Source organism: Quadrisphaera sp. RL12-1S, assembly GCF_014270065.1.
GTDB lineage: Bacteria > Actinomycetota > Actinomycetes > Actinomycetales > Quadrisphaeraceae > Quadrisphaera.
Genome location: NZ_JACNME010000002.1, coordinates 229,559 through 284,910 on the forward strand (window position 1 = coordinate 229,559; position 55,352 = coordinate 284,910).

Annotated in this window: 56 protein-coding genes, 2 pseudogenes and 1 riboswitch (2 of these 59 running past the window's edge); of the genes and pseudogenes, 32 read left to right on the forward strand and 26 right to left on the reverse strand. The window is 76.0% G+C overall.

Annotated elements, in window-relative coordinates; all coding sequences use genetic code 11:
* From H7K62_RS04545 to H7K62_RS04555, 3 genes are all read right to left on the reverse strand, one after another.
* A protein-coding gene (locus H7K62_RS04545) for a hypothetical protein (protein ID WP_186716757.1) crosses the window boundary here: on the reverse strand, positions 1-1,991 show its 5' portion. The gene continues 247 nt to the left of window position 1, outside the view; only the first 1,991 of its 2,238 coding nucleotides appear in the window; the start codon lies at positions 1,989-1,991; its stop codon lies off the left edge, out of view.
* Positions 1,992-2,169: 178 nt separating this feature from the next.
* Entirely contained in the window at positions 2,170-4,617 is a 2,448-nt protein-coding gene (locus tag H7K62_RS04550; protein ID WP_186716758.1) for a SpoIIE family protein phosphatase, read from the reverse strand.
* Between the two features lie 113 nt (positions 4,618-4,730).
* A complete protein-coding gene (locus H7K62_RS04555; protein WP_186716759.1) occupies positions 4,731-5,213 on the reverse strand; it encodes an STAS domain-containing protein in 483 nt (160 codons plus the stop codon).
* A 95-nt stretch (positions 5,214-5,308) separates the two neighbouring features.
* On the opposite strand from H7K62_RS04555, the gene H7K62_RS04560 reads away from it, so the two are divergent.
* The 4 genes from H7K62_RS04560 (at position 5,309) to H7K62_RS04575 (ending at position 8,498) form a co-directional block, all read left to right on the forward strand.
* Positions 5,309-5,644: a hypothetical protein gene (locus H7K62_RS04560; RefSeq protein ID WP_186716760.1), complete on the forward strand. Its 336-nt coding sequence runs from the start codon at positions 5,309-5,311 to the stop codon at positions 5,642-5,644.
* A gap of 132 nt (positions 5,645-5,776) precedes the next feature.
* Positions 5,777-6,343 (forward strand): SigE family RNA polymerase sigma factor, encoded by a 567-nt coding sequence (locus H7K62_RS04565; protein ID WP_186716761.1) that lies wholly within the window; start codon positions 5,777-5,779, stop codon positions 6,341-6,343.
* Entirely contained in the window at positions 6,340-7,773 is a 1,434-nt protein-coding gene (locus H7K62_RS04570; RefSeq protein WP_186716762.1) for a PASTA domain-containing protein, read from the forward strand. The genes H7K62_RS04565 and H7K62_RS04570 overlap by 4 nt, the downstream gene beginning before the upstream one ends.
* Before the next feature lie 77 nt (positions 7,774-7,850).
* A complete protein-coding gene (locus tag H7K62_RS04575) occupies positions 7,851-8,498 on the forward strand; it encodes a hypothetical protein (RefSeq protein ID WP_186716763.1) in 648 nt (215 codons plus the stop codon).
* An 88-nt stretch (positions 8,499-8,586) separates the two neighbouring features.
* Here H7K62_RS04575 and H7K62_RS04580 read toward each other — a convergent pair whose 3' ends face one another.
* From H7K62_RS04580 to H7K62_RS04590, 3 genes are all read right to left on the reverse strand, one after another.
* Positions 8,587-8,910, reverse strand: coding sequence for a putative quinol monooxygenase (locus H7K62_RS04580; protein ID WP_186716764.1), 324 nt, complete (start codon positions 8,908-8,910; stop codon positions 8,587-8,589).
* Positions 8,911-9,019: 109 nt separating this feature from the next.
* On the reverse strand, positions 9,020-9,541 hold the full coding sequence (locus H7K62_RS04585) for a hypothetical protein (protein WP_186716765.1): 522 nt from the start codon (positions 9,539-9,541) through the stop codon (positions 9,020-9,022).
* The gene (locus tag H7K62_RS04590) at positions 9,532-9,951 is read right to left on the reverse strand and encodes a hypothetical protein (protein ID WP_186717109.1); all 420 of its coding nucleotides are present in this window, start codon (positions 9,949-9,951) and stop codon (positions 9,532-9,534) included. The genes H7K62_RS04585 and H7K62_RS04590 overlap by 10 nt, the downstream gene beginning before the upstream one ends.
* Before the next feature lie 97 nt (positions 9,952-10,048).
* Here H7K62_RS04590 and H7K62_RS04595 point away from each other — a divergent pair, with 97 nt between their 5' ends.
* On the forward strand, positions 10,049-10,543 hold the full coding sequence (locus tag H7K62_RS04595) for a GNAT family N-acetyltransferase (RefSeq protein WP_222437081.1): 495 nt from the start codon (positions 10,049-10,051) through the stop codon (positions 10,541-10,543).
* A gap of 53 nt (positions 10,544-10,596) precedes the next feature.
* On the opposite strand, the gene H7K62_RS04600 is transcribed toward H7K62_RS04595, so the two are convergent.
* Positions 10,597-13,194 carry a hypothetical protein gene (locus H7K62_RS04600; RefSeq protein ID WP_186716767.1) on the reverse strand — a complete coding sequence of 866 codons (2,598 nt, stop codon included), beginning with the start codon at positions 13,192-13,194 and terminating at the stop codon, positions 10,597-10,599.
* A gap of 238 nt (positions 13,195-13,432) precedes the next feature.
* Between H7K62_RS04600 and H7K62_RS04605 the strand changes: the two genes are divergently transcribed.
* From H7K62_RS04605 to H7K62_RS04615, 3 genes are all read left to right on the forward strand, one after another.
* On the forward strand, positions 13,433-14,296 hold the full coding sequence (locus H7K62_RS04605) for a hypothetical protein (protein WP_186716768.1): 864 nt from the start codon (positions 13,433-13,435) through the stop codon (positions 14,294-14,296).
* Between the two features lie 67 nt (positions 14,297-14,363).
* Positions 14,364-14,921 carry an RNA polymerase sigma factor gene (locus H7K62_RS04610; protein WP_186716769.1) on the forward strand — a complete coding sequence of 186 codons (558 nt, stop codon included), beginning with the start codon at positions 14,364-14,366 and terminating at the stop codon, positions 14,919-14,921.
* Positions 14,918-16,249 (forward strand): hypothetical protein, encoded by a 1,332-nt coding sequence (locus tag H7K62_RS04615; protein ID WP_186716770.1) that lies wholly within the window; start codon positions 14,918-14,920, stop codon positions 16,247-16,249. Before H7K62_RS04610 ends, H7K62_RS04615 begins: the two co-directional genes overlap by 4 nt.
* 122 nt (positions 16,250-16,371) lie before the next feature.
* On the opposite strand, the gene H7K62_RS04620 is transcribed toward H7K62_RS04615, so the two are convergent.
* A complete protein-coding gene (locus H7K62_RS04620; protein WP_186716771.1) occupies positions 16,372-16,782 on the reverse strand; it encodes a hypothetical protein in 411 nt (136 codons plus the stop codon).
* A 181-nt stretch (positions 16,783-16,963) separates the two neighbouring features.
* Entirely contained in the window at positions 16,964-18,553 is a 1,590-nt protein-coding gene (locus H7K62_RS04625) for an amidohydrolase (RefSeq protein WP_222437082.1), read from the reverse strand.
* A gap of 31 nt (positions 18,554-18,584) precedes the next feature.
* Between H7K62_RS04625 and H7K62_RS04630 the strand changes: the two genes are divergently transcribed.
* Together H7K62_RS04630 and H7K62_RS04635 are read left to right on the forward strand one after the other, a co-directional pair.
* A complete protein-coding gene (locus H7K62_RS04630) occupies positions 18,585-19,532 on the forward strand; it encodes a pirin family protein (RefSeq protein ID WP_222437083.1) in 948 nt (315 codons plus the stop codon).
* A 118-nt stretch (positions 19,533-19,650) separates the two neighbouring features.
* Positions 19,651-21,030 (forward strand): hypothetical protein, encoded by a 1,380-nt coding sequence (locus H7K62_RS04635; RefSeq protein WP_222437084.1) that lies wholly within the window; start codon positions 19,651-19,653, stop codon positions 21,028-21,030.
* 64 nt (positions 21,031-21,094) lie between these two features.
* On the opposite strand, the gene H7K62_RS04640 is transcribed toward H7K62_RS04635, so the two are convergent.
* Positions 21,095-22,183: a YihY/virulence factor BrkB family protein gene (locus H7K62_RS04640; protein WP_186716773.1), complete on the reverse strand. Its 1,089-nt coding sequence runs from the start codon at positions 22,181-22,183 to the stop codon at positions 21,095-21,097.
* A gap of 219 nt (positions 22,184-22,402) precedes the next feature.
* Positions 22,403-22,568: riboswitch (cyclic di-AMP (ydaO/yuaA leader) on the forward strand.
* A gap of 6 nt (positions 22,569-22,574) precedes the next feature.
* Here H7K62_RS04640 and H7K62_RS04645 point away from each other — a divergent pair.
* A complete protein-coding gene (locus H7K62_RS04645; protein WP_186716774.1) occupies positions 22,575-23,051 on the forward strand; it encodes a C40 family peptidase in 477 nt (158 codons plus the stop codon).
* Between the two features lie 137 nt (positions 23,052-23,188).
* Positions 23,189-23,410: a hypothetical protein gene (locus H7K62_RS04650; RefSeq protein WP_186716775.1), complete on the forward strand. Its 222-nt coding sequence runs from the start codon at positions 23,189-23,191 to the stop codon at positions 23,408-23,410.
* Here H7K62_RS04650 and H7K62_RS04655 read toward each other — a convergent pair.
* Together H7K62_RS04655 and H7K62_RS04660 are read right to left on the reverse strand one after the other, a co-directional pair.
* On the reverse strand, positions 23,380-24,198 hold the full coding sequence (locus tag H7K62_RS04655; protein WP_186716776.1) for a nitrilase-related carbon-nitrogen hydrolase: 819 nt from the start codon (positions 24,196-24,198) through the stop codon (positions 23,380-23,382). The two genes, H7K62_RS04650 and H7K62_RS04655, sit on opposite strands and share 31 nt — an antisense overlap.
* A gap of 47 nt (positions 24,199-24,245) precedes the next feature.
* Positions 24,246-24,446, reverse strand: coding sequence for a hypothetical protein (locus H7K62_RS04660; RefSeq protein ID WP_186716777.1), 201 nt, complete (start codon positions 24,444-24,446; stop codon positions 24,246-24,248).
* Between the two features lie 231 nt (positions 24,447-24,677).
* Between H7K62_RS04660 and H7K62_RS04665 the strand changes: the two genes are divergently transcribed.
* Complete coding sequence (locus H7K62_RS04665; RefSeq protein WP_186716778.1) at positions 24,678-26,285, forward strand: Lsr2 family DNA-binding protein; 1,608 nt, start codon at positions 24,678-24,680, stop codon at positions 26,283-26,285.
* 47 nt (positions 26,286-26,332) lie between these two features.
* On the forward strand, positions 26,333-27,061 hold the full coding sequence (locus H7K62_RS04670; protein ID WP_186716779.1) for a DUF429 domain-containing protein: 729 nt from the start codon (positions 26,333-26,335) through the stop codon (positions 27,059-27,061).
* Between the two features lie 3 nt (positions 27,062-27,064).
* Here H7K62_RS04670 and H7K62_RS04675 read toward each other — a convergent pair whose 3' ends face one another.
* The 3 genes from H7K62_RS04675 to H7K62_RS04685 form a co-directional block, all read right to left on the reverse strand.
* Complete coding sequence (locus tag H7K62_RS04675; protein ID WP_222437085.1) at positions 27,065-27,583, reverse strand: type II secretion system protein; 519 nt, start codon at positions 27,581-27,583, stop codon at positions 27,065-27,067.
* Between the two features lie 72 nt (positions 27,584-27,655).
* The gene (locus H7K62_RS04680; RefSeq protein ID WP_186716780.1) at positions 27,656-28,096 is read right to left on the reverse strand and encodes a MarR family winged helix-turn-helix transcriptional regulator; all 441 of its coding nucleotides are present in this window, start codon (positions 28,094-28,096) and stop codon (positions 27,656-27,658) included.
* Positions 28,093-29,178, reverse strand: coding sequence for a CE1758 family FMN-dependent luciferase-like monooxygenase (locus tag H7K62_RS04685; RefSeq protein WP_186716781.1), 1,086 nt, complete (start codon positions 29,176-29,178; stop codon positions 28,093-28,095). The genes H7K62_RS04680 and H7K62_RS04685 overlap by 4 nt, the downstream gene beginning before the upstream one ends.
* Before the next feature lie 305 nt (positions 29,179-29,483).
* On the opposite strand from H7K62_RS04685, the gene H7K62_RS04690 reads away from it, so the two are divergent.
* Positions 29,484-30,017: a hypothetical protein gene (locus H7K62_RS04690; RefSeq protein ID WP_186716782.1), complete on the forward strand. Its 534-nt coding sequence runs from the start codon at positions 29,484-29,486 to the stop codon at positions 30,015-30,017.
* Between the two features lie 101 nt (positions 30,018-30,118).
* Complete coding sequence (locus H7K62_RS04695; RefSeq protein ID WP_186716783.1) at positions 30,119-31,144, forward strand: acetamidase/formamidase family protein; 1,026 nt, start codon at positions 30,119-30,121, stop codon at positions 31,142-31,144.
* Positions 31,145-31,177: 33 nt separating this feature from the next.
* Here H7K62_RS04695 and H7K62_RS04700 read toward each other — a convergent pair whose 3' ends face one another.
* The 4 genes from H7K62_RS04700 to H7K62_RS04715 form a co-directional block, all read right to left on the reverse strand.
* Positions 31,178-31,678 carry a low molecular weight protein-tyrosine-phosphatase gene (locus H7K62_RS04700; protein WP_186717040.1) on the reverse strand — a complete coding sequence of 167 codons (501 nt, stop codon included), beginning with the start codon at positions 31,676-31,678 and terminating at the stop codon, positions 31,178-31,180.
* Between the two features lie 44 nt (positions 31,679-31,722).
* Positions 31,723-33,492: a dihydroxyacetone kinase subunit DhaK gene (locus H7K62_RS04705; RefSeq protein WP_222437086.1), complete on the reverse strand. Its 1,770-nt coding sequence runs from the start codon at positions 33,490-33,492 to the stop codon at positions 31,723-31,725.
* A gap of 49 nt (positions 33,493-33,541) precedes the next feature.
* Positions 33,542-34,108 (reverse strand): hypothetical protein, encoded by a 567-nt coding sequence (locus H7K62_RS04710; protein WP_186716784.1) that lies wholly within the window; start codon positions 34,106-34,108, stop codon positions 33,542-33,544.
* A gap of 154 nt (positions 34,109-34,262) precedes the next feature.
* Complete coding sequence (locus H7K62_RS04715; RefSeq protein ID WP_222437087.1) at positions 34,263-35,312, reverse strand: LacI family DNA-binding transcriptional regulator; 1,050 nt, start codon at positions 35,310-35,312, stop codon at positions 34,263-34,265.
* Between the two features lie 213 nt (positions 35,313-35,525).
* Here H7K62_RS04715 and arfA point away from each other — a divergent pair, with 213 nt between their 5' ends.
* From arfA to H7K62_RS04730, 3 genes are all read left to right on the forward strand, one after another.
* The gene (gene arfA / locus H7K62_RS04720) at positions 35,526-37,106 is read left to right on the forward strand and encodes an arabinosylfuranosidase ArfA (RefSeq protein ID WP_186716785.1); all 1,581 of its coding nucleotides are present in this window, start codon (positions 35,526-35,528) and stop codon (positions 37,104-37,106) included.
* A gap of 95 nt (positions 37,107-37,201) precedes the next feature.
* Positions 37,202-37,789, forward strand: coding sequence for a type II toxin-antitoxin system PemK/MazF family toxin (locus H7K62_RS04725; RefSeq protein WP_370591606.1), 588 nt, complete (start codon positions 37,202-37,204; stop codon positions 37,787-37,789).
* Between the two features lie 263 nt (positions 37,790-38,052).
* Entirely contained in the window at positions 38,053-39,048 is a 996-nt protein-coding gene (locus H7K62_RS04730) for a hypothetical protein (RefSeq protein WP_186716786.1), read from the forward strand.
* Between the two features lie 6 nt (positions 39,049-39,054).
* Here the strand turns inward: H7K62_RS04730 and H7K62_RS04735 are convergent, their stop codons facing one another.
* Positions 39,055-40,101: an aldo/keto reductase gene (locus H7K62_RS04735; protein ID WP_186716787.1), complete on the reverse strand. Its 1,047-nt coding sequence runs from the start codon at positions 40,099-40,101 to the stop codon at positions 39,055-39,057.
* Positions 40,102-40,596: 495 nt separating this feature from the next.
* Here H7K62_RS04735 and H7K62_RS04740 point away from each other — a divergent pair, with 495 nt between their 5' ends.
* Complete coding sequence (locus tag H7K62_RS04740) at positions 40,597-41,307, forward strand: HD domain-containing protein (RefSeq protein WP_222437088.1); 711 nt, start codon at positions 40,597-40,599, stop codon at positions 41,305-41,307.
* Between the two features lie 32 nt (positions 41,308-41,339).
* Here H7K62_RS04740 and H7K62_RS04745 read toward each other — a convergent pair whose 3' ends face one another.
* Positions 41,340-42,242, reverse strand: a complete 903-nt coding sequence (locus tag H7K62_RS04745; protein ID WP_186716788.1) for a LysR family transcriptional regulator — start codon at positions 42,240-42,242, stop codon at positions 41,340-41,342.
* An 88-nt stretch (positions 42,243-42,330) separates the two neighbouring features.
* On the opposite strand from H7K62_RS04745, the gene H7K62_RS04750 reads away from it, so the two are divergent.
* From H7K62_RS04750 to H7K62_RS04760, 3 genes are read left to right on the forward strand one after another with little or no spacing between them, the layout of a single operon-like run.
* Positions 42,331-43,110 (forward strand): aspartate/glutamate racemase family protein, encoded by a 780-nt coding sequence (locus H7K62_RS04750; RefSeq protein WP_186716789.1) that lies wholly within the window; start codon positions 42,331-42,333, stop codon positions 43,108-43,110.
* Between the two features lie 21 nt (positions 43,111-43,131).
* The gene (locus H7K62_RS04755; protein ID WP_186716790.1) at positions 43,132-44,226 is read left to right on the forward strand and encodes a zinc-binding dehydrogenase; all 1,095 of its coding nucleotides are present in this window, start codon (positions 43,132-43,134) and stop codon (positions 44,224-44,226) included.
* On the forward strand, positions 44,223-44,612 hold the full coding sequence (locus H7K62_RS04760; protein WP_370591607.1) for a TraR/DksA family transcriptional regulator: 390 nt from the start codon (positions 44,223-44,225) through the stop codon (positions 44,610-44,612). Before H7K62_RS04755 ends, H7K62_RS04760 begins: the two co-directional genes overlap by 4 nt.
* A gap of 43 nt (positions 44,613-44,655) precedes the next feature.
* Here H7K62_RS04760 and H7K62_RS04765 read toward each other — a convergent pair.
* Positions 44,656-45,385, reverse strand: a pseudogene (locus H7K62_RS04765) (SDR family oxidoreductase).
* Between the two features lie 109 nt (positions 45,386-45,494).
* On the opposite strand from H7K62_RS04765, the gene H7K62_RS04770 reads away from it, so the two are divergent.
* A complete protein-coding gene (locus tag H7K62_RS04770; RefSeq protein ID WP_186716791.1) occupies positions 45,495-45,941 on the forward strand; it encodes an HIT family protein in 447 nt (148 codons plus the stop codon).
* Positions 45,942-45,949: 8 nt separating this feature from the next.
* Here the strand turns inward: H7K62_RS04770 and H7K62_RS04775 are convergent, their stop codons facing one another.
* Positions 45,950-46,312 (reverse strand): STAS domain-containing protein, encoded by a 363-nt coding sequence (locus tag H7K62_RS04775; protein ID WP_186716792.1) that lies wholly within the window; start codon positions 46,310-46,312, stop codon positions 45,950-45,952.
* Between the two features lie 158 nt (positions 46,313-46,470).
* Here H7K62_RS04775 and H7K62_RS04780 point away from each other — a divergent pair, with 158 nt between their 5' ends.
* The gene (locus tag H7K62_RS04780) at positions 46,471-46,860 is read left to right on the forward strand and encodes a DUF1905 domain-containing protein (RefSeq protein ID WP_222437089.1); all 390 of its coding nucleotides are present in this window, start codon (positions 46,471-46,473) and stop codon (positions 46,858-46,860) included.
* Positions 46,861-46,904: 44 nt separating this feature from the next.
* Here H7K62_RS04780 and H7K62_RS04785 read toward each other — a convergent pair whose 3' ends face one another.
* Together H7K62_RS04785 and H7K62_RS21485 are read right to left on the reverse strand one after the other, a co-directional pair.
* The gene (locus H7K62_RS04785; RefSeq protein WP_222437090.1) at positions 46,905-49,106 is read right to left on the reverse strand and encodes a DEAD/DEAH box helicase; all 2,202 of its coding nucleotides are present in this window, start codon (positions 49,104-49,106) and stop codon (positions 46,905-46,907) included.
* Positions 49,103-49,711 carry a hypothetical protein gene (locus H7K62_RS21485; protein WP_222437091.1) on the reverse strand — a complete coding sequence of 203 codons (609 nt, stop codon included), beginning with the start codon at positions 49,709-49,711 and terminating at the stop codon, positions 49,103-49,105. Before H7K62_RS21485 ends, H7K62_RS04785 begins: the two co-directional genes overlap by 4 nt.
* Before the next feature lie 140 nt (positions 49,712-49,851).
* Between H7K62_RS21485 and H7K62_RS04790 the strand changes: the two genes are divergently transcribed.
* From H7K62_RS04790 to H7K62_RS04800, 3 genes are read left to right on the forward strand one after another with little or no spacing between them, the layout of a single operon-like run.
* The gene (locus H7K62_RS04790; protein ID WP_186716794.1) at positions 49,852-50,394 is read left to right on the forward strand and encodes a hypothetical protein; all 543 of its coding nucleotides are present in this window, start codon (positions 49,852-49,854) and stop codon (positions 50,392-50,394) included.
* Between the two features lie 35 nt (positions 50,395-50,429).
* Complete coding sequence (locus H7K62_RS04795; protein ID WP_186716795.1) at positions 50,430-50,684, forward strand: ribbon-helix-helix domain-containing protein; 255 nt, start codon at positions 50,430-50,432, stop codon at positions 50,682-50,684.
* Entirely contained in the window at positions 50,677-51,048 is a 372-nt protein-coding gene (locus tag H7K62_RS04800) for a PIN domain-containing protein (RefSeq protein ID WP_186716796.1), read from the forward strand. The genes H7K62_RS04795 and H7K62_RS04800 overlap by 8 nt, the downstream gene beginning before the upstream one ends.
* 3 nt (positions 51,049-51,051) lie before the next feature.
* Here the strand turns inward: H7K62_RS04800 and H7K62_RS04805 are convergent, their stop codons facing one another.
* Entirely contained in the window at positions 51,052-51,723 is a 672-nt protein-coding gene (locus H7K62_RS04805; RefSeq protein WP_186716797.1) for a class I SAM-dependent methyltransferase, read from the reverse strand.
* A 71-nt stretch (positions 51,724-51,794) separates the two neighbouring features.
* Here H7K62_RS04805 and H7K62_RS04810 point away from each other — a divergent pair, with 71 nt between their 5' ends.
* The 4 genes and pseudogenes from H7K62_RS04810 to H7K62_RS04825 all read left to right on the forward strand — a co-directional run.
* Positions 51,795-52,745: an NAD-dependent epimerase/dehydratase family protein gene (locus H7K62_RS04810; RefSeq protein ID WP_186716798.1), complete on the forward strand. Its 951-nt coding sequence runs from the start codon at positions 51,795-51,797 to the stop codon at positions 52,743-52,745.
* 239 nt (positions 52,746-52,984) lie between these two features.
* Positions 52,985-53,995, forward strand: a pseudogene (locus H7K62_RS04815) (LssY C-terminal domain-containing protein).
* A 44-nt stretch (positions 53,996-54,039) separates the two neighbouring features.
* Entirely contained in the window at positions 54,040-55,002 is a 963-nt protein-coding gene (locus tag H7K62_RS04820; protein WP_186716799.1) for a phosphotransferase, read from the forward strand.
* Positions 54,999-55,352, forward strand: the 5' portion of a protein-coding gene (locus H7K62_RS04825; RefSeq protein ID WP_186716800.1) for a maleylpyruvate isomerase N-terminal domain-containing protein. 240 nt of this gene lie beyond the right edge of the window; only the first 354 of its 594 coding nucleotides appear in the window; it begins with the start codon at positions 54,999-55,001; the stop codon falls past the right edge of the window. Before H7K62_RS04820 ends, H7K62_RS04825 begins: the two co-directional genes overlap by 4 nt.

Consider the following 55,352-nt stretch of genomic DNA (forward strand, 5'->3'; position numbering starts at 1 on the left):
TGCTTGCGCCGGTGCCAGCGGCGGGACTTGGGGTCCAGGTTGCACGCGCACGTCGGACCGCCCTGGCCGGGCAGCTGCCCCCAGGCGGTGACGTGGTCCAGGTCCGCCTGGTGGGCGGGCAGGAGGTCCCCGGGACCGGTGGAGGTGCCCCACAGCGCGCTGACATGGCGGCGCAGCGCCTCGGGCGGGTCGTGAGGCCCACCGCCAATGGCTCCCAGGGGGCAGGTGGTGGGGTCGACCGGCTCGCAGGTCCCCGCCTGGCAGGGATCGGCAGGCTCGACAGCACCACCGACGTCACCGACGTCGCCGGCGGCGAGGTCGGAGTCAGTGTCAGAGATGAGTTCTGCTGGTGGCGGCGGGAGCTGCTGGATCGGTCGGCCCCGGAAGAACCCCGCCCGCCTGCCACCGGACGGAGGCTGCTGCGGTGGTCGCGGCGGTGGTGGTGGTCCGCCGTCGCCACCCGGGGCTTGCGGGCCTCCGGGATCGGGGCCGGGGTCGGGGGTGTCGGGGCCGGGGTCGGTGAGCCAGGAGGCGGGGTAGGTGTGCCCGTCCACGGCGATGAGGTCACCGGTGAACGGGTCGGTCAGCACCCGCCGCAACCGGCACCGTCCCCAGCCCAGTGCGGTGCGCACCAGCCAGGCCGGCACCCACCCGTACCCCTCGACGTAGCCGGGGTCGTCATCGACGCCGACCAGCGCGGGCAGGCTGATGCGGATCTCCATGCCCGTGCCCACGGCCCACCCCGCGCTGGAAGCGTCCAACGCCTCCGGGCGCACCGCCCCCAACGCGGTCACCGCGGCGTCGAAGGCGTGCGCGGCCACCGACCGCTCATCAGGCTGGTCGGCGTCATCGGCGTAGGGGTCCCCACCGCCGGGGGCGGGCACCCCCTCGCGGGCGGCGTCGCGGGCGGCGGCCAGGTTCGCCCTGGCCGCCGCTCGCACCTTCAGTGCTACCGCGGCCACCGCGGTGACCGGCCCGATCAGGCTCAGCTTGGCCTGCCCGTCGCCCAGCGCGGTGTAGCACACCCGCCGCGCGGAGGTCTTGGCCCGCACCCGCCGCGTCGCCGCTTCCGGGTCGTGCAGCTGCACCTGGTGGTCGACCTCCTCCCGCAGGCTGGCCAGGGTCAGCCCCATCCCGACCGCGTCCGCACCGAACAGGTGCTCATCGATGGTGCCCGCGACCACGTCATCGACCTCGGACAGCCGGTTCACCGTCGCGGTCAGCCCCGCCATGGACAGCTGCCCCGCAGCCAGGCGCTCCAAGGCGTGCGGCATCACCGCCACCACCGTCTGGGCCAGCAGCACCTGGCTGGCGGCGGTGTACTCCGTCCACCCCAGCGCCGGAGCCAGCTCAGCGACCAGGTCGTCCAACCCCGCCGCAGCCACCGCCTGCGCCTGGGCGGCGAAGGCGGCCCCCACCCCCTCACCCACCCCCTCACCATCCTGCTCAGACGGGACCGGACCGCGGCGGGCGCGCCGGTACAGCGGCGCCAACGCGGCGAGGTCGTCGATCCGCTCGGCCTGGATCGAGCCGATGAGGGCTTCCTTGGTGCGCATCCGGGTCAGCACCCGCGCGGCGGTGGCGACGTCCTCCCGCTCGGCGCGCACCGCCGCGACCACCGCCCGACCGGCCTCGTCCTGAGCCGCCAGCCAGGAGCAGAAGGCGAAGACGATGGCGTCGGTGGCATCGTCGGGACCAGGCACGGGGCGCAGGTCGGCATCGAGGTGGTCGTAGGCGCAGCGCAGCTGCACCTCGCTGAGCGCGTCAGGGCCGGGCAGGCGCCCGGCGGCCTCCACGGCGTCGCGAGCGGGACGGTGGCGTTCAGGGCGCGGTCCGCGCAGCGGTGGCCGGGTCATCACCCCGGCGACGCGGCGCCGGCGGCGGCGCCTGGGCAGCGGCAGTGGAACCCCAGTGGCGTCGGTGGCATCGGCAGCACCGGCGACGTGGGCAGGTGGGGGCGTCTCCTCGGGGCGCCCGTCCACCTGGCTCATGGCGGTGATCTTACCGTACAGGTGTTCGGGTGAGCAAGTCAGAAACAGCCCCTGACCTGGTCCTGAGCGACCCCAGGCGCCTCTCTGCGTCCCGACCGGGGCACCCAGGGGCTCCCCTGCCGGAGCGCACGGTCCGTATCTCCTGGGGCTCGGTGGAGCCGCCCCGCGTGCGAGGCGGTCAGCTGAGGCAGACCGCGAGCACCGCGACGTCGTCGGAGGAGGCAGCAGGCAGCATCTGCGCGAGCACGGCGTCCACCAGCTCCTCCAGGTCACCGCAGGTCGCGACCGCCTCGCCGACCACCACCAGCAGCCGGGCGATGCCCTCGGACAGCGCCTGCCCGCGCCGCTCCACCAGCCCGTCGGTGTACAGCAGGATCATCGCGCCGGGCGCGAGCCGCGTGCGGTGCAGCCGCCGGTTGGTGCGCGGGTCCACGCCCATGAGCAGGTCGGTGGTCCTCGCCTCCAGCAGCGAGACCCGCCCGTCGGCGTCCACCACCACCGGCGGCGGGTGCCCGGCGTTGGACCACTGCAGCTCCACCGACCCCGGCAGCACCTCCGAGCCGACCCCGTCCAGCGCCGGGTCGTCGCTGCCGGGCACGGCCAGCCGGACCACGGCCGCTGTCGCGGTGGTCTCCACGCCGGAGGCGCGCATCACCTCGTCGGCGCGGGTCAGCACCTGGCGCGGGTCGTCGGTGCCCACCATGCCCAGCGTCCGCACGATGGAGCGCAGCTGCGACATCGACGCCGCCGCCTGCGTGTCGTGTCCCATGACGTCACCGATGACAGCGACGGCCGCCCCGTCGGGCTGGGTGAAGACGTCGTAGAAGTCCCCGCCCACGGCGGCGGCCTCCGCGGCGGCGACGTAGCGCACCGCCACCTTCACGTGCTCCGGCGCGGCGGTGGGGGAGAGGTCCAGCAGTGCGCGCTGGAGCCCTTCGGCGAGGTCGCGCTGCTGGCGGAACAGGCGGGCGCGGTCCAGCGCGAGGCCGGCGCGGGCGGCGATGTCGGCGCCCAGGGCCAGCTCGGTGGCCTGCAGCGGCGCGGTGGCGCCGTCCGTGGCCAGCGTCATGAGGCCGAGGGTGCGGCCGCGGCTGCGCAGGGGCAGCGTCACCATCGACGTCGGGTCGAGCTGCTCCAGCGAGGTGCGGGCCGGTCCCGGCACCAGCAGGGCGCTGATCATGGCGACGACGTCGGGGGCCTGCGCCCCCTCGTCGTCGTCCTCTGAGCCTGCGCGGGGCGCTGCGCCGAGGGCGGGAGCGGGCAGCGCCAGCACGGCCTGAGCGTCCGGCCCCACCATCGACGCCAGCGCCTGGCGGCCCTCCGGCGTCAGGGAGGTCAACCGGGTGCGCGCGTGCTCGGCGAGCACGTCGAGCCGGGTCTCGTCGCGGTGCCACCAGGCGACGTCGTGCAGGCCCAGGCGCCCCCCGCGGGAGCCCGCGGCCACGGCCCGCTGGCTGTCCCGGGTGGGCAGCGGCAGCTGCACGCCGTCGGAGACGACGGCGAGGACGGCGAAGTCGGCGAGGGCGGGCACCACGAGGTGGGCCAGGCGCTCCAGCGCCTGCTGCGGGTCCACCACCTCCGACAGCTGCCGCGTCACCTCCGCCAGCAGCTGCAGGCGGGCGTGCGCGCCCTCGACGTCGGCCCGCGCCGCCTCGGCCTCCCCGCGGGCGGTCTCCGCCTCGGCGCGGGCCTCCTTGGCGGCGGCGAGCGCGCGGTCGCGCTCGGCGTCCGCGGCCACCCGCGCGGACACGTCGGTCTGGATGCCCACGTAGTGCGTGAGCAGCCCGTCGGCGTCGTGCACCGGGCTGAGCGCCACCTGGTTCCAGAACGCGGTGCCGTCAGCGCGGAAGTTCAGCAGCGTCTCGGTGATGGGCTCCCCGGCGCGCAGCGCCGCGCGGATCCGGCCGGTGGCCGCGCGGTCGGTGGCGGGCCCCTGCAGGAAGCGGCAGTTGGTGCCCACCGTCTGCTCGAAGGTGTACCCGGTCACCGCGGTGAAGGCCGGGTTCACCCAGACCAGCGGCATGTCGGGGGTGCGGGCGTCAGCCACCGTGAACGACAGCCCCGTGGCCAGCACTGCCGCCTCGCGCACCGCTACGCCGTCGCCCGGGGCACCTGCCGCCTGGGCCGCCTGGACCGAGCCGGGCAGGTCCGGGCCCGTCTCACCGCCGGTGGCGTGGGCCACCTCGGCGCGCTGCTGCAGCAGCGCGCGCTCGGCCACCGGGAGGAACACCACCAGGGCGTGGCCCGCCAGGTTGGGCGCGTCGTCCAGCGGCAGCGCCACCACCCACAGCGGCTCGCGGCGCTCGCCGAGGTCGGTGCGGCGGGCGGCGGACACGCCCTGCCCGGCCACCGGCTCGAAGCGCGCGATGCGCGACAGCGGGTGCGCCGTCTCGTCGAGGGGGTCTCCGTCGATGTCGCGCAGGTCGGCGGCGCTGGCCCACTCGTCCACGGTGACCGGCAGCGCCAGGCCCGGGGCCATCTGCCCGGCCACCTCGTTGGCGTACAGCACCGTGCGCGAGGGAAGGTCCACCATGAGCACGGCCGCCGACGCGTCGGGCCGGACCTGGACGACGGTGGTCCGGCGCTCGGAGGACGAGCCCGCAGTCACGGGGTCGGAGCCGTTCACGATCTCGCCTTCGGTGGTCGTCCGCCTCGAGGTCGAAGCGCTCGCCCACCCGGGTGGTGGGCCGGTCGGCCAGGGGAGAGCGATGAGGCACCCCCGTGCCGGTGTCGATGATGTCACCCCCCCGGGTGGTCGCCGCCGGAGCGGTGCCCTCCGTCCGGGAGACGCCCGGTCGCCGCGGACACGGCCTCCGCGGCGGAGGGGTGCAGCGCGACCACCCTGTCGAGCCCGGTCTGCGCGAGCCGCGCCCGCAGCTGCGGACCGGACCCGGCGATGCTGAACCCCGCCCGGTGCGCCAGCGCCCGCTTGAGCAGGCTGACCAGCGCCCCGAGGCCGGCGGAGTCGACGAAGGCGACCCGCGACGCGTCCAGCACCACCACCGCCGGCTCCACCGGCCCCGCCAGCGCCTCGTCCACCAGCTCCCGCCCCTGCACCAGCAGCTCGTGGGCGGAGATGAGGTCCAGGTCGCCCGCCACCTCGAGCACGGGCACTCCCTGGTCGTGGTGGAGCTGGATGAGCAGGCCGTGAGCCATGAGCTCGCCTTCGCCGGGGACCACCGCTCGGCCCGTGGTGGTGCGGATCCCCCCAGCGTCGATCACGTCGAGCTGCAGCGCCCGTCGATCAGCCCCGGACGCCGACAGGGCGCGGCGTCACTGACGGCGTCACTGACCGCGCAGGCCTCTACGGTGCCCCGGTGACCGCGCCCGGCCCCGAGCCGTCCACCCAGCCGTTCCCCGAGGTGGTGACCCTGTGCGGGTCCACCCGCTTCCGCGAGGCCTTCGAGTCCGAGCAGCGGCGCCTCACGCTGGAGGGTCGCATCGTCCTCAGCGTCGGGATGTTCGGCCACGAGGAGGGCCTCGACCAGACCTCGCCCGCCAAGGCCGACCTCGACGCCCTCCACCTGCGCAAGATCGACCTCAGCCAGCGCATCCACGTCATCAACGTGGGCGGCTACGTCGGCACCAGCACGCGCCGGGAGGTCGCCTACGCGCGGGCCCGCGGCGTCGCGGTCACCTACCTCGAGCCCTGACCGCCCACCGCGACCGGTCCCGCGCCGAGGGGGCCGGCGCAGAAGAAGTCCGGCGCGGGAGGCAACCCCGGCGCTCCTGGGACGTCTTGGTGGTGAGGCCATCACCGCGGTGGCGCCCGAGGAGACCCGGTGATGTCAGCAGTGGCCACCACGCACGACGACGACCACCCGCCGCCCGGCCCGGCGGAGGCGGCAGCGCCCGCGTTCGACGACCTGTTCGTCCAGCGCTGGGCCGCCACCGTCCGCCTCGCGCTGCTCCTCGTCGACGACGAGGCCAGCGCCGAGGACGTCGCCCAGGAGGCCTTCACCGGCCTGCTGCGGCAGTGGCACCAGCTGGCCGACCCGAGCCGCGCGCAGTCCTACCTCCACCGGGCCGTGGTCAACGGCGCCCGGTCGGTGCTGCGACGCCGCCGCACCGCCCGCGCCTGGACCCCGCCCCACGCCGCCCCGGGCCCCTCCGCCGAGGAGCTCGCGCTCCTGGACGACGAGCGCCGCCAGGTCATCGCCGCCGTCGCCGCGCTGCCGCAGCGCCAGCGCGAGGTGGTGGTGCTGCGGTACTGGTCCCAGCTCGACGAGGCTGCCACCGCGGAGGCCATGGGCATCACCCGCGGCACCGTGAAGTCCACCGCCCACAAGGCCCTCGCCGCGCTGCACCGCCAGCTCGGCGAGACCCCGCCGCCCACCGGGAGCACGCGATGAGCCAGGACGAGAAGGCGCTGGAGCACCTCGAGCAGCGGCTCGCCCAGGCGCTCGGCGCCCGTGCCGCCCTCAAGACCGTGGAGCCCGCGGCGCTGGGGGAGCGCCTCGCCCGCGTCCACGCCGCCGCCGCAGGCACCCCGGCCGGTGCGGCAGCCGCCACGGCCCCGGTCGTCGAGCTCCCGGTAGCCGGTGAGGACGACGGCGGCTCCCCGGGCGAGCGCCGCCGCTCGCGCCTGCTCCTCGCGGTGGTCGCGTCCGCGGCGGCAGCCGCCGTCATCGTGGCGGTCGCCCTGGGCGCGGGGCACCGCGACGGGAGGGCGCCCGCGCCGGCGGCGACCGCGCAGCCGTCGCCGTCGTCGTCCTCCTCTTACCCGGGGGAGGAGTGGTCTGCCTACCCCGCGCTGGCGCACGCGCAGTGGCCCTCCGACCTCGAGGGCGTCGCACCGCTCGGGCCGGACGTGGTGGCGGGGTCGGTGCGGATGCTCGTCCAGCTCGGTCAGGTGAAGTACTGGGCCGGGCGGACGGCCAGCGGTGTGCTCTGCTGGCGGGTGGTGGGGCCGGGCGTCGACCAGGGTGGCTGCCTCATCGACCCGGCCACGGGCAGGGCCCCGACGGCGAGACTCGTGGAGGTCTCGGACGGGTCGGTCGCACCGCGGGTCTGGCTGGTGCCAGCCGGCGCGACCGACGCCGAGACCGAGCCCCTGACCGCCGAGGGCGTCGTCCCGTACGTGCACGGGGTGTGGGTGGAGGCGAGCGCGTCGCCGTCCTCGGTGGACCGGTACGCGCAGCTGCGCGCGGCGCCGACCGCCGCGGACGAGAAGGCGGCGGGGTTCGAGTACGCGGGGATCAACGCGATCGTGCCGGGTTCGCTGCGGCTCGTCCACGACGGCCCCGAGGGGACGTTCGTGGTGGGGGCGCTGCCGCTGGGGAAGCTGTGCTTCTTCGAGTTCCAGCCCGGCATGGCGGGGAGCATGTGCCGGACACCGCAGGAGCTCGCCGGTGAAGGGGTGATGGTGCGCACCCAGGACGACAGCACCACCGCGACCGCCTGGTTCGTGCCGGACGACGAGGACACCTCCGGCTGGCCGGCGCTGGGGCGAGAGCAGCTGGCGCGGAACCTCTGGTACCGCACGGAGCCGCCCCCGACGCCGGAGCCGGTGAGGTCGTTGACGCCCGAGGAGGAGAAGGCGATGACCGAGCAGCAGCCGGTGGTGGGTCAGGTGGTCGACCGCGGGACCCCCGCCCCGGACGTCGTCGGGCTCACCCAGGCGGAGGCCACCTGGGTCCTGGACCGCTACCACGTCCCGATCAGCGAGGTCACCGTCCGGGACGCCGGGTCGGCACCCTCGGGGATGGTCGTCAGGGCGACGCCCGGCGCGGACGAGTGGGTGCCGGAGGGCACCGGGGTCCACCTGGTCGTCGCGCGGTAGCTGCAACGGTCCCGACGGTGCCGGCGTCGTGGTGGGTGACGAGACGATGGCGAGTCGACGACGAGACGAGGGCGCTCATGGGCCGGCCGGACCAGCTCGGCACCCGGACCCGGGTGGCGGGGACGGCGGCGCTCGTCGTCGTCCTGAGCGGCTGCGGGCAGGCGGGGGTGGGGGAGGCCGGTGCGGTGCAGGCGCCCGGCCCGATCCCCGTGGTCGAGCCGACCTGCATGGCGGACTACCCCTGGTACGGGTCGGCGGCGGACGTCGTCTCCCGCGCGGACGTCGTGGTGCGCGTCGCGGCGACGGGACCCTCGCGCGACTACCAGGACCACCCGCTGCCGCAGGCGGGGATGTCACCGCAGGAGTTCGCGCGGTTCCGGGAGGAGACGGTCCTCGACGCCACCGCCATCACCGTGGAGGCGCTGGAGGTGCTCAAGGGCGACGTCACCGTGGGGGAGAGGTTCGAGGTGGCGCAGAACACGTGCACCGCCCGGCCGCTCCCGGTCGGTGACGGTCGGGAGTACCTGCTGGCGCTGGAGCGGTTCGACCCGGGCCACCCGATGAACCAGCTCAACGACAGCCAGGCCGCGTGGCAGGTGCTCGCCGACCGGACACTGGTGCCGGTGAACCCGGAGAACGACCTCGGCGTGACCAGCGTCGACCAGCTCGCAGCGCTGGTCGGTCACGCCGGTGCTGGTGCTCTCGTTGGGAAGGGAACGGCGTGAGGCCGGCGCCGTGGAGCCGGCGGATGACGCTGGTCGTCGCGGTCATCATGATCGCGATGGTGGTCGTCATCGTCGGGATCATCGTGGTCTACGGGGGTGGAGGGGAGGCTTCTGCGGGCTGAGCGCCCCCGCCGGGGAGCCCTTCCACCGCGTAGCGGCGCTGCAGGTGAGCGGTCGCGCGGCCCCAGTCGCTCGCCGCAGTGCGGGCCTGGTGGGCGCGGAACGCCTCCGGGCCCTCGAACTCCTCGTCGACCTGCCACGTGCGCCCGTCACCGGTCAGGACGACGTCGAACCGCCGGCACCCGGCCTCCGCCCTCGTGAGGCGGACGTGCTCCGGCAGGTGCCCGGCCACCAGCCGCACGTCGTCGGCGGTGGAGCAGAGCAGCTGCCCCGTCAGTCGGACGCCGTCCACGACCGGACGCTAGCCCCCCTCTCCGCGTTCCTAGGCTGCACCCGTGGGGCCGGCCCTCGCCCCGGTCGCCCCACGCCTCAGCGGTGCAGCCCTGCGGTGAGCCCGCCTGTCATCGCAGGGGGCGCAGCCGCCGGTCTCCGAGCACGGCCACGACGGCCTGCCGCTGTTCCGCGGTCAGCCTCAGCGCCAGTGACGTCCCCTGGTCGGCGATCCCGACGACGACGCAGCCCGCGTCCGTCATCACGTCTGCGTCCAGCACGTGCGGGGCGAGGAGCACGAAGGCCGCCCACGTCGCGTCGTCGTGGGCCGGGAGCCAGCCCGTGGTGGCGTACCCGTCCGTGTCGCCGCGGTGGCGCGGGGAGACCGCGTGCAGGTGATCGGCTGCCGCGACGAAACCGGCCGGCCACTCCCCGCGCATCGCGAGTGGCAGGTCCGTCTGCAGCTGGTCGGCCCACGGCCTCAGCGCGTGGAGCACCGCCCGCAGCACCGCCCGGTCGCCGTCACCGTCGTCGTCCTGGTCCCAGGGGTCCACGGTGCACCAGAGCCCGGCGCGAGCGGCCCGGGCCTCGCGCCACCGCGTCCACCAGCGGACGCGGTGCAGCGCGAGGTGGCGGGCGGGGGTCACGTGCACGGTGCGCTCCTCCGGCCTGACCGCTTCGGCCACAGGGACGCGAGGGCGTCGCCGCCCGACCACCGCTCGCCATCGGCGAAGGTGACCTCGGCGAAGGCGTCGGCGCGCGGACCGCGTTCCACGAAGCGGCCTGCCAGCACCGCCTCGACCAGCTGCTCCACCACGGTGGGCGTCTGTTCGTCGACGCCCAGGTAGACGTGGGTGCCGCCGAAGGTGACGGTCACCTCGTCCGGCAGCACCACAAGAGCGATGTGAGCAGCTCCCGGCGCGCGCGGTGTCACGTGGACGAGGGGGATGCCGGAGCCCGTGCCGGGGTCAGCCACACCCTGGCCCACGGCAGCAGAACCGGCCGGGCGCGTGCTGACGGCCCGGTGGACAGCCGCGAGGAGCTGCTCTGCCAGGTCGTCCACACCTCCACGATCAGTGGCGGGCACGGCGTCTGTCGACGTGTTTGCGCAGCGGACGGTCTCCTGCGGTCCGGTCGCGGGCTTGCGGCAGCCTGGGCCCGTGGACGAGCCCGTCGAGCTGGTGACTCGCAGAGGGACGGTGCTCCTGCGCCGGGCGGTGGCGCAGGACGTGGCCGATGTGGTGGCGCTGCTCGCCGACGACCAGCTGGGTGCGAGGCGTGACGCCGTCACCGGTCCCGCAGGGCTGGAGCCCTACCTGCGGGCCTTCGAAGCCATCGACGCCGACCCCGCGCACCTGCTGCTGGTGGCTGTCGGCGCTGAGCGCGAGGTGGTGGCCACGATGCAGCTGAGCTTCCTCCCGGGGCTCGCCCGCCGAGGGGCGCTGCGCGCTCAGCTGGAGGCGGTGCGCGTCGCTGCTGCCCACCGCTCCAGCGGGCTGGGGACGGCGATGGTCGGGTGGGCGGTGGAGGAGGCACGACGACGGAGCTGCGCGCTGATCCAGCTCACCACCGACGCGCGGCGCACCGACGCTCACCGCTTCTACGAGCGGCTCGGGTTCACGCCGTCACACGTGGGCATGAAGCTCCACCTCTGACGGTGGTGCACAGGGTGATAACGGGACCAGGCGTAGCTGGATCGCGGCGGCAGTCAGCCCAGGACGTCGGCGAGGTCGGGCAGCAGTGGGGTGGCGGTGCGGTGGTAGACCCGTCCGGTCGGTGAGGTCCAGGTGAAGGTGCCCGGGGACGGCTGGGTGAGGTCCCAGCCGCCGTGGGTCTTGGCGGTGTGCCAGCGCTGGCAGATGCAGCCGAGGTTGCCGGCTTGGGTGAGTCCTCCGCGCAGACGGGTGGGGGTCGAGGGACCCCAGGCGGTGGTGTGGTCCAGCTGGGTGGCCCCGGCGCGGGCGCTGTGGTGGCAGACCGGGGAGATGCAGACCGCGTCGCGGGAGCGGACGTGGGCGGCCAGCAGCACTGAGGGTCGGTAGGTGACTTCGATGCGGGTGGCGGGGTCATTCGGGTCGGGGGCGGCGGTCTGGGCCAGCAGCACCGCCAGGTGCTGGGTGGTGCTGCGGGTGGGGAGGGTGTTGGGGGCGGGCAGGGTCCAGCGGGAGCGGTGGGTCAGCACCCCGGTGGTGGGGTCGGCGACCAGGCGGCGCCAGCGGGCAGCGCGCACAGCGGTGCGGGTGATGTGGGGGGCGAGGCGTCCGATGCCGGGGACGTGGCCGAAGGGTCCGTACCCGGCCAGGGCGCGGCGGGCGGAGCGGGCAGCGCGAGCAGCCCGCAGCCGCTGCTGCCCGCTGCCGGTGGGAGTGCCGGTGGGAGTGCCGGTGGGGCTGCTGTCGGTGCTGGCGGAGGCGGAGGCGGAGGCAGGCGCAGGCCCCCCGGTGGCCCGGGCGCTCTGGGCGCTGCGGGGGCGCGGCGGGGTGGGCACCGGCGCCGTCGTGGGCTGGCCGGTGGGCCTGGGGGAGGGGGCTGCAGTTGTGGGGCGGGGTCGTTCTCGTGGCGGACAGGGTGGAGCGCTGCTCGGTGGGGTCCCGGAGGTGTCAGAGGTCTTGGAGGTGTCAGAGGTCTCGGCGGTGTCGGCCAGCGGCCGGCTCGGGCTGCTCGGACCCGGCGGCGGGTCCTCACCACCTGGGCCGTCACCTGGGCCGTCGCTCGGCCCGTCGCTCGGCCCGTCGCTCGGCCCGTCGCGGTCATCGGGGCCGTCGGGCCCGTCGGGGTCTTCGGGGTCGTCCAGGTCGGCGAGGTCATCGGCCAGGACCACGATGTGGATCTCGGAGAGCCGGGCCCGCTGCTCAGGGGTGGGGATGGCCACCGGCTTGCGGGTGTCCGGGACCAGACGGCTCACCGGCGCCGGCGGCTGGGCTCCACCGCCGAGGCCGTCGGAACCGTCGAGGCCGTCGGAGCCGTCGGAGCCGTCGGCGTCCTCGTCGACGTCGTCCTCGTCCTCGGCGGCGTCATCCTCGCCGTCGTCGAGGTCGTCGTCGACGTCCTCGTCGGCGTCGTTGCTGGGCTGGGAGGTGAACAGGTCATCCGCGCTGGTGGGTCCCCCGGTCCTCGCGCTGGAGGGGGTGGGCTCACCCAGGACCTCGGCGAGGGCCTGCGGGGTGAGGCTGAAGTCACCGACCACCAAGCTGACCAGCACGTCCGCGCGCAGCTGCCCCAGCGACCGCTGCTCCTTCTCCTGGGCCTGCTGGCCCTGGTCGCCGGCAGCACCAGGGTCAGGGTCAACTCCAGGGTTGGTGTAGGTGTCTCCGTCCTTGGCGTTGGCGGCCACCTGCTGCAGCACCTGCCACACCCGCGCCGCATCAGAGGCTTCCAGCGTGGCCACCACCTGCCGGCACCCCGGCACCGCAGAACGACGCAGCACCACATCGCGCTCTTGGATCCCGGCGGCCATCGCCCGGGCCGCGTACCCGGGGTCAGCAGCCAACGCTGCTTCCTCCAGCACCCCTGCTAACCGGGCCCGGCTCAAGGTGGCCGCTGCGGCCACCGCCGCGGCCTCCACCTGCGCCCGGGCTGCCTGCCCGGCTGGGCCCTCCGGCAGGCGGCGGCAGACCTCAGCGAGCACGTCCAGCTGGGCGGGGGTCATCACTCCCCGGGTCAGTGCTTCCTCAGCTGCTGGGAGCTGGGTGAGCTGGCGGGCCAGGCCCACCAGGGCGGTGGCGGTGCGCCCGGCGATGCGCAGCACCGGGGCCAGCTCATCAGAGGCTGGGCGGCGGGTGTCCTTGGCTGCAGCGCGGGTGGGGTTCTCGGCGAGCTTGGCTGCGTCCAGGCCGTTGATGCAGGTGAGCTTGAGGGCGTGCAGGTAGGAGGTGCAGCGCTCAGCGGCGGCGGTGACCTCGGTCCACTCCCGACTGGACAGTCCCAGCCCGCCTGGCCCCTGGACGCCGGCGACGTCGGCGACGTCGGCGACGTCGGTGGGGTCGGCGACGTCGGTGGCGCCGAGGGCTGCGTGCAGGGCGTCCAGGGTGGCGATCTGGGTCGGGCCGGGCTCATCGGCCAGTGCGGCGGCGATGGCGGGGCGGATGCGGCGCCGCTCGGCGATGGACCCGGTCAAGGGATCGCTCAGCAGCTGCTGGGTCCACCAGGGACGGCTGAAGCGGACCGGCCCCCCGCCGTCGTCCTTCGGCACGTCAACGCCGTCGTCGTCTAGGTCGGCGTCCAGGTCGAAGGTGTGCGCGTCCCAGGTGCCGGGCTGGTCGGCGTCGTCGCCGACCGCCCAGTCCGGGGGTGCGCTGGTGGTCATGGCGGAGACGTTAGGGGTCACCACCGACAGTCCGGTGGTCCTCGTCCCCGCAGGTCAGGACCGTGATCACAGTCTCACGGAACGTGACAGCAGGCCCCCAGCTGGATGCCCGTGGCGCGCCCACCGCGTGGGTGGGATGCACCTGCAGGCCGTGAAGATCGTGCGGCGCGCGACACGTGCCTGACCGCACTACCTTCGGTGGATCTTCTGGATCCCGGGGCGTGGTGAGGGAACGGACATGACCACCCAGCGTGCGACCCCGGTGGGCGTCGACCCCGTCCTGCACCTGGCGACCCCCGCGGAGCTGGGAGCGCTGCACCTGCGTCACGCCCAGCGGCGGCACCTCGCAGCGGCCGTGCTGGACCTGGCCGCCCGGGGGCGCCTCCGCGTCGCCGACGCCGGGAACGACGCGACGGTCGGCTACGCCCTGGACTGGTACCTCCTGCTGCCGGGGGAGGCGCCACCGGTCGGCGTGGACGCCACCGTGCTCGCGGAGGTCCGCACCGCCCATCCGCGGCACGCACCGTGGACCGAGCCTGGATCCGAGCCTGCTGTCCCTGAGCGGCAGGACGCCCTGCGCGAGCACGAGCAGCGGCTGCTGACCCTCGTCGCGGACACCCCCAGCAGGCTCCTGTCGCGGGTGCGCGCTCACACGGACCTCCCGCGGGTGCTGGCGGCCCTGGACCACGACGTCGTCGAGCGCGGGTGGTTCGCCCGGAGCTCCCGGGTGCTGCCCGCCGGGCTGCTCGACCACCTGCACGGCGTGCACGCGGGACGACGACGGACCCGCGACGGCGACGAGGTCGCCGCGAGGCTGAGGGCTGCGCGAGCCGGTCTGTCGAAGCACCGCCCCGAAGCCCCTGCTGTCGCTGACCTGCTCCCGACGGCCGTGGCGCTCGGACTGCTCGACCTGTGGACGGCGCACCTGGGCCAGCTGCGGCCACCGCCGCCGTCGTGGTTCACCCCGGGGCGGTCGACCACGGCACGGGGGTGGCTGGGGGTGTGCGGGGTGGCGACGGCGATGTCCGTCGAGCCTCCGCCCGGCGGCGGTGCCGGGTCGGGCTTCGTGGGTGGGGCCGGCTCCGGGGGAGGCTTCGCCTAGCTCTCCCCGCGGGTCCCTCCCAACCGCAGGGCCTCCCGGAGCGTATGCAGGGGCGAGGAGGTGGGGGATGCGCCCAGCACCACGGCCGGCACCGTCGGCGACCGAGGAGTCGTTCGACGAGTTCGCCGCCTTCGCCATGCCGCGGCTGCGTCGCGTCGCCTACGCCTACTGCCGCGACTGGCACCACGCCGACGACGCCGTCCAGGGAGCGCTGGAGCGGGTCTACGGCGCCTGGTCGCGGGTGCGTCCGGGCGACGCCTACGGGTACACCCGCACCACGCTGGTCCGTCTGCTCGTCTCGGAGGGACGTCGACCGTGGCGCCGCCACAAGATCTCCACCGACGACCCCACCGCCCACGAGCACCCCCGCAGCGGCTCACCGCTGGTCGCGAGCCACACCGGCTCGTCCGAGCACGACCTGCTCTCGCTGCTCGCCGACCTCACGCCCGGGCAGCGGGCCGTGGTGGTCCTGCGCTACGTCGAGCACCTCTCGGTGGCGGAGACCGCACGCACCCTCGGGTGCAGCGAGGGCACGGTCAAGAGCCAGACCCACGCCGCCCGGCAGAGCCTGCGCGTGCTCCTCACCGACCAGTCCGACCCGTCACAGCAGGGAGCGTCACGATGACCCGACCCCAGAGCGCGCCGGGCGGTGACCACGCAGCGGTCGACCTCGACGTCGTCGACGACCCGGACGCCACGTCGGAGGAGCGGGCCCTGGACGCCCGCCTCGCGCACCTGCTCACCGACCGGGTGCTGGCGCTGCAGCCACCGCCGTCGAGGATCGACCTCGCGGCCGCCAAGGCCCGCGTCGACGCGGCCCGACGACGTGCGCGCCGGCGCCGCGCCTGGGCGGTCGCAGGTGCGGGAGCAGCCGCTGTGACCGCTGCTGTCATCGTCGTGGCGACCGGGATCGTCGCCCCTCCTGAGCTCGGGGTCTACCGGCCCGCCAGCTCCGGCCGTGGCGAGGGCGACCCGGCCCAGCTGCGCGCGGGCGTCCCCGACCTCCCGTCCGACGAGTCGGCGCGCCTCGAAGCCCTCCAGCCGCCCCAGCCGCCCCCGGCGCTGCGCGGCGGGAGGGTCCCGCTGCCGTTCCGGGAGTTCACGACGGCGGTGGACTGCGACACCACCGCGTTCGGGCTCGGTGTGCAGCCCGCGGAGCTCGACGGTCTGGACACCAGCCGCATGACGCAGGCGTGCGCCGTGTCGGACCAGGCGGGATCCGCGCTCGGGACGGACGGGGAGCTCTCGCACGACCGGTACCTGTACCGCTTCTACCTGCCGCCCGGCATCGACCTCGGCGACGCCGCCCCGGAGGACGCCACCGCCAGGGGCATCTCCTGGACGGAGGTGGCCGTCGACCAGCCCGCGCAGCCCGTCGTCGCCCGCGACGCACCGCGCGACCCCGACGGCGGGGTGACGACCATTCGCTGGGGTGCCTGGGACCCCGCGCTGGCGTCGGTGCGTCGCACCGACGGCTCCAGCAGCGAGATCACCTGGGCCGAGCCCAAGAAGATCTCGCAGGAGGGTGACGCTCCCACCCTCGCCGTACGCGCGTCGGTCGCGGCGGCGCCGGTGACCGCGGTGCGGGCCGCGCTCGGGTTCGTCAACCAGGCCGGGATGCGGGTGGTGCGCTCGAGCGACGGGTCCCTGCTGCTCGTGCCGTCGTCGCCGCCGGTGGTCTCGATGCAGGCGCTCGGGGGCGGGCGGCTGACCCGGACCCCGGAGGGCTGCTTGGGGCTCGACGACGCGGGCGGGTTCCGGCTGGTGCGGTGGCCCTACGGCACCACGTGGGACCCGGTGGCGCAGTCGCTGACCGTCCCCGGAGCCGGAGTGGTCCGGCTGGGGCAGGACGTGCAGCTCGGTGGAGGGGAGGGTGGCAGCCTCGCGCCCCTGGGGCTGCTCCCCGCCGGGTGCGTCAGCGAGAAGACCTGGTTCGCCGCGTCCCCCCTGTGACGGCGAGGGTGCTCCGTGTGACGCCCTGGCGCGCTGCAACACCGCGGTCGCCTGCGGCGTCCTGCTCTGAGGACGACGACGGGAGGCGCGTGCGGTGCGGACGCTGTCAGCAGCCGCAGGGGTCAGCGGGGCAGCAGCCCGAGGGAGGCGACGAGCAGCCCGGTGAGGACCACAGCGAGCACGCCGAGGACGACGCCGACTGCCACCCCCAGCAGCAGTGCCCGTGACCGCCGCGCGAGCTGACCACCGGTGGTGCCCGTCGCCGGGCTGTCGGCGGCCACCACCGCCGGGGCAGCAGGCGGGACAGCAGGAGGGGTGGGGGCGGAGGGAGGCGCGGAGCGCTGAGCGGGCACGGGGGCGCTCGTCGTCGTCCGGAGCGCGGTGGTGCTCGTGCTGGTCCGGGTGCTGGCGTGGGCCGCCGGCTGCACCGGGAGCGGCTCCGTGGCGGGGAGCACCACCTCGAGCGCTCCGGTCTCCACGAAGGCCACCCGGTACGCGTGGCCCAGGTGGGCCGGCGGCTGGCGCAGGCGCACGGGCGCGTCGTCAGAGGGTTCGTCTCGGGACGGCGGCTCGGCGGCGACGGGGGCAGGCACTGCGGCGGGGCTCCTCGGGGGTCGGGGTGCCCGTCACCTCCCGGACACCGCTCGAACACGCTGGTGTCACCCCAGGTTAAGGCGCCGAGGTCTGCTCCGGGGGGATCTCCAGGGGGACGCGTCAGCGCGTCGCGTCGTGGACCACCCGTCCGTCCACCACGGTCAGCGCCACCCGCACCGCGCCGCGCACCACGTCGGCGGCGACCCCGTCCGCCAGCGGGTCCGCCTCCAGGGCCACCACGTCGGCGACGTCCCCGACCGCCACCGCGGACCGCCCCCGGGCGCTCGCCGCGAGCGCCTCCGCCGTCGTGATCGACTGCTCGGGGTGCCACGGCGGCCGCGGCCCTCCGCGTCCGCCGTCGGCGAGGGCGCGGGGGTCGGTGCGGTCGACGGCGGCGGCCACGGCCAGCCACGGGTCGAGCGCTGCGACGGGGGCGTCCGAGCCCATCGCCAGCCGTGCGCCGGAGTCGAGCAGCGCGCGCAGCGGGAAGGCGCGGCCGGTGCGGCCGCGCCAGTGGACCTCGGCGACGTCGCGGTCGTCGAGGAGGTGGGCGGGCTGCACGCTGGCGACGACGCCGAGCGCGGCGAAGCGGGCGACGTCGTCGTCGGCGACCAGCTGGGCGTGCTCGACCCTGCCGCCACCGCCGACGACCTCCAGCGCGTCCAGCGCCGACCGCACGGCGGCGTCGCCGATGGCGTGCACCGCGGGCGTGAGGCCGCCGGTGCGGCCACGGCGCAGGAGGTCGAGCAGCGCGTCGGGCTCCCAGGTGAGCTCCCCGTAGCTGCCGGGGCCGCTGCGCCCGGGGTAGGGCTCGAGGCAGCAGGCGGTGCGGGTGTTGAGCGACCCGTCGGTGATGACCTTCAGGGGGCCCGCCACCACCAGGGGCGCCGAGCCCGGAGCGCTGTCGGACAGGGCTCCGGCTCCGCGCACCCCGCGCGCCAGCACCTCCTCGAGGTGCTGCGGGTAGGTGCCGGCCTCCACCCGCAGCCCCGCCGACGCCGCCCGTCCGGTCCCGCTCGAGCCGGCGCGGCGCGCCCACACGGCCACCGTGCCGCCGGGGGAGTCGGTCATCTCCAGGTCCACCACGCCCACCACGCCGCGGGTGGCGGTTTCCGCGAGCGCGTCGGCGACGGCGGCGTCCAGCTCCGCCTCGCCGACCCGGCCGAGCGCGCGCTGCACCGCGAACGCCGCTTCCTCGCGCACCAGCCCGCGCTCGTCCGGGACCACGCCGAGCGGTGCCGCGACCTGCTGCGCGGCGGCGGTGGACAGCCACGCGCAGTGCAGGTCTCCCGAGACGAGCACCACGGGCCGCGCAGCGGCGCGGTCGAGCAGGGACGGCGACGGCGCGTCCGGCCAGAGCCCGTCGCGGAAGCCGAAGCCGACCAGCACGCCGGCCGCGGCGGCCGTGCCGCGCTCGGCCGCCGCCCGCTGCGCCACCGCCGCCGCGGCCTCGGCGGCGCTGGTGGCGCCGGAGACGTCGAGCCGGCGCCGCACCTGCGCCCACTGGCCCAGGTGGACGTGCTCGTCCCACAGCCCCGGCAGCAGCCAGCGCCCGTCCAGGTCGACCACCCGGTCGGGGACGGCGCCCGTCGTTGTCGTCGGCGTGACGGAGGCGACCCGTCCGCGGTCGAGGAGGACGTCGACGAGCCCGTGCCTGCCGGCGGGAACCCCGGCGAGGCGGCAGCGGCGCAGCAGCAGAGCGGCGGTCACGCCCTCATCCTGCGGGGAGGAGACTCCTGGGGTGGACGAGGGGACGGGCGGGCGTCTGCTGAGCGGGCGCGAGGTGCCGCTGGGCGGCGTGCGCGGCATGAGCGTGCAGCGGTGGCTGCCGCACCGCGAGGTGCCGACCGTGGGGGCGTGGTGCTTCCTGGACCGGATCGGGCCGCAGCGGGTGGACATGCGCGTGCAGCCGCACCCGCACACCGCGCTGCAGACGGTGACGTGGCCGCTGACCGGACAGATCCGCCACCGCGACAGCACCGGGTCGGACGTGGTGGTGCGCCCCGGGGAGCTGAACCTCATGACCGCGGGGCGGGGGGTCTCCCACAGCGAGTTCTCCCTCGGCGACCAGCCGCTGCAGCACGCGGTGCAGCTGTGGGTGGTGCTGCCGCGCGAGCAGGACGGGTGCCCGCCGCGGTTCGAGCAGCAGCGCGAGCTGCCGGTGCTGGAGGTCGGCGGTGCGCGCGGCGGCGTGCGGGCCACCGTGCTGGTGGGGTCGCTGGGCGGGGCGACGTCCCCGGCGGGCGTGGCGCCTGGGCTGGTCGGCGCCGACGTGGTGCTCGACGAGGGTGCGGACGTCGAGGTGGAGGTGGACCCGGCGCACGAGCACGCGCTGCTCGCGCTCGACCCCGAGGGCGGGGCCCCGGCGCTGCGGCACTGGGCCCCGGGCCGGGCCAGCCTGCGGCTGCGCCACGCCGACGGCGCCCGGCAGCTGCTGCTCGGCGGGGTGCCCACCACCGACGACCTGGTGATGTTCTGGAACTTCATCGGCCGCACCCACGAGGACGTCGCCGCCGCCCGCGCCGACTGGGAGGACCCGGACGCCGCCGCCGAGCGCTTCGGCCGGGTGCCCGGGCACGCCGCGGGCGAACGGATCCCGTCGCCGCCGCTGCCTCCGGTGCGCCTCACCCCGCGGCGCCCGCGCCCCCGCCGGGTGGTCGAGCCCGGGGAGGCCCCCGCCTTCAGCTGACCTCAGCCCAGTCGCACGGCTGCGGTCCCCGGCAGGGGGACAGAGCCGTCGAAGTCACCACCTCGCCCGTCCCCCCTGCCTAGGTTCGCCCCCACACCGAGCGTCTGAGGGGGGACCGGTGGCAGAGGAGTCCTGGAACGAGGCGCGGCTCATCCCGACGTCCGGCATCAACGGTGCGGAGGAGGCTGAGCGGCGCGCGACGTCTGCGCTGCTCGCGGTCATGTCCGCGGTCAAGGAGTTCGGGAGGGCCCTGGTGCAGCCGCTCGGCGCGCCCGCGGGCGCGCTGCAGACGTTCATCGAGGTGCCCTTCTCCCTCGGGGAGCGCCGCCTGTACCCGGACGGCCTCATCCGCTGCGCTCGCGGCCAGAGGTCGTGGACCGCCCTGGTCGAGGTCAAGACCGGCACCAACGAGCTGCAGCGAGACCAGCTCGAGGCCTACCTCGAGATCGCCCGCTCCCAGGGCTACGACTGCGTCATCACCATCTCGAACGAGATCTCCCCCGCCGCGGGTGTCCACCCGACCACCGTCGACAAGCGCCTCCTGAAGAAGGTCGCCCTCCACCACTGGTCCTGGTCCCAGGTCCTGCACGAGGCCGTGATGCAGAAGGAGCACCGCGGCGTCGCGGACCCGGACCAGGCGTGGATCCTCGGTGAGCTCATCCGCTACCTGGAGCACCCGCGCTCCGGAGCCCTGGAGCTGGACGACATGGGGCCGGGCTGGGTGCCGCTGCGAGAGGCCGTCACCGCTGGCACCCTCCGCGCGTCTGACAAGGCGCTGCCGCAGGTCACGGCTCGCTTCGACGCACTCCTGCGCTTCGCGAGCCTCCGGCTGGGGCGCAACCTCGGGACCGACGTCACTCCCGCGCTGAGCCGGCGCGAGCTCAGCGACCCTGGCCTGCGCGCCCAGGCCCTCTCGTCGTCGTTGGTCTCGTCAGGAGTGCTCGACGGCGCCATCCGCATCCCCGGCACCGTCGCGCCCCTGACGATCGAGGTGGACCTGCGCTCAGGGCGCATCACGTGCGCGGTGGAGGTGGAGGCGCCCAAGGAGGGACGCCAGACGACCCGCGTCAACTGGCTGGTCCGCCAGCTCAAGAGCGCCCCTGAGGACGTCCGCGTGGAGGCGAGCTCGGTGCGGAGCCGGGGTCCGGGCGCGGTGGCGCTGCTGCGAGCCGTCAGGGAGGACCCTTCGGTCCTCGTGGAGGACCCCCAGCGGGACCTCAAGGCCTTCCGGATCGCTCGCACGTCTCCGATGGGGTCCAAGCGGGGCCGGGGGCGCGGCAGCTTCATCGACTCCGTCCTGGCCGCCGTCGAGGACTTCTACGGCGACGTCGTCCAGCACCTCAAGGCGTGGTCGGCGGCACCGCCGCGCCTGCGCGAGCCCGTCGAGGAGCTGCCGACCCACTCCGCGCTGGACTCGAACGCGCTGTCCTCCCAGGACGGCGCAGAGGTGGCGGTGGACGGGGCTGGAGACCTGGCAGCCCCCGGGCAGACCGTCTGACCCCGGCCCTCGTCGCAGCCGAGCCCCTGGCTGCAGAGCTGGGTGGGCCAGGAGCCGAGCAGCGTCAGCGCGCGGCGCCGGACTCCGCGCCGGCGCGCTCGCCGTCGTCGTCCTGAGCCGCCGGGTGGGCGGCGCCGGGCTCGGGCGAGTCCTTCTCGAAGGTCGCGATGACCGTCTCGAAGCCCTTGTACGTCTCGCTGCGGGCGTAGCCGGTGTACGCGCGGACGTCCTGCGGGGTGAGGTCGACGTCGTCGGTGAACGGCGTCAGCAGCGCCCTGGGGTAGAGCCGGCGCTGGCGCACCACGTTGATCTCCGCGGCGAGCACCAGCGCCATCGACTGCAGGTACAGCCACGCCAGCAGCCCCAGGACGACGCCGAAGACGCCGTACACGTCCCCGGCGTGCTGCAGGTACGCGCCGGCCATCCGCGCGAACACGGTCTGCAGCGCCTCCCACAGCGCGGCGGCGACGAACGCGCCGATCGCCACGTTGCGCCAGCCCAGCCGGACGGCCGTCAGCACCCGGAAGACGACCACGAAGATGCACGTGTTGATCGCGAACGGCACCAGCGTGCCGGCGGCCAGCAGCAGCCCGCCGCCCACCGGCACGGCGTCGGCCAGCTGGGGGAGCACCACGGAGATGGCCGTGGCCACGACCGCCAGCAGGCCCAGGGCCAGCATGAGCACGATGCTGCGCAGCCGGGACAGGACCGGGTTGGGCTGCTTGTAGCGCGGCACGGCGTAGATGCGGTTCAGCGCCGCCTGCGTGGCCTGCATGACGCCCATGCCGCCGTACAGGGTGCCGAGCGCGCCGATGGTCAGCGCGACGCCGCTGCCCCGCAGGCCCGTGATGCTCCCCTGCAGGGCGCTCCCGAGGACCGGCACGCCGGCGAGCGCGTCGATGGTGCCCGTCACGGCCCGGCTGGACAGCTCGGGGTCGGCCCCGGAGAAGGGCTGCAGCACGAAGCCGAGCACCGAGACCAGGAGCAGCAGCAGCGGGAAGACGGAGACGAAGCCGTAGTAGGCCATGAGCGCGGCGAGGTGCGGGCCGCGGTCGTCCGCGAACTTGTAGACGACGGCGAGGGGGAAGGCGCTCGCGGGGTGGCGGCGCTGGAACGCGTCGATGCGGTCCGTGAGCTTCTGGCCACCGGGCACGCGCGTCATCCTGCCCGAGCGCCGATCACGCGGCGCGCCGGCGTCACCGGGACGGAGGCCGTCGAAACCCTCGCGAGAGGGCTGCTGCGCACCGGCGTGTCACGATCAGATCACGGTTCCGACCTGGGATGTTTGGGGGTTTCCGTCACTTCCCGGTACTTTCTGTTCGCTCCCGGATCCGATCCGGGAGCCCTCGTCGCGCACGCCGAGCCCCTGCCAGCGCGTTCGAGGCCCACGACCCGAATGGCAGGGGACGGGGGAACCACTTCCGGGCGCGCTGCTCTTCGGAGCGTCGTCGCGTCCTCGGGGTGAAGCTCGCCTAGCGAGCCGGGGGACCTCACCTCCCGAACCCGACAGCTCACCTCGCAGGCGTCGGAGAGGCTCACCCCCCATGTCGCTGACCCCTGCCGTCACGCCTGCCCGCAAGCACAAGCGGGCCCTGACCCGGCTCGTCGCCGGCCTCGCGCTCTCCGGTGGCCTGGTCGCCGGTGCCGCGATCCCCGCCAGCGCCGCGCCCGTCCTGAACAGCGGGGCCGTCCTGGCCACCGCCAGCCAGTACATCGGCACCCCCTACCGCTACGGCGGCACCACCCCGTCCGGCTTCGACTGCTCGGGCTACACCCAGCACGTCTACGCCATGAACGGCATCTCCATCCCGCGCACCGCCGACGCCCAGATGGACGCCAGCACCCGCATCAGCGCCTCCCAGGCGCGTCCGGGCGACCTGGTCTTCTTCGTCAGCGGCGGCAGCGCCTACCACGTGGGCATCTACACCGGCAACGGGAAGATGATGGACGCCCCGCGCGCCGGGAAGTCCGTCACCGAGCGCTCCATCTGGAGCAGCAACGTGGTGTACGGCCGCTTCTGAGCGAACCGATCGGCACGCACCCCCCTCACCTCCTCGGCGGTCTCCGCCGGGTGGGCGAGGGGGGTGCATGCTTGTCAGGTGGTGCACCAGGTGGAGCCGGACTCGCAGACGGCCGACGACGACGGGCGGGCGGGGCGGTGAAGGCCCCGGCCTGGGTGCCCGTCGCGTCCTTCCTGGTCTCCCTGGGCGCGTTCGTGCTGGTGCGGACGCTGACCCGCGGCCTGCCGTGGTGGCTGTCCGTGGCGCTGGCCGTGGTCGCGATGCTCGTGGCCGGGCGCGTGGCCGCGGTGGCCGCTGCCGACGTGCTGGTGCGGCTGCGCCGGCGCGCTCAGGCGCGCGGGGCCGTCAACCGGTCGTAGAGCTCGGGGCGGCGGTCCAGCCACAGGTCCGAGGACCCGCTGACCAGCTTGTCGCGGGAGGACTCCAGGTCCACGTCCGCCCAGGCGGCGCCGCGGCCCGGTCCGGCCGCCGCCAGCAGGTGCCCGCTGGCCGAGACGATGCAGCTGCCCGCCGTCCACCCCGGCCCGCTGCGGTCGGCGCACACCACGGCCACCCGCTCCAGCCTCGCCGTGGCCGCTGCCACCAGCTGTCCGTCCGGGCCGCCGCCCTCCCCGGGCTGCGCCGCCGGCCACGCCACCGGCACCGCCAGCAGCTCCGCCCCGGCCAGGCTCGCCGTGCGGGACCACTCGGGGAAGCGCAGGTCGTAGTCGACCAGCACCCCGATCCGCCCGTGGGCCGTCTCCACCACCGGCGGCGGGGCCGACCCGGCGGCGAACACCACGCGCTCGCGGTCCCACAGGTGCGCGCACCGGTAGACCGCGCGCAGGCCGGTGGCGTCCACCACGGCGGCGCTGTTGTACAGCTGCCCGTCGTCGCCGGCCTCGCAGAACCCGCCGACCACCACCGACCCCTGCCGGGCGGTGCACGCCGCGGCCCACGCGGCGAACACGCCGTGGCCGGGGGCCACCGCCACCGCGCGGGCCTGCTCGGCGTCCTCCAGCACCCCGCCGGTGGTGACCAGCTGGGGGAGGACGACGACGTCGGCCCCCTGCCCCACGGCGTCGCGCACGACGTCGGCCGTGAGCTCGGCGTTGGCCGCCAGGCCGTCGGGGACGGGGGCCAGCTGGCACGCGGCGATCCTCGTCACGCCATCCATCCTGCCCGCCGGACGCGCCCGCGTCCCCGTGAGGGAGATCAGAGACCGGCGAGCGACCCGCCGTCGCGGCCGTGCAGCGACAGGTAGCGGGAGGGCCGCTGCGGTCCGCCCGCGGGCGGGCGCAGGTCAGCGACGACCCGCTCCACGCGCCCGCAGCGCGCGCAGCGCATCGCCACCACGCCGGCGGGCTCCACGCCCACCAGCTCGAAGCCCCGGCCTCCGCACGCCTCGCACGTCACCGCAGGTCACCTCCCCGTCCGACCGCCCATCCTCTCCTTCGAGGATCGGCACGCGCCCACCCTGCCCCCAGCGGGCTCGCCCGGACGGGTGAACGCGCCGGCCCGCAACCCCCGCGGCGGCGTGGCGCGCACGGGTGTCGTCGTTCCCGCCCGCCGCGCAGCCGGTCGCGCCAGACTCGTCGGTGGGGCCGCTGTGGCGGATGGGCTCCACCGTGACGGGAGGGCGCAGACATGGGTGTGCTGGACAAGCTGATGAGGCGCTCCGACGGCGCCCGCCGCTTCTCGCTGTCCGCAGGTGTCCCGGCACCGGCCGTGACGGGGCAGCCGCCCGCGGGCGTGGCGGTCATGCCGCTGGCCCTGCGAGGAGCCGAGCTGGGCGCCCTGCGCGCCGCCGACGCCGCAGGCCGCGCCGTGACCCTGCCGCTGTCCGTGGTGGCCGAGGTGGCCGCGCGCGCCGAGGGCGTCGTCCCCGACGCGCCGGGCTCCGTGCCGGGTTCGGTGCCGGTGCCCGCGACCCGTCCCGCGCACGAGCACGGCTACGCCGTCCTCGACGTGGTGACCAGCGGACCGTCCCCCCTGCACGACCGGCTGCTCGAGGTGGCCGTGGTCCAGCTCGACGCCGACGGCGCCGTGGTGGGGGAGTGGACCTCCCTGGTCCGCCCGTCCGTCACCTGCCCCGGCACCGCCTCCGCTCGGGACGACGACGCCTCGCTCGACCTCGCCCGCCTGGCCGCCACCGCCGGCGCGTCCCCGGAGGAGCTGGCCAGCGCCCCCACCCTCGCCGACGTCGCCGCCGAGCTGGTCGCCGCGCTGTCAGGCCGGGTGCTCGTGGCGCACAGCGCCGCCTCCGACCTCGCCCACCTGCGCGCCGAGCTGGCCGCCGTGGGCCTCGTGCTGCCCGTGGCCCCGGTGCTGTGCACGCTGGAGGCCAGCTGGCGCCACCTGCCCGGCCTGCACCGCCGCCGCCTGGTGGACTGCTGCCGCGCCGCCGGCGTGGCGCTGGACGGCGTCCCGACCGCCCTCACCGACGCCCGCGCCGCCGCCGGACTCCTGCAGCGCTACCTCGCCCGCTCCGGCGAGCGCGGCGAGGCCCAGGCCGCCGTGGTGGCCCGCGCCGCGGCCACCCCCTGGCCCGCGGTGGAGGTGCCGCCGATGAGCTCTGCCGCGCCCCGCACCGACGCCCCGCCCTCGCTGCCGTCGCTGTACGGCCGCTCCGCCGAGCCCGGGCGGCTCGCCGTGGTGCTGGAGTCGCTGGCGCTCGACGGACCCGACCTCCCGCTGCCCGCGGTCGCCGCGCACGTGGAGCTGCTCGCCGAGGCCCTGGCGGCAGGACCCCTGGACGACGACGCCGCCCGCACCCTCGCGCTCCTGGCCGACGCCGCCAACCTCACCCGCGCCCAGGTGCGGGCCGCCTCCCGCGGCGTGGTGATGGCGCTGGCGGCGGCGGTCGGCCGCGAGCCCACCGCCGGGGAGGTGGAGCGCGAGGAGCTGCTCACCGCCGCGCGCGTCCTGGCGGTGGACGTCGACGACGTGCTCGCCGCCCTCACGGCCGCCGCCGTGGCCACCGGCTCGGTGCCGCTGGTCGGCGCCGCGGCGCCCACCGCCGGTCCCGGCCCGCTGACCCAGGCCCTGGCGGCGGTGCGCGTGCCCGCCCCGCGCGCCGAGCGCGCCGAGCGCGCGCCGCGGCCCGCCGTCGACCTCACCGAGGCGTCGGCCCGTGCAGCCGTGCGCACGTGGGCCCGCCAGCGCGGCCTCGAGGTCAGCCCCCGCGGCAAGCTGCCCCGCGCCGTGGTCGAGGCCTACGAGGCCGAGCGCTCCGGCCTGGTGCCCACCGCCTGACGGGGCAGGGTGCATGAGGGTGCTGGGCGCATGAGGGTGCTGGGCGCATGAGGGTGCTGGGCGCGGACGTCTGGGACGGGCGCTGGGTCGGGGTGGTCCTCGACGACGCCGTCGACGGCGCGTGGGTGCGTGCCCACACCGCCGACAGCGTCACCGCTCTCGTCGCGGCGGCGCAGCGGGACGGGCCCCTCGCCGTCGTCGGCCTCGACATCCCCATCGGCCTGGCCGAGCACGGCCACCGGGCCGCTGACCTCGCCGCCCGCGAGGTGCTCGGCGCGCGGCGGTCGTCGGTGTTCGTGACACCCGTGCGCGCCGCGCTGCGGGCGGCCACGCACGCCGAGGCGGTGGCGCTCTCCCGCGCGGCCACGGGTGCCGGCGTGAGCGTCCAGGCGTACGGGCTGCGGGCCAAGGTGCTCGAGGTGGACTCCTGGGTCCGTGACCTCCCGGCGCCGGCGCACCGCGTGGTGGAGGTGCACCCGGAGGTGGCCTTCGGCCGGCTCGCGGCGCTCACCGCGGGTGACGGCGACGGCTGCCTGCCGCTGCCGGACCGCAAGAAGAGCTGGGCCGGCGCCACCCGGCGCAGGGCGCTGCTGGCCGGCGCCGGCGTCGTCGTCCCCGACGAGATCGGTGAGGCCGGGCGCGCGGCCGTGGACGACGTGCTGGACGCGGCCGTGGTGGCGTGGGTCGCCCTGCGCGTCGGCCGCGGGGTGGCGCGCCCGCTGCCCGACCCGCCGCAGGTCACCCCCGACGGCTGGCCGGCGGCCGTCTGGGCGTGAGGGTCAGGAGATCGGCTGGTTCTGGTAGCCGTCCTGGGTCCAGTAGCCGTTGGTGCTGCTGGGTGTGACCCCCGGGGTGCCGAGGCAGCCTCGGTCCGAGGCGGTGACCGTGGCCGGAGGGCGGTTCGCCGAGAGCGCGACGATGCGGGTGGAGACGCCGACGATCCGACCCAGCCCCGAGGTGTCCGGGCCGGCGGTCGAGCTGGTCCCGACGAGGCAGAAGTCGGTCGCGGTGGCCCACACCACCGACACCTTCACGTCCTTCGAGGTGCGCAGGGACGTGCCGGCGAGGTTGAGGGCGCGTGCCGTCGGGAAGGTGCCGTCGGCCAGGCCCTTGGTGCGCACCTCGGTGGCGATGTTCCGCAGGTCCGAGGTCAGGGCCGTCTCCGCGGCCTTCTGCCGCTGGGTGAGGAAGACCGGGACGGCGATGGCCGCCAGGACCCCGATGACGATCATGACGACGAGCAGCTCGATGAGCGTGAAGCCCGAGTCGCGGTGGACGGTGCTGTGGTGCTTCCTCACGTCGATGCTTCGGCACCGACGACGGCCGAGCACAGCGACCACGTCCCACGCCACCCCACAGGGCCAACGGGCTCAGGCGCGCAGGGCCTTTCGGCACAGGTCCCGCAGGACGGTGAGCTCGTCGTCGTCGAGGTGCTCGCCGAGGGCCTCGGCGATGGCGGTCGCGTGGCGGCGTCCCACCTCGCGCTGCACCGCGCGCCCGGCGTCGGTGAGGACCAGGACGACGCCGCGCCGGTCGGCCGGGTCCGGCTCGCGCTCCAGCAGCCCCTGCGCCACCAGCCGGTCCACGAGCCGGCTCAGCGACGGCTGCGGCAGCAGCACCGCCTCGGCGAGCGCGCCGAGGCGGGCGCGCCCCTGCTCGCACGAGGTGAGGGTGTAGAGCACGTCGTACTCGCGCACCCCCACGCCGTGCTCCGGCGACCAGACGTCCTGGTCGCCGAAGCGGCGGATGAGCGCGGCCTGGGTGCGGAACAGCGCCTCCCACGCCTCGACGGCGAGCCGGGTGCTCGTCATGCCCGCTGGCGGGCGGCGACGCGAGCGGCGTGGCTGGGCGGGTCGCTGGGGACGCCGGCCGGGCGCCGCGCCTCCATCTCCTGGCGCAGCGCAGGGACCACGTGCTCGCCGAGCATGTCGATCTGCTCCAGCACGGTCTTCAGCGGCAGGCCGGCGTGGTCGACGAGGAACAGCTGGCGCTGGTAGTCGCCGAAGAACTCCTGGAACGTCAGCGTCTTCTCGACCACCTGCTCCGGGGTGCCGACGGTCAGCGGCGTCTGCCGGGCGAACTCCTCCAGGGACGGACCGCCCCCGTACACCGGCGCGACGTCGAAGTACGGGCGGAACTCCCGCACGGCGTCCTGGCTGTTCTTGCGCATGAACACGTGACCGCCCAGCCCGACCACGGCGGTGCTGCCCGGCCCGTGGCCGTGGTGCTCCCACCGCTCGCGGTAGAGGTTGATGAGGCGGATGTAGTGCTCCTTCGGCCAGAAGATGTTGTTGGCGAAGTAGCCGTCGCCGAAGTAGGCCGCGATCTCGGCGACCTCGGGGGTGCGGATGGAGCCGTGCCAGACGAAGGGGGCCACGCCGTCGACGGGGCGCGGGGTGGCGGTGAACTGGTGCAGCGGGTTGCGGAACTGGCCCTGCCAGTCCACCGGGGAGTCCTCGTCCCACAGGCGGCGCAGCAGCTGGTAGTTCTCCACCGTCAGCTGCACGGAGGCACGGGGGTCCTTGCCGAAGGCGGAGTACCCGGCCATGGAGTTGCCGCGGCCGAACATGACGTCCACGCGGTCGTCGGAGAGCAGCTGCAGGGTGGCGTAGTCCTCGGCGAGCTTCACCGGGTCGTTGGTGGTGATGTGCGCGATGGACGTCGACAGGCGCAGCCGCGAGGTCCGCCCCGCGATGTAGCCGAGCACCGTGGTGGGGCTGGACGTGACGAACCCGGTCTCGTGGTGCTCGCCGATGGCGAAGACGTCCAGGCCGGCGGCCTCGACGTGCTGGGCGATGGTGACGAGGGAGCGCATGCGCTCGACGTCGTCCGGGGTCTTCCCGGTGTGGACGTCGGGGGTCTGGTCCGCGACGGTGAACACGCCGAACTGCACGGTGCGCCTCCTGGTGGGTGCTGCGATCTGCCGGCAATTCTATGCATCTGCATGGACCTGCCTCACAACCACCCGGCGCGCCGGGGTGTTCCCGAGGCCGCCCGTGACGACGGACGGGCAGAAGCGCCCGAGGACGTCTCCACGCCGGCGTGTCGCGGACTCCTGCCTGTCCGGCGTCACGCCGCGGCGGGGTGAGGTGTCCCGCCGAGCATGCAGAAGTGCCGCGATCGGGCGCGGGCGCGGTGCGGCACTCGAGTTCTGCATGCCCGGCGGGACGCGAGCGCCCGTCGTGCCAGGCTGCGCCGGTGGGCGAGAGCGGCGACGGCTACTGGTCGCACCTGGAGATCACGCCCGGAACGGGGGCCGGACCCGCTGCCGAGCTCGGGCCTGCCGCGGAGCCGGACGGCCCGCCGCTGTCAGGCCCCTCCCTCGATGCTGTGAAGGCGCTCGTCACCCTGGCCGCGGCTGACGGCGTCGCCGCGGAGCTGCAGATGCCGGCCACGCGCGACCGCGGCTGGCCGGCCAGCTGGTCGCTGCCCTCTGCGTGGCTGTACGTCGCCGGTGGCGGCGGGGTCGGCCTCCACAGGTACGACGACGACGCCGAGTCGGAGGCGCAGGAGGCGTTCCGCATCGCGGACACCGCCCAAGAGGCCCTGCTCGAGTCCATGCCCGCGGTCGGGCGCCCGACCAACTGGCCGCCCTGCCCGGCGCACCCGACCACGCACCCGCTGGCCCTGGCCGCCGGCGACGACGACGACCCGCGCCCGCGCTGGACCTGCCCGCTCACCGGCGACGTGGTCGGCGTGCTCACCGGTGGGGGGATCCGGTCCACTCCCTGATGGGCTCGGGGTGGCCCCGATCCACTCCGATGAGACCAGGGCCACCCCGCGCCCACGGGCCGAGCAGCCGAGCCCGCCACCGCTGTGATGAGGTGGCGCCCATGGAGGTCGTCGAGGTCCACCCCAGCGTCGAGCAGTACGCCTACACGTTCGGCGGGGTCGCCCCGCTCATGACCGTCCGTCCCGGGCAGGCGCTGCGCCTGTGGAGCGAGGACGCGTTCGGCGGCGGCCTGCGCAGCACGGGCGACCTGCTCTCGAACACCCCGGCCCCGCCCGGCCTGAACCCGCAGACCGGACCGTTCCTCGTGGAGGGCGCCCAGCCCGGCGACGTGCTGGCCCTGCACCTGGTGGACCTCGAGCCCGCCCGCGACACCGCCGTCTCCAGCCTGGTCCCGTTCTTCGGCGGCCTCACCGGCACGGACACCACGGCGCTGCTCACGCCGCCCCTGCCGGAGCGCACGTGGGTCTACCACCTCGACTCCGCCCGCCGGACCCTCGCCGTCGAGCTGACCTCGGGCGGCTTCTCCGCGGAGCTGCCGCTGGAGCCGATGCTCGGCACGGTGGGCGTCGCGCCCGCTGCCGGGGAGGTGCGCACGTCGCTGGTGCCCGGGGTGTTCGGCGGCAACCTCGACACCCCGCAGATGCGCGCCGGCACCACCTGCTACCTGCGGGTCAACGTGGACGGGGCGCTGTTCAGCCTCGGTGACGGCCACTACCGCCAGGGCGAGGGGGAGACCTGCGGCACCGCCGTCGAGGGCGCCATGACCACCACGCTGGTGGTCGACCTGGTGAAGGCCGGTGAGCTCGGCAGCACCAGCGCGCCGGCGACCCCGCGCCTGGAGGACGACGACCACTGGATGACCGTCGGCACCGGCCGCCCGCTGGAGGACGCGTGGCGCGCCAGCCAGGTGGAGATGGTCCGCTGGCTGCGCGAGCTCTTCGGCCTGGACGACCTCGACGCCTACCAGCTGCTCAGCCAGGTGGGCCTGGCGCCGCTGGCCAACGTGGTCGACCCGGCGTACGCGGCGCTGGCCAAGGTGCCGAAGGCGCTGCTGCCCCGCCCCGCCGGCAGCGCCTTCGGCGGGGTGCACGCCCGCCTGCGCGAGGCGGCGCGCACCCTGCGCTGAGCGCCCTCGGGCCCGGCTCAGACGCAGCCTGGCTCAGACGCGGTGCGCCAGCGCCGCGCGCACGTGCTCGACCACCCCGTCGGCGGCGGCCTCGACCTGCTCCAGGCAGACCTCGAAGTCCCGCTGGTCGCCGTACCAGGGGTCGGGCACGTCCAGGCCGGCACCCACCAGGCCGGAGGCCGCCGGGTCGAAGGAGCGCCACAGCGCCACCCGGTCCGAGGCCGACGGCGCGATCCGCTGCAGGGAGCGCCGGTGGGCGGCGGTCATGGCGAGCACGAGGTCGCGCTGCTCCACCTGTCCCGGCTGGACCTGCCGCGCGCGGTGCGCCTGCGCGCCGCCGTCCGGCACGTCGTACCCGGCGTCGAGCAGCACGCGCCGGGCGCGCCGGTCCATCGGGTTCCCCTCCTCCTCGTCGGAGACCCCGGTGGAGTCGACCACCACCACGTCCTCCCCGAGGCCGGCCTCGTCCAGGCGGTGCCGCAGCACCACCTCCGCCATGGGGGACCGGCAGATGTTGCCGGTGCAGACGGTCATGATCCGGTACGGGCGCCCCGAGGCGCTCGCGGAGGTGGGCGTGCTCACCCGTCGATCGTCCCGGACGCCACCCGCGACGGCGAGGGCAGCGCCTGCGCCTGAGGTGACCCCTCCAGCACCTGGGCGAGGACGACGACGAGGGCGGCCACCGCCACCGCGCCCGGGTCGGGGGCACCCAGCGCCCGGTCACCGAGGTAGCGGGAGCGCCCGCGCCGCCCCAGCAGCTGCGCCGTCCCCAGGGCCCCGTCGACGGCGGCCCTCCCGGCGTCGGCCAGCGAGCCGCCGCCGTCCAGGACGTCGGCGGCGGGCACGAGCGCGTCGAGGAACGTGCGGTCACCCACCTGCGCCCCGCCCACCCGGGTGACGGCCTGCGCACCGGAGCGCAGCGCGGCGCCGATGTCAGCGCCCACCTGCGGGTCACCGGGGGTGTCGCCGCGGCGCACGGCCGGCACCAGCTCGGTGAGCAGCAGCCCGAGCAGAGGTCCGCTGCTGCCCCCGACCTCGTCGAGGAAGGCGCCGGCCGCGGCGGACAGCGTGCCACCGCGGCGCTCGGCGTGCCGCAGGCCGGAGGCGACGTTGTCGCCGAAGTCGCCGTCGCCCGACAGCTGGTCCAGGCGCGTGAGGTCGGCGTGGGCGCCGTCCAGCGCCTGCGCCCAGGCGGCGACCACCGCGGCGCCGGCGTCGTCCGGGTCCTGCCCGTCCTGCGCGGCACCGTCAGACGGGGCGTCGTCGGGGTGGTCGGCGACCTGCGGCTCCTCCTCGGCGGGCAGCGCGGGCAGCGACGGCGTGGCCGTCGGCGCGGCGAGCAGCTCGGCCCAGCCGGGCCGCAGCGCCAGCAGCGTCAACGAGAAGCCGCGCATGTCCAGCGCCGCGGTGTAGGTGCCCACCAGGGACGTGGCCACCCGCACCCCGCGCTCGGAGAGCAGGTCTCCCACCAGCGCGCGCAGCGCGTGCAGCTCCAGCGACGTGGCTCCGCCGAGACCGTTGACCAGCAGGGCGACGCCCTCGTCGTCGACGGCGGCACCGGCGGTCTCCAGCCCGGTGAGCAGCTCCGCGAGCATCCCGTCCACCAGCTCCCGGGTGGGCGGGCGGGAGGTGGTGGACGCCGCGCGCTCGCCGTGGATGCCCACGCCGCGCTCCAGCTGGCCGGCGTCCAGCGCGAACGCCGGCTCGCCCGTGGCCAGGGAGGTCTGCGCGCGCGAGGCCACGGCCAGGCTGCGTGCCCGCGCGACCACGTCGCGCCCCAGCGCGGCGAGGGAGGCGAGGTCGTCGCCGCGGTCGGCCGCGGCGCCGAGCACCTTCTCCACCAGCACGGTCGCGGCGGTGCCGCGGCGCTGGCTCGCGCCGCCCTCGTCGTCGTCGCCGTCGTGGTCGTCCGAGGCGTCGGTGGCGAGGTCGTCGTCGACGAGCACCGTCTCCACCGGCACGCCCTCGGCGCGCAGGCGCTCGGCGGCGATGGCGAAGCAGATGACGTCCCCGGTGTAGTTCTTCACCACGAGCAGCACCCCGCCGGGGCCCGCGACGCCGCGCGCGGCAGCGTGCACCTGGCGGTGGTGCGGGGAGGTGAAGACCAGCCCGGGGCAGGCGGCGTCCAGACCGCCCGGGCCGAGGAAGCCCGCGTGCATCGGCTCGTGGCCCGCCCCGCCCCCGGAGACCAGCGCCACCTTCCGGCCGGGGGCCTTGCGGCGTGCGTACAGGTGCAGCGGGTCGAGCACCACGCCCACGTCCGCGGGGTGCGCCATCGCGAGGCCGCGGGCGGCGTCGGCCACGGCCGAGGCCGCGTCGGGCAGGAAGTGCGTGTCGGCATCGGCCACGCCCACCGACGCTAGCGCCGCCCGGGCCGGCGCGCGATCAGCGCTCGGGTCAGCGCTCGGGGACGAGCGTCTCGCGGGTGCGCAGGTCGATGACCACGGCCTCCGACGGCGCCGCCCACGCCTCCAGGTCCACCGGCTCCGGCAGCGGCGGCGGGCCCTGGGCCACGTGCAGGCTCACCAGCTCCGACAGCACGCCGGGCGGTGCGGCCAGCGCCGCCGAGCCCACCCCGAGCGGCGCGTCGGGGTGGCGGGCCGCCCGCTGGTGCAGCCGCACGGCGGTGCCCGGCAGCAGCCGGGCCGAGAGGTCCTGGTGGTGCCAGGCGTGCACGGGGGCGCGGCCGGGGCGGCCGGCCGGGCCGAGGGTCACCCCGAGGGCCTCGTCGGCGCAGTCCAGGAGGATCCAGCCGTCCGGGCTCACCGACGTGACCGTGCCGCGTCGCCAGCCCCACGGGCTGCGGCGGACGAGCTCGGCCAGCAGGCGGGGCATGCGGTGGCCCGGCAGGTGCGAGCGGCACGCCAGGTCCGCGGCGGCGCTGGTCCGGCCCGCCTCGTGGGGGCCGGGGAGGGCGGACGCCGCCGGAGCCGTGGTCCGGGGCGTGGTCGGGCACGTGGTCATGGCCGGCCCTCCTCGGTTCTCGTGGTGCGGGTGCGCGACGGCGGGCCGCGGCTCGGGCGACCCTAGCCGCCCGTGACGGCCCCGGGGCGGGCGGACCGCCGGAGCCTGCGGCGACCGGGTGACAGGTCGCGGCGGACCCGCCGAGCGGGTGCGCTCAGGAGCGCGAGGTGACCGCCCGCTGCCGCAGGGAGCTGTCGCGCACCACCAGCCGGTAGGGGGTCTGCAGGTGCCGCGGCGGCAGGCCGGGGTCGGCCAGGCGGGAGGTGAGGAGCTCCACCGCCCGCTCGGCCACGAACGCCCTGTCGATGGCGACGGTGGTCAGCGCCGGCCAGGAGAACTCCGCCTCACCGACGTCGTCCACGCCCACCACGGCCACGTCGCCGGGCACGCTGCGGCCGGCCTCGCGCAGCGCGGCGAGCGCCCCCAGCGCCAGCTCGTCGTTGGCGGCGAAGACCGCGTCGACGTCGGGCCGGGCCTCGAGCAGCGCGTGGGCGGCCTCCCGGCCGTCCTCGCGCGACCAGTCCCGGCAGTGCGGCACCAGGGCCGGGTCCACCGGCAGCCCGGCGTCCTCCAGCGCCGCCCGGTACCCGGTGATGCGCTGGCGGGCGCTGTTGTGCACCGGGGCCTTGTCGCCCAGGAACGCCACCCGGGTCCGCCCGCTCGAGACCAGGTGCTCCACGGCGAGGCGGGCCACCCCGGCGCTGTCGATGCCCACCCGGTCCACCGGGAGGTCGGAGCCGCCGTGCTCGCCGATGAGCACGATCGGGGTGTCGGGGTGGGGCGCCGCGAGCTCCTCGTCGGGCATCTCCAGCGCGGACAGCAGCAGGCCGTCGGCGAAGCGCACCGGCTGGCCGTCGGCCACCTCGCGCTCCCGCTCCAGCTGGCCCTCGGTCTGCTCCACGGCCAGGACGAGGCCGCGCTCGCGGGCCTGAGCGGCCACGTGGCGGGCGAGGTCGGCGAAGTAGGGCGCGGAGATGGTGGGCACCGCCAGAGCGATCATGCCGGTGCGACCGCTGCGCAGCTGGCGGCCCACCGCGGAGGGGCGGTAGCCCAGCGCGTCGATGACGTCCTGGACGCGGCGCCGGGTGTCGGGGTGCACGTGCACGTACTCGTTGACGACGTTGGAGACGGTCTTGGGTGACACCCCGGCGGCTGCGGCGACCTCGCGGATGGTCACCGGTCTGCGCGTCGGGGCGGAGCTCACCGCCGCAGTGTGACGCCGCGAGGGCCTCCGAGTCGATCTGCTGGCGCGCACCCGTCGTGGGCCGCGCCGTGCCGGTGATCGCGGGGGTTGACACGCCAGGGCGCCGGACGAGAGTCTTTACGACGTTGTAAAACCGCAGTGGAACGGTGTGCCGACCTCACCGAGGAGCGTCCCCGCCGCCGCCCCGCCGACGCCCGCCTGGAAGGACGCCCCGTGCCTCGCGCCCGCATCTCCCTCGACGCCTCGTACACGACGGCCCCCGTGCCCCACCGCCTGTTCGGCTCCTTCGTCGAGCACATGGGCCGCTGCGTCTACACCGGCATCTTCGAGCCCGACCACCCGAGCGCCGACGCCGACGGGCTCCGCTCGGACGTGCTCGAGCTGGTCCGCGAGATCGGCCCCACCGTGGTCCGCTACCCGGGCGGCAACTTCGTCTCCGGGTACGACTGGGAGGACGGCGTCGGCCCCGTCGAGCAGCGTCCGCGGCGCATCGACAGGGCCTGGCGCACGGTGGAGACCAACGCCTTCGGCCTGGACGAGTTCGCCCGGTGGGCCGACAAGGCGCAGACCGAGGTCATGTACGCCGTCAACCTCGGCACCCGCGGCCTGCAGGAGGCCTGCGACGTCCTCGAGTACGCCAACCACCCGTCCGGGACCAAGTTCTCCGACCTGCGGCGCTCCCACGGCCGGACCGACCCCTACGGCATCACGCTGTGGTGCCTGGGCAACGAGATGGACGGCCCCTGGCAGACCGGCCACAAGACCGCCCACGAGTACGCCCGCCTCGCGGGGGAGACCGCCCGCGCCATGCGCCAGGTCGACCCGACCATCGAGCTGGTCGCCTGCGGCTCCTCCTCCCGCTCCATGCCGACGTTCGGCGAGTGGGAGCGCACCGTCCTCGAGGAGACCTACGAGGACGTCCAGATGATCTCGGCGCACGCCTACTACGAGGAGTCGGAGACCACGCCGCTGGCCGACTTCCTGGCCTCCGCGGTGGACATGGACCTCTTCATCGACTCCGTGGCGGCCACCGCCGACGCCGTCGGTGCGCGCCTCAAGAGCCGCAAGAAGATCGGCATCAGCTTCGACGAGTGGAACGTCTGGAACCAGACCGCCTGGAACTCCTCCGAGCGCGCCAACGGCCGCACCGCGTGGGACGTCGCCCCCCGCGTCATCGAGGACGAGTACACCGTCCAGGACGCCGTGGTCGTCGGCACGCTCCTCAACTCCCTGCTGCGCCACGGCGACCGCGTGCTCGTCGGCTGCCAGGCCCAGCTGGTCAACGTCATCGGCCTGCTGCGCTCGGAGGCCGGCGGCCCGGCGTGGAAGCAGACCATCGCGCTGCCCTTCGAGCAGGTCCGCCGCCGCTCCCTGGGGGGCCACGTGCTCGACGTGCGCACCGCCAGCGACCGGTACGAGACCGGCAAGTACGGCGACGTCGACCTCGTCGACGCCTCCGCGGTCCTCCACCACGACGACGACGGCGGGCTCGCGCGCGTCACGCTCTTCCTCGCCAACCGCTCGCTGGAGGAGTCGGCGCAGGCCTCGGTCAGCCTGGGCGGCTTCGCCCAGGACCTCGCCGTGGGCGACGCCCTCGTGCTCGCAGCCACCGACGGCCAGGACCGGTACGCGTCCAACACCGAGTCCGCGCCCACGGCCGTGGGGCTGCGCCCGCTGGCGTCCGCCGGCGGCTCGGCCGCCGTCGAGACGGCCGAGCGCGGCGCGCAGACCGCCCGCATCACGCTGCCCGCGCTGTCCTGGGCCGTGGTGGAGCTGGTGCCGGCCGCCGGCTGACCCCAGACCGCCGGGTGGAGGGACCGCCGCTGGGGGACGGTCCCTCCACCCGGCTCTGAAGGCCCTGAGGGCCGCGCGGGCCTACGGTGGGCCGCGTGGCGAAGGGGATCCTGGCGCAGCTGCTCGACCTCGCGAAGGCCGTGGCCTCAGCGGCCCGGTCCGCCCCGCCCGAGGCGGGCTCCGGCAGCTCCCACAGCCAGCCCCAGCGCCAGCCCCAGCGCCAGCCCCAGCGCCAGCCCCAGCGCCAGGCCCAGCGGCCCGCCGCCCCGCCGCGGCGCCCCTCGTCGTCGTCACCGGCGCCGGGGGAGGTCCGGTACGCGCCGCGGGCCGACGGTCACGCGGACCCGGGCGAGGTGGTGTGGGCGTGGGTGCCCTACGAGGAGGACGCCTCCCGGGGCAAGGACCGCCCCGTGCTCGTGCTGGACGTGCGCGACGGCGGAGACGTGGTGGGCCTCATGCTCACGAGCAAGGACCACGCCGGGCCGCGCACCCAGGGCGAGCGCGACCACGACGGCCGGCGCTGGATGGACGTGGGCACCGGGGCCTGGGACTCCCAGCGGCGTCCCAGCGAGGTCCGGCTCGACAGGGTGCTGCACCTGCCCGCCGACGCCGTCCGGCGGGAGGGCTCCGCGCTGCCCCGCGACGTGTTCGAGCGCGTCGTCGCGGCGTACCGGTCCCAGTAGTCATCGGCCCATCCGCGTCACCCCGCCGCGACCAGGGACGACGCGCACTGCCCCCGCGAGTAGGGCAAGACGCGGAACGAGTCGGTTCCCGGAGCGGCGACGCGGCGCGGCACGACAGCGAGTACGCGTCCGAGTGCGGCGGCCCGTTCGCGTGACGGTGGGTGAGGCGCACCGCGAGTCCGCACCGAGTCCGTCGCCCGTCCCCTTCGACGCGTTTCCGTCACCGGGCGCGCGGGCGGTCCGCGCGCCGCTACGCTCGCGGTGTGGACGTCGCCGATGTGCTCCGCTGCGCCGCGGACGCCGTCGACCGCTCCGGGGTCTCCAGCGACCTCCGCGCGGTGGCCTTCACCACCGCCGTGGAGCTGGTGCTCCGCACCGCGGGCGAGGCGCCCCTGGGCCGGGCGGCGCTCTCCGGGGACCAGCCGGCCGAGCGCGCCGCTGACCGGGGCGCCGACCGCGCTGCGGACCGGCCCTCCCCGGCGGCCCTGCGCCTGCGCGGCGAGGAGCACCCCGCGCTCGGGCAGCCGTCACGGGCCGAGGACGGCGTCGACGCGCAGCCCTGGGACCTCGACCACCACGCCGACCACCGCACCGACCCCTGGTCCGAGCGGGCCGTCCAGCGCGCTGACCACCGCGCTGACCACCGGGGGGAGGCGCGGCCCGACCTGCGCCCTGACTGGCCCGAGCCCCCGCGCGTCCTGCGTCCCCTGAGCAGCGCCACCGCGCAGCGCGCCGGCGTGCCGCGCCTGGCGCCGCGCTCCGGCCAGGACGACGGCGGTGCTGACTGGTCCGCTCCGCGGCGCGGCCCGGAGCGCCTCGTGGCCGTGGGACCGCGCACGTGGACGGGCGCGACGGACGCCGGCGAGGAGCCGTGGGGGTCCATCTCCGACGCCCTCGGCGTGCGCCCCGAGCTGCTCGATCGGGTCTGGGAGGAGCGCGGCGGCAAGCTGCAGCTCGCCGGGGACCCCGCGCGCCTCGGACGCACCCGCGCCCAGCGCGTCGGCACGGCGGCCGTGCTCCTGCTGGCGGCCCTGCGCTGGAGCGGGCGAGACGGCGGAGAGCCCGTCCCCGACGCCGTCGTGCGCGCCGAGGTCGAGCGGCTCGGCCTGCTCGACACCGGCAACTACACCAAGCACCTGGCGGGCAGGCGCCACCTGCTGTCCACCACCGGGTCGGGACGGACCGCCACGTACAAGCTGCGCTACGACGGTCTCGAGGAGGCCCGGGTCATCGCCCGGGCGCTCCTCGAGGAGGTCTGACCGACCTCAGCTGGCGCGCCCCCCGGTGACGGGCCGGCTGCGCTGGGCGCTGCCGGCCGGGCCGTAGGGGTAGTCCTCCGTCGCCGGGTCGCTGGCGGCGTCGAGCGCCTCCACCTCGGAGGCCTCCAGGCGCAGGTCGGCGGCGCCGAGGTTCTCCCGCAGCTGCTCGGTGGTGCGGGCCCCGAGGATCACCGACGTCACCGACGGGCGGGCCACCAGCCAGGCCAGCGCCACCGCCGCCATGGAGGTCCCGCGCTGCTGGGCCACCTGCTGCACCGCGTCGACCACGTCCCAGGTGCGCTGCTGCGACGAGCGCTTCCCGTAGGCCTCCATGCCGCGCTCAGGGTCCTCGCCCAGCCGCGTGGACCCCGTGGGCCGCTGGTCGCGGGTGTACTTGCCGGTGAGCCACCCGCCGCCCAGGGGCGACCACGGCAGCAGCCCCAGCCCGGCGTCCAGGCAGGACGGGACCACCTCCAGCTCCACGCCGCGCGTCAGCAGGTTGTACTGCGGCTGCAGGGTCACGGGCACGGCGGTGCCGAGCCGGTGCGCCAGCGCGACGGCCTTCTGCACCTGCCACCCGGTGAAGTTGGACAGGCCCACGTAGCGGACCTTGCCCGCCCGCACGGCGTCGTCGAGGGTGCGCAGCGTCTCCTCGAGCGGGGTCAGGGGGTCCCACGCGTGGACCTGGTAGAGGTCGATCGCGTCGACCCCGCGGCCGAGGCGGCGCAGCGAGGCGTCGATGGCGCGGGTGAGGTGGCGGCGTGACAGCCCCACGTCGTTGGCGCCCTCCCCGGTGGGGAAGCGGCCCTTGGTGGCGAGCACCACGCGGTCGGTGACGTCGTCGGGACGGTCCGCCACCCACCGCCCGACGATCTCCTCGCTGACGCCGGCGTTGTAGACGTCAGCGGTGTCGACGAGCGTGCCGCCCGCCTCGACGAAGGCGTCGAGCTGCTCGTGCGCGCCCGCCTCGTCGGTCTCCTTCCCGAACGTCATCGTCCCGAGGGTGAACGCCGAGACGGCGCACCCGCTTGCTCCCATGAGCCTCGTCTCCACCGCTCCACCCTGCTGGGCCGCGCGCCGGAGCGCGCGCCGGGGGTGTGGGGAGCCCCTCTCGAGCCTCGGACGTGACAAGTCACTCCGGCCGTCTTCCGAGTACGCGCGAGTAGGGTCGGACAAGGGGTCAGTAAAGCAAGCGTCGTGCGGCGTCGTCCGCCCGCTCCGTCTGTTCGACTGGCACTTGACTGCCACGCGTGTGGTGCGTCGGTGGGCCGTGAATGACAAGGGGGCTGCGCGTCGGGTTCCGTGAACGACACGCGCGTCGCGCGTCAGCGACTCGTGAATGACAAGCGCGGAGCGCGTCAGGCGCTCGTGAAGCACAGGCGCGTGGTGCGTCGGCGACTCGTGAATGACAAGCGCGCAACGCGTCGTCAGCCCGACAGGCACTCGTCGTGAGCCTCCCGTCACCGGCTGTGCCGACCGCCCGGAGGTCCCTGGAGCAGATCTGGCGCGGTGCGTGACGCCGGCCGCGATCACCCTTACCGTCCCCCCATGGCAGGACGAGCCGTCGCCTCGAGCACCCGGGGCGAGACCACCACCGAGCCGTCACCGGGCCCGTCCGCGCCGCTCCTCGAGCGCCCTCGGCGCAGCGCTCATCCCCGCTGCAGCGATCCCCGGGCCGCCGTCGGAGCGTCGCTCGTCGAGCGGGCGCACCGGGTGGCCCGGCAGCTGCTCGACCCGGCGGGCGACCGCTGGTGGCACACCGCCGGCGTCGCCGGGCGAGCGCTGCACGCCCGGGCCGCCGTGCCCCCCGAGCAGCGGGAGGTGCTGGTCGCCGCGGCGTGGCTGCACGACGTCGGGTACGCGCCGGCGCTGGCGGCCACCGGCTTCCACCCCCTCGACGGCGCCCGGCACCTGCGGGAGACCGGCTGGCCGGAGGAGGTGGTGGCGCTCGTGGCCCACCACTCCGGGGCGCGGTTCCTGGCGGAGGTGAAGGGCCTCGGCAGCGCCCTGTCGGAGTTCGACGACCCGCGCGGCTGGGAGGGGCCCCTCGCCGACGCGCTCGTGTGGGCGGACCAGACCACCAGCCCGCAGGGCCACCCGGTGGGCGTGGACGAGCGGCTGGCCGAGGCGCGCGCCCGGCACGGGGAGGGCAGCGACCTGGCGCTCGCCCACGCGCTGCGCGCCCCCGCCGTGCGCGCGGCGGCTGCCGCGACCGAGCGGCGGCTGGCCCTGGCACTGCCCTTCGACGTCCGGGACTGACCCGGGCTCCCGCAGGCTCCCGCGGCCCGCTCTCACGCCCCGGGGGCCGTCCCGTCCACCTCGGCGACCACGCGCTGCACCTCCGACGCCAGCGCCCTCACAGCGGGCACCCGCTGCGACTCGGGCCGCAGCAGCAGCTCCACCACCCGGGCGTCGAGACCGGCGGCGGGGGCGTGCACCACGCCCGGCACGGTGCTCGCCCGCAGCGCCCAGGACGGCAGCAGCGCCACCCCCAGGCCGGCGGCCACGAGGTGCTGCACCGCCACGTGGTCGTCGGTCTCGAGCCGCACGTCCGGGGTGAAGCCGGCGGCTGCCGCGCAGCGCACCAGGTGGGCGCGGCAGCGGGGGCACCCGGCGATCCACGGCCTGCCGGCGAGGTCGGCGAGGTGCGCGGCGGGGCGCTCGCCGGCCGGCACCACGGCGTGCACGGGGTGGCTGCCCAGCGGCACCCTCAGCAGGTCCCCGGGCACCGGCTCGTCGTCACGGGCGTAGCGGAACACCAGGGCCAGGGAGACCCGGCCCTCGCGCACGGCGGCCTCCGCCTCGGGCGGCTCGGCCTCGGTGAGCCGCACCGACAGCCCCGGCGCCCGCGCCGCGAGCGCCGCGAGGGCGCGGGGCAGCACCACGGCGGAGGCGGTGGGGAACGCGGCCAGCGACACCTCGCCGCGCACCAGTCCGGACAGGGCCGCGAGGTCTTCGGCGGCGGCGCGCAGCACCTCCGAGAGCTCCTCCGCCCTGGCGGCGAGCACCCGGCCCGCCTCCGTGAGCGAGCTGCCGCGGCCCTCCCGGACCAGCAGCGCGGTGCCGGCCTCGGCCTCCAGGCGCGTGACCTGCTGGCTCACCGCCTGCTGCGTGGTCCCGAGCCGGGCGGCGGCCCCGGTCAGGGACCCCGCCTCCTCGACGGCGAGCAGCACCAGCAGGCGACGGGGATCCACCCCTGGACTGTCCCACAAGCAGCGCTTGTGGGTGCCTGGGCTGCGGTGGGGCTACCGCGCCGGGGCGGCAGTGACCAGCGTGGAGGACATGACCGCGGACGCTTCCCCCACCGGCCCGACCAGCAGCCCCACCACCATCGGCGTCCTCGGAGGCATGAGCTGGGAGTCGACGGCGCTGTACTACCGCCTCGCCAACGAGCTGGTCCGCGCCCACCGCGCGCACGCCGCTCCCGGCCGGCCCGCCGAGCCCTTCGCCAGCGCCGACCTCCTGGTCCGCAGCCTCGACTTCGCGCCCGTGCGCGAGCGGCAGCTGACCGGCCGCTGGGACGACGCCGCCGAGCAGCTGCGCCGCGAGGGCCTGGCGCTCGCGGGGGCGGGCGCCGGCGTCGTCGTCGTCGCCACCAACTACATGCACAAGGCCGCCGGTCCGCTGGAGGAGGCGCTCGCCGAGCGGGGCGTGACCTTCCTGCACCTGGCGGACGTCGTCGCGCAGGCGGCGCTGGCGCGCGGCGCCCGCACCGTCGGGCTGCTGGGAGCCGGCGGCACCATGACCGAGCCCTTCTACGCCGAGCGCCTCGCGGCCTCCGGGGTGGACGTGCTGGTGCCGGACGCCGCCGGGGTGGCCCGCGTGGACTCCGCGGTGTTCGGCGAGCTGTGCCGCGGGGTCTTCTCCCCGGGCACCCGCGCCGACCTCGCCCGCGTGGTGGCCGACCTCGCCGACCGGGGCGCGCAGGCGGTGGGCCTGTGCTGCACCGAGCTGGAGCTGCTGCTGGGCGACGACGACGCCCCGGCCGGGGTGCCGCTGCTGCCCTCGGCGCGGCTGCACGTCGAGGCGGCGCTCGCGGCCTCCGGCCAGGTGACCGCCTAGCCTGCGCCTACCCTTCCTGGGGTGCGCGCGCTGCAGTACGCCGAGCCCGGCGGCCCCCTGACCCTGGTCGACCTGCCCGACGCCGAGCCCCCGGCGCACGGCGCCGTGATCGCGGTGGAGGCGACGGGCCTGTGCCGCAGCGACGTGCACGCCTGGGCCGGGCACGACCCGGACGTCGTCGTCGGCGCCCACGCCGGGCCCGGCGGCTCCGCCGCCACGCACGTGCCGGGCCACGAGCTGGCCGGGCGCGTGGTCGCCGTCGGTGACGGCGTGGACCCGTCCTGGGTGGGCCGCCGGGCCACCACCCCGTTCGTGCACGCCTGCGGCAGCTGCCCGGAGTGCGCCGGCGGGGACGGCCAGGTCTGCCGCGACCAGACCCAGCCCGGGTTCACCGCGCAGGGGTCCTGGGCGGACCAGGTGGTGGTGCGCCACGCGGACGTGAACCTCGTGGAGGTGCCGGACGACGTCGACGGCGGGGCTGCGGCCCTGCTCGGCTGCCGCTTCGCCACCGCCTACCGCGGCCTGGTGCAGCGCGCGCAGGTGCGCGCCGGGGAGCGCGTGCTCGTGCTCGGCTGCGGCGGTGTGGGCCTGTCCGCGGTCATGGTGGCCGCGGCGCTGGGCGCGGAGGTGGTGGCCGCCGACGTCGACGAGCGGGCCCTGGCCCGCGCGCTCGAGCTGGGCGCCACGAGCACCGTGCGCACCGCGGGCCTGACGCCCGCGGAGGTCGCCGACGCCGTCGTCGGAGCCGGGGCCGGCCGCGGTCGAGAGGGTGGTGTCGCCGTCAGCGTGGACGCCGTGGGCCGCCCCGGGGCGCTCGACGCGTGCCTGCTCTCCCTGGCCCGCCGCGGCCGGCACGTGCAGATCGGGCTGGTGGCCGCCGAGCCGGTGGTGGAGGTCTCCCGCGTCATCACCCACGAGCTGGCGCTGCTCGGCAGCCACGGCATGGACGCCCGCAGCTACCCCGAGCTCATGGCGCTGGTCACCTCCGGCAAGCTGCGCCCGACCGAGCTGGTGGCGCGCTGGCTGCCCCTGGAGGACGCCGCCGGCATCGAGGCCCTGGTGCGGTCCATGGACGAGGGCACCGCGCCGGTGGGCGTGACGATGATCCGGCCGTGAGCTCCGAGCCCACGCAGTCCGCCCTGACCTCACAGCCGTCGCTGGCGGAGGTGGTGGCTGCGCTGGAGGCCGAGCGCGCCGACGCCACCGCGCAGGTGCGCGACCTCGACCGCGCGGTGGCTGGTGTGGTGGAGGCCTCGCGCGACTCCAACGCCGACGACGAGCACGACCCGGAGGGCGCCACCATCGCGTTCGAACGGGCCCAGGCGATCGCCGTGCGCGACCGGCAGCTGGCCCGGCTCCGGGAGGTGGACGCCGCGCTGGAGCGTGTCGCCGCCGGGACGTTCGGACGGTGTGAGAAGTGCGGGTGTGAGATCGCACCTGGAAGGCTGCTGGTCAGGTCAACATCTCACACGTGCGTGAGGTGCGCTGACACCAAGCGCTGACATGCACTGACATCTCACACCGGTTTGCGGCGGGCGTGTGAGATCAGCGGTGGGTGCGGAAGCCGCCGTTGCTGAACAGCACCTGGCCGCTCACCCAGCCGCCGCGCGGTGACAGGAGGAACTCCACGAGGTCGGCGGTGTCGGCCGGGGTGCCGGGGCGCCGGAGCGGGGTGGCCTCCAGGGCCGAGCGCGTTGCTGGAGATGCCGAGCCCGCCCAGCTCCTCGGCCGCCGCGACGACGATCCGCTCCAGCGCTCCCTTGCTCGCGCCGTAGGGGAGGTTGTGGGTGGTGTGGTCGCTCGTGAGCGCCACCACGCGCCCGCTGCCGGGCGCTAGACCGGCGTCGCGGAAGCGCAGCGCGTGCTCGCGCACCAGCAGCCAGACCGCGCGGGCGTTGACGGCCAGGTGGCGGTCGAATGACTCGACGGTGGTGTCGAGGACGCTCGAGGGCACGCCCTCGCAGTGGCAGACCACCAGCGCGGTCACCGGGCCCAGCTCGCCCTGCACGGCGTCGAAGGCCGCCGCGGGCCCGGCGGGGTCGGACAGGTCCACCTGCGCCCCGGTGGCCCTCGCCCCGGCGGCGGTGAGGTCGGCCAGCAGTGAGGCGGGGTCGTCGGGGTGCTCGCCCCACGGCATCCGCGCGTCGTAGGGCGTCCACCACGTCAGGCCGACGTCCCACCCCGCCTGCGCCAGGCGCAGCGCCACGCCGGCGGCGATGCCCCGCCGTCGTCCTGCCCCGGTGACCAGCACCACGGGGCGGCGCCCGTGCTGCATCTGCGTCTGCGGGTGTGCCTGCGCCTCGACCACGGGCTGTGACGCTAGGTCGGCGGCCCGTTCCTGCGCACCGGGTTTTCCCCCGCCGTCGGCGGGGCAGGGAGCAGGGATGGCGCAGCAGTTCACCCCGCGGGGGTCAGACCAGCCGTGCGTGTTCTGCGCGATCGTGCGCGGGGAGGCCGCCGCGGAGGTGGTGCACCGCAGCGACACCGTGGTGGCCTTCCTCGACGCCCACCCGCTGTTCCCCGGCCACGTGCTCCTGGTGCCCGCCGTGCACGTGCAGACCTGGGACGAGCTGCCCGCCGAGCTCGCCCACGAGTGGCTCACCACCAGCCAGGCCCTGCAGCGCGCGGTCGAGGCGGCCACGGGCGCCGAGGGCGCGCTGCTGCTGACCAACAACGTGGTCAGCCAGAGCGTGCCCCACCTGCACCTGCACGTGATCCCGCGCACCCGCGGCGACGGGCTGCGCTTCTTCCTCGGCCCGCGGCGGCGCTACGCGGCCGGGCAGGCGAGCGAGGTGGCCGAGGCCGTCAGGGCTCGGCTCGCCGCCGGGTGACTGCGGGCTCAGGTGCCGGTGCGGCGCTGCTCGGGCGGCGCCGCGGGCACGAGGTCCACCACGTGCCCCGCGCCGAAGAGCTCCAGCGCCGCCAGCGGCTGGCCGCTGGCGCCCAGCACCTGGAGGCGCCGCGGTGCGACCAGGCGCGCCACCTGCACCAGCAGGCGCATGCCGGAGGAGTCCAGGAACGTGGTCCCGCGCAGGTCCACCTGCTCGACCTGCGCCCAGCGGGGCAGCTCCTGGAGCACGTCCTGCGTGACCGAGAGGTCCACCTCGCCGCTCACCAGGAGCGTGGTGGGGTCGGTGGCGTCCAGGTCGATGGTGCCGAAGGGCCCCTCGACGCCGTCCGCGCCCGTCGTCTGCGTCCCCACGGCCTCCATCTTGCACGGCGGTCTCCACGACCGTCGGCGGACGTCCCCCTGGCGCGCTATCACGCCGTCCCCCTTCCGCGGGCCACGCCTCCCCCCTCCTCCGCGTCGATCAAGGACGGGATGGGGGTGGTGTGGGGCTCGTGCGCCAGGGTGGGGGCGTGGCGAGCACGCGCCCGGACGGGCTGGACGGGCTGGACGAGCACGACGACGGCGGGCGCCTGGGCGCGCTGACGCGCTACGAGTTCACCGCCGAGCTGTGGCGCTGGCAGGCGCGCACCGACGAGTGGGTCTTCGTGAGCCTGCCGCAGGACGCCTCCGACGAGATCTCCGCCGTGCCCCGCCCGCGCGCCGGGTTCGGCGCGGTGAGGGTCACCGCGACGATCGGCAGCTCGCGCTGGACGACGTCGATCTTCCCCGAGCCCGGCGCAGCCGGCCCCGACGGCGCGCGCCACCCCCGCTACGTGCTGCCGCTGAAGAAGGCGGTGCGCACCCGCGAGGGGCTGGAGCTGGGCGACGAGGTGCGCGTCGCGGTCGAGACGCACCACTGAGGCGGCTATGCTGCACCGACCGCCCTCGAGGCACGTCGTGGCGCTCAGGCGCGCTTGAGCAGCGCCAGCGGGTAGACGGGACCAGCGCCGGCCTCGCGCAGCAGCACCGAAGCCACGGTCAGGGACCAGCCGGTGCGCGTCTCGGCGTCCACCACCAGCACCGGCGCGCCGCCCGAAGCCGACACCGCCTCCCGGCCCTCGGGCGAGAGCTGCAGCCGGGCCAGGGCGACTCCAGCCGCCGCCGACGCCGGAGCCGGCCCGGCGCCCTCGCGGCGCGGTGCCTCCAGCGGAGCCCCGGGGACGGCCTCCAGGGCGGGCAGCACCCGAAGGTGGCCGACCTCCCCGAGCGCCTCGGCGAGGTTGTGCGCGGCGGTCTCACCGGTGGGGGATCCGGGCAGCCACGTCACCCACGCCGGCCGGCCCGCGGGCCAGCGCCAGCGGCCGAGCGTCCTCACGCACCCGTCGACCACGTCGTTCCAGGTCGCCGCGGTCGGGCCCTCGCGCAGCACCGCGGCCACGGCGTCTCCCCAGGCCGGGTCCTCCCCGATGGCCAGGGCGCGGCCCGGCTCGGCGCGCACGCCCTCGGCGATCCGCCCGCGGCGGCCGGCGGTGCCGGACGGCCACATCTTGCGCGGCCCCAGCACCGTGGTCTGGCTGCGCAGGTGGCGCAGCGCGGCGGCGGCCAGCTGCTCGTCGACGGCGAGCCCCGGCGCGGGCAGCTGCCCGGTGCAGGCGGAGCAGCGGCCGCAGTCGGTGGCGCCGTCGTCGTCGAGCTCGGAGCGCAGCACCCGCAGCAGGCACGGCTCGGCCCCCGGGGCCCGGAGGGCCGGGGTGGCCGCGTACCGGCGCATCACCGCCTGCTCGGCGCGGCGGGCAGCGGCGACCCCGGCGATGCGCTCGGCGTCGTAGTGCCACGGCTCACCGGTGGTGCGGTAGCCACCGGCGACCCGCTCGACGGCGCCGTCGACGTCGAGCACCTTGAGCAGCGCCTCCAGCCGGCCGCGGCGCAGCCCGGCCTCCACCTCGAGCTTCGGCAGGCCGACGCCGTCGGTCCCGCCGCTCAGGCGCTCGAGCACCTCCAGCACGCGGCGGACCACCGGCTCGGGCGGGAAGGCGGTGGAGTCGAAGTAGGCCCAGATCCGCTCGTCGGCGGCCGTCGGCAGCAGCACGCCCACCGCGCCGTCGAGCGCGCGGCCCGCGCGGCCGACCTGCTGGTAGTACGCCACCGGTGAGCTCGGTGCCCCGAGGTGGACGACGAAGGCCAGGCGCGGGTGGTCGTAGCCCATGCCGAGGCTGGAGGTGGCGACCAGTGCGCGCAGCTCACCGGACAGCAGCGCCGCCTCGAGCCGCTCGCGCTCGGCGGGCTCGGTGGCCGACGAGTACGCCGCCACCGCGTGCCCGCCGCCCTCGTCGGAGGCGAGGAACTCCGCCAGCCGCGCCGTCTCGGCCACGGTGAGCGTGTAGACGATCCCGCTGCCCTGGGTGGTGGAGAGCATCTGCGCCGTCCACGCGTAGGCGTGGGCGACGTCGGGCACCGGCACCACCGCCAGCTCCAGGCCCTCCCGGTCCAGCGGACCGCGCAGCGTCAGCGCCGGGGTGCCGTCGGCCGACAGCTGCGCGGCGACGTCGGCGGAGACGCGGGCGTTGGCGGTCGCCGTCGTCGCCAGCACCGGGGTGCCGGCCGGCAGCCCGGCGAGCACCGAGGCGAGGCGGCGGTAGTCGGGGCGGAAGTCGTGGCCCCAGTCGGAGATGCAGTGCGCCTCGTCCACTACCAGCAGGCCCAGGCGCGGCGCCAGGCGGGGGAGCACGCGCTGGCGGAAGCCGACCGAGTTGAGCCGCTCGGGGCTGACGAGCAGGACGTCGACGGCGTCGGCGGCGATCTGCTCCTCGATGGCGGGCCAGTCGTCGACGTTGGCGGAGTTCAGCGTCACCGCGCGCAGCCCCGAGCGCGTGGCCGCGGCGACCTGGTCGCGCATGAGGGCCAGCAGCGGGGAGACCACGAGGGTAGGGCCCGCCCCGCCGACCTCGGCGTGGTGGCGCCGCAGCGCGGTGGCCACCCAGTACACCGCCGACTTGCCCCACCCCGTGCGCTGGACGACGACGACGCGGCGGCGCTCGGCCACGAGCGCGCTGATGGCGGCCCACTGGTCCTCGCGCAGCCGGGCGCTCTCACCGGCCAGGGCCCGCAGGTGCGCCTCGGCGGCCGCGCGCAGGTCGGTGGTGGCGGGACTCGCAACGTCGGTCACGAGGTCCCACTCTGCCCTGCACCACTGACAGCGGGGTCTGCCGCGGCGCCTGCCACGAGGAGGCGCAGGTGGGGCACCAGGCCGTGCTCGCCGCGATCCCCGCCGAAGAAGGCCGTCCAGCCGTGCTCGGTGACGAGGTAGGCGTCGGAGTAGTCCGTGCCAGCGTGGTTGGTGCCGTACTTGAGCCCGTCGAGCCACTCGTAGTCCTCGTCGGTGAAGACCACTCGCCCCGTGCGGCGCAGCACCAGCGCTGCGCGCGTGCGCTCCGGCCCGAACGGCGCCCACCGGTCCTCGTCGCGCAGCCCGCACAGGGGCAGCGCGGCCCGCACCAGGTCGTACGGCGACGCCCCGCCGTCGCGGTGCCCGTCGTCGCGAGCGGCCGGCAGGCCGGGGCGGAGCGCGCAGGTCCCCTCGAGCTGCTGCTGGGTGCCCGAGCCGCGCAGCAGGAGCAGCAGCGGTCCGGTCTCGTCGAGCAGCCCCTCGTCGGCCAGCCGGTCCAGCAGGCGCTGGGGGTCTGCGGTGCGGAAGCGCTCGTCGCGCCACCAGGAGTCGTCGTCCTCCACCACGGGGCGGACGGTCGTGGAGGAGTCGGTGGAGCAGTGCATGTGCCCACCCTGCTGCGCCGCGCCCACCGTGCGCTGCGCCGCGAGCGGGCCTGTGGACGCCGGGAGCACCAGAGATGCTCTGTCCACAGGCGGCGGTCGAGCCCAGCGGCGTGACGGCGCGGGCGGCCACGATCGGCGGCATGGGAGTCCACTACGAGTTCCTCGGTCACGTCACGATCGACCCGCCGCTCAACGCCGCTGAGCGGGAGTACCTCATCGCCTTCTCCGCGTCCCGTCGGTGGGACCGTCCGAGCGGGCCCTACACCGTCCCCGCCCATCCGCGGGAGGAGGACTACGCGGCGGAGGGCGTGCCGTCCAACCCGCCGCACCCGCCGGTGCGCGGGGCTGGTCCGTGGCCGGGCAACCGCCCGTCCGCGGGGCAGCCCGGCCTGTGGTGCGACTGGACGCCGTGCCCGAAGGGCTGCTGCCTCTCCCACAACGGTGCGGAGGAGTTCTACGGCGCGGGGGAGTGGCTGCGCTACGTCATCGACCACTTCCTGCGGCCGGGCGCCGAGGCGCGCCGCAGCGGGCTGGCGTGCTTCGAGGGCTTCACCTTCGACCACACGTGCAGCGGCATCGTCGCGATGGAGCGTCGTGACGTGCGCGAGCTGTCGCTGCTGCACGTCCACGACAACACCGTCGAGGTGGAGGTGCTCGTCCCCGGCGAGCGCGTCCCGTGGTGAGCGCGGCCGGGGCAGCTCGTCAGTATGATGCTGGTATGACCGGCAAGATCGCCGTGAGCCTCCCGGACGAGCTGGTGACCGCCGCGAGGCAGGCGGTCAGTGACGGTCGCGCCGCCAGCGTCTCCGCCCTGGTCGCTCGAGCGCTGCGCGAGCACCTCGAGCGGCCCACGCTCTCCGACGTCGTCGCCGAGATGGTCTCGGACGTCGGAGAGCCCGACGCTGACGACCGCGCCTGGGCCGCCGCGGCGCTCGCGACAGCACCGGCGGTCCGGGCGGCCTCCGGTGCCTGACGTCGTCCTGGACGCTGGGGCCCTCATCGCTGCTGAGCGCGGCTCGCGGCGGCTCGTGGCACTCCTCGACGCCGTGGACCGCAGCGGAGGAAGCGTGGTCGTCCCCGCCGGAGCGCTCGCCCAGGTCTGGAGGGACGGCGCGCGCCAGGCTCGCCTGGGCAGGCTGCTGCGGGCCCGCGCCGTCGTCGTCGAACCCCTGGACGAGTCGACGGCGCGGGCCGCCGGGGCGCTGTGCGGTCGGTCGGGCACCGCGGACGTGGTCGACGCGAGCGTGGCGCTCGCGGCCGCCCGCCGTGGCTGTGCCGTGGTCACGTCGGACCCGGAGGACCTGTCCCGGCTCGGAGTGAGCGCGATCGTCCTCTGAGCCTCAGCGCGGGGCGGTCCAGACGGCGACGTAGCGCCAGAACAGCCCGCGACGGATGCGCGCCCCCGGCAGCACCGTCCGCACGGTGGCGGCGATCTGGTCGAACGACTCCTGCGGCTCCCTGACGGGACAGGTCATGTGCGGCGGCAGCGCCGTGGCCCTCCGGGGGTGCCTGACCAGACCGACCAGGGGGTTGAGCGCCAGCGAGGCCCACGAGTGGTACCTGTCGGCGGGCGTGTCCCGGTAGCGGCCGACCACGACGAGGCGCCCGCCGGGCCGCAGCGCCGCGCGCACCGCGGTCAGCGTCGGCTCCAGGGGCATGTGGTGCAGGCTCGCGACGAAGGTGACGAGGTCGACGGAGCGCTCAGGCAGCGGCTCGAAGGCCGCGTGGCGCACCTGAACGCCCGCCAGGTCCGAAGTCGCGCTCGCGGCCAGCCGGGCGCTGCGCTCGTCGGGCTCCACCCCGACCACCTCGGGCAGGACGGCCGCCAGCTGGCGCAAGAGGTTCCCGGTGCCGCAGCCGACGTCCACGGCGCGGGTGCCGCCCGCCGCCGCGACGCGGCGCGCGTGGTGCAGGACGACGGGCGCGTAGACGTCGTTGTGCGACCACGGGTGGTGGGCGTTGACGGCGTCCAGGGTCCTCAGGGCCGTGGACACCACCGCGGGGGCTGCCATGCGCACAGTCTGGGGGTGTTCCCTGAGCAGTGGATCACAGACCACCGGACTGCAGGAGCGGAGGCGCCGTCGTGAGGGCAGTGGTGCTGGGCGTCAGCGGCATGACGGGACGGGCGGTCGCCGCGGCGCTCGCGGACGCCGGCCACGAGGTGGTGGGCACCGGCCGCTCGCCCGGGAGGTTCCCGGCGGTGCTGCGCGAGCGCGGGGTGGCGTTCGTCCGGTCCGACCGCGACGACCCCGCCCAGGTGCGCGCCGTCCTGGCGGACGGGGCTGACGTCGTCGTCGACGTGGTGGCGTACACGGCGGCGCACGCGCGCAGCGTGCTCGAGGCCTCGGGGGACGTCGGCTCCGTCGTCGTCCTGTCGAGCAAGGCGGTCTACACCGACGCCCGGGGCCGCCACTCCAACAGCGACCACCCCCCGGACTTCGGCGGCCCGGTCGGTGAGGACACCCCGACCCTGCCGCCCGACTGGTCCGGCGCGTACGACTCCCGGGAGGGCTACGGGCGCAACAAGGCCGCCGTCGAGGAGGTCTACCGCGGCGCGGACGTGCCGGTCTCGGTGCTGCGGCCCTCGCGCATCCACGGACCGGGCAGCGCCCGGCCGCGCGAGCGGTGGGTGGTCGACCGGGTGCTCGCCGGGCAGCGGACCTTCCGCCTGCCGCACGCCGCCACCGCGGGCAACCACCCGACGGCCGCGGCCAACCTCGCCGCCCTCGCGCTCCTGTGCGCGCAGCGGCCCGCCCACCGCGTGCTCAACGCGGCCGACCCCGGAACGCCCACTGCGGCCGAGGTGGTCACCGCTGTCGCCGCGGCGATGGGCCTGGACGTGGAGGTCGACGACGACGACGGGAGCCCGGGCGGCGAGGTGTCCCCGTGGAGCACCTGGCCGCCGTTCTTCCTGGACACCTCCGCGTCCGAGGCGGCCGGGTACCGGCCCGTCGGCACGCACGCCGCGACGGTCGGCGCGTGCGTGGCGGAGCTGGTGCGCCGGTCGCGCTCCCAGCCGGATCGATCATCATGACGACGTGACGCAGGCGCAGCTGCCGCGCAAGCGGGTCGCCCGGACCTGGACCACCTCCGAGGTGGTCGACGGCGCCTTCTTCCTGGCCGGCACCGCCCTGGTGTTCTGGTTGGGCTGGGTGTTGCTGTCCGACCACCGCGCGCTCGCCTGGGGCGAGCTCGGCCGGGCTGGTGCTCTTCTGGGCGCTGGTCGCCTACGTGGGGCTGCCGCGGCTGCAGCAGGTGCTCACCAAGGTCTACGTGCCGGACTACTTCATCGGCCGCACCTCCACGTCGTCGGGGATCCTCGGCGACCCGGTCAACCTGGCCCTGCTCGGCAGCGAGGCGCAGGTGCACGCCGCGATGGCGGCGGCGGGGTGGACGCGCGCCGACGAGGTCACGCTGCGCAGCTCGTGGGGGATCGTCGTCTCCGCGGTGCTGCGCCGCTCGTACTCGTCCGCGCCGGTCTCGCCGCTGATGCTCTTCGGACGGCTGCAGGCGTTCGCCTAAGAGATGGAGGTGGGAGGGGACGCCTCGCGGCGCCACCACGTGAGGTTCTGGCCGACGCCGTCGGGCTGGGTGCTGCCCGGTGACCACCGCGTGGACTGGCTGGCCGCCGGCACCTTCGACCGGGCGGTGGGGCTGTCGCTGTTCACGCTGCAGGTCACCCACAAGATCGACGCCGACATCGACGTGGAGCGCGACCACGTGGTCTCGACCGTGGAGCACGGCGTGTCGCAGGCGCGCACGGACGTGCTGCCCCACTTCGTGGCGGCGTTCCACTCGCGCAACGGCGGTGGGGACGTGGTCCGCACGGACGGGAGCCTCGTCGTCGTCGACCTCACCGGAATCCCGGTCGGGCAGGTCGACGAGCAGGTCGACAGGCAGGTCGACGGGCAGGACGACGACGGTGACCGGCGGCTGGTCGACCGCCGGACCCCTCCGGTGGAGCTGGTGATCGCCGGTGCGGTGAGCGTGCTCAAGGCGGTGGTGGCGGCGTCGGTCGCGGCCCCGCTCGTGCTGCCCGCGGTGCTCGCGGCGGCGCTGTGGGTGGTGGTGCTGGCGCGCCAGGCGTGGGCGCGGGTGCTGCTGATGTCCGTGTGCACGGGGGAGGCGGCGCTGCTCATCCACCGCGCGAGCCAGTTCCACGGCGGTCACGGCAGCCTCACGTCCCTGCTGCACGCCGGGGCGTCCGTGGTGGTGCTGGTGACGGTCAGCTCCGACGGCGCGCGCCGCTGGGTGGCGCCGCGGGCTGCGCGTCAGGGGCGGTAGACGTCGCGGCCGTGCTGCAGCCGTCGCGGTGTCAGGCTCGCGGAGTGACCACGCCGTCCGCGTCCTCGCCATCGCCCCGGGTCCTGGCCGCGTTCGGACTCGCGGGCGCCACGGCCACTGCCCTGCCCGGGGGCCAGGGCAGCAGCTGGCTGGCCGTCCCGGCGTCCGGCGCGAGGTCCGGCGCGGGGTCCGGCGCGGGGCGACCGGGGGCGCCACCCGCCGGGTCCCTGGTGCTGAAACCCGTGGACGACGCGCTGCAGGCCGAGGAGGTCACCTGGCTCGCCGAGGCCCTCCGGCCGCTGAGCACCGCACCGGCGGAGGAGGTCGGCTTCCGCCTGCCCGTCGACGTGCCGGGGCCCGGCGGTCGGTGGGTGGTCGAGGGGTGGTGCGCCAGCACGTGGGTCGGCGGCGAGGCCGGCCCGGCGGGCCGCTGGCCGGAGCTGCTGGCCACCGCGCGGGCGTTCTCGGCGGCCGTCGCCCACCTGCCTCGGCCCGGCTTCCTGCTGCGGAGGACCGACCCGTGGTCGGTGGCCGACCGCGCCGCGTGGGACGAGCAGCCCCTGGAGGTGCACCCCGACCAGCAGGCGCTGGTGGAGCAGCTGCGCGCCCTGGCCCGCTCCACCGGTCGGCGGCGGGAGCCGGACCAGCTCGTGCACGGGGACATGACCGGGAACGTGCTGTTCGCCGAGGGGCTGCCGCCGGCGGTCATCGACGTCTCGCCGTACTGGAGGCCGGCCGCGTACGCCGGCGCGGTGGTGGTCGCGGACGGGCTGCTGTGGTGGGAGCAGGGTGGCGACCTGGTCGCGTCGTTCACCACCGCCGGGGACGGCGGGGACGTGGGGCTGATGGCCCGGGCGCTGCTGTTCCGGCTGCTCACCGACGTGCAGCTGGTCGGCGGCAGCGGGGTGGTCGCCGCGAGGGGCGCGCAGGGCGCGGTGCTGCTGCGGGCGGTCGACGGGGCGCGCTACCGGCGCGCGCTCGACGTGCTGCGGGGCGTGGGCGGATGACCGGGGCGCGAGACGTCGAGCGGGCCCTCGCCGTGGTGACCGCAGCGCTGCGGCCGACGGTCGGCGCCGACTGGGGCGTGCCCGCGGGAGACCTCGACTGGACCTGCTGGCAGACGGGCGCCCACGTGGCGCACGACCTGCTCGCCTACGCCTGCCAGGTCGCGTCCGGCGCTCGCGACGCCTACCTCCCGCAGGACCTCGTGGTGCGCCCCGGCGCGACCCCTGCGCAGGTGCTGCAGGCGGTCGAGACCGCGGCGTCGCTGCTGGTCCTCGCCCTGGACGCCGCAGGGCCGGGGGCGCGGGCGTGGCACTTCGGGACGACGGACCCCAGCGGGTTCGCGGTGCTCGGC

What these genes read in the sequence shown, in the direction of transcription:
- H7K62_RS04565 (WP_186716761.1), top strand. Translation starts at nt 5,777, where the DNA reads ATGTCAGCAGTGGCCACCACGCACGACGACGACCACCCGCCGCCCGGC.
- H7K62_RS04570 (WP_186716762.1), top strand. Translation starts at nt 6,340, where the DNA reads ATGAGCCAGGACGAGAAGGCGCTGGAGCACCTCGAGCAGCGGCTCGCC.
- H7K62_RS04575 (WP_186716763.1), top strand. Translation starts at nt 7,851, where the DNA reads ATGGGCCGGCCGGACCAGCTCGGCACCCGGACCCGGGTGGCGGGGACG.
- H7K62_RS04600 (WP_186716767.1), bottom strand. Translation starts at nt 13,194, where the DNA reads ATGACCACCAGCGCACCCCCGGACTGGGCGGTCGGCGACGACGCCGAC.
- H7K62_RS04605 (WP_186716768.1), top strand. Translation starts at nt 13,433, where the DNA reads ATGACCACCCAGCGTGCGACCCCGGTGGGCGTCGACCCCGTCCTGCAC.
- H7K62_RS04610 (WP_186716769.1), top strand. Translation starts at nt 14,364, where the DNA reads ATGCGCCCAGCACCACGGCCGGCACCGTCGGCGACCGAGGAGTCGTTC.
- H7K62_RS04615 (WP_186716770.1), top strand. Translation starts at nt 14,918, where the DNA reads ATGACCCGACCCCAGAGCGCGCCGGGCGGTGACCACGCAGCGGTCGAC.
- H7K62_RS04645 (WP_186716774.1), top strand. Translation starts at nt 22,575, where the DNA reads ATGTCGCTGACCCCTGCCGTCACGCCTGCCCGCAAGCACAAGCGGGCC.
- H7K62_RS04665 (WP_186716778.1), top strand. Translation starts at nt 24,678, where the DNA reads ATGGGTGTGCTGGACAAGCTGATGAGGCGCTCCGACGGCGCCCGCCGC.
- H7K62_RS04670 (WP_186716779.1), top strand. Translation starts at nt 26,333, where the DNA reads ATGAGGGTGCTGGGCGCGGACGTCTGGGACGGGCGCTGGGTCGGGGTG.
- H7K62_RS04680 (WP_186716780.1), bottom strand. Translation starts at nt 28,096, where the DNA reads ATGACGAGCACCCGGCTCGCCGTCGAGGCGTGGGAGGCGCTGTTCCGC.
- H7K62_RS04695 (WP_186716783.1), top strand. Translation starts at nt 30,119, where the DNA reads ATGGAGGTCGTCGAGGTCCACCCCAGCGTCGAGCAGTACGCCTACACG.
- H7K62_RS04700 (WP_186717040.1), bottom strand. Translation starts at nt 31,678, where the DNA reads ATGACCGTCTGCACCGGCAACATCTGCCGGTCCCCCATGGCGGAGGTG.
- H7K62_RS04710 (WP_186716784.1), bottom strand. Translation starts at nt 34,108, where the DNA reads ATGACCACGTGCCCGACCACGCCCCGGACCACGGCTCCGGCGGCGTCC.
- H7K62_RS04740 (WP_222437088.1), top strand. Translation starts at nt 40,597, where the DNA reads ATGGCAGGACGAGCCGTCGCCTCGAGCACCCGGGGCGAGACCACCACC.
- H7K62_RS04750 (WP_186716789.1), top strand. Translation starts at nt 42,331, where the DNA reads ATGACCGCGGACGCTTCCCCCACCGGCCCGACCAGCAGCCCCACCACC.
- H7K62_RS04770 (WP_186716791.1), top strand. Translation starts at nt 45,495, where the DNA reads ATGGCGCAGCAGTTCACCCCGCGGGGGTCAGACCAGCCGTGCGTGTTC.
- H7K62_RS21485 (WP_222437091.1), bottom strand. Translation starts at nt 49,711, where the DNA reads ATGCACTGCTCCACCGACTCCTCCACGACCGTCCGCCCCGTGGTGGAG.
- H7K62_RS04790 (WP_186716794.1), top strand. Translation starts at nt 49,852, where the DNA reads ATGGGAGTCCACTACGAGTTCCTCGGTCACGTCACGATCGACCCGCCG.
- H7K62_RS04795 (WP_186716795.1), top strand. Translation starts at nt 50,430, where the DNA reads ATGACCGGCAAGATCGCCGTGAGCCTCCCGGACGAGCTGGTGACCGCC.
- H7K62_RS04805 (WP_186716797.1), bottom strand. Translation starts at nt 51,723, where the DNA reads ATGGCAGCCCCCGCGGTGGTGTCCACGGCCCTGAGGACCCTGGACGCC.